At 47.6% G+C, this 43,682-nt stretch carries 40 protein-coding genes and 1 pseudogene; 31 read left to right on the top strand and 10 right to left on the bottom strand.

Annotated features, from left to right (window positions below):
- The 6 genes from AXFE_RS21545 to AXFE_RS12395 all read left to right on the top strand — a co-directional run.
- On the top strand, positions 1 to 322 hold a 322-nt coding region (locus AXFE_RS21545; RefSeq protein ID WP_407071687.1), incomplete at its 5' end, for an IS1595 family transposase.
- Between the two features lie 39 nt (positions 323 to 361).
- On the top strand, positions 362 to 640 hold the full coding sequence (locus AXFE_RS21540) for a hypothetical protein (RefSeq protein WP_407071679.1): 279 nt from the start codon (positions 362 to 364) through the stop codon (positions 638 to 640).
- Positions 537 to 803 (top strand): transposase, encoded by a 267-nt coding sequence (locus AXFE_RS21535; RefSeq protein WP_249685680.1) that lies wholly within the window; start codon positions 537 to 539, stop codon positions 801 to 803. The genes AXFE_RS21540 and AXFE_RS21535 overlap by 104 nt, the downstream gene beginning before the upstream one ends.
- 623 nt (positions 804 to 1,426) lie before the next feature.
- Complete coding sequence (gene coaBC, locus AXFE_RS12405) at positions 1,427 to 2,680, top strand: bifunctional phosphopantothenoylcysteine decarboxylase/phosphopantothenate--cysteine ligase CoaBC (RefSeq protein ID WP_052606280.1); 1,254 nt, start codon at positions 1,427 to 1,429, stop codon at positions 2,678 to 2,680.
- A 110-nt stretch (positions 2,681 to 2,790) separates the two neighbouring features.
- The gene (gene metK, locus AXFE_RS12400; protein ID WP_052606279.1) at positions 2,791 to 3,984 is read left to right on the top strand and encodes a methionine adenosyltransferase; all 1,194 of its coding nucleotides are present in this window, start codon (positions 2,791 to 2,793) and stop codon (positions 3,982 to 3,984) included.
- The gene (locus AXFE_RS12395; RefSeq protein ID WP_052606278.1) at positions 3,956 to 6,046 is read left to right on the top strand and encodes a primosomal protein N' family DNA-binding protein; all 2,091 of its coding nucleotides are present in this window, start codon (positions 3,956 to 3,958) and stop codon (positions 6,044 to 6,046) included. Before metK ends, AXFE_RS12395 begins: the two co-directional genes overlap by 29 nt.
- A gap of 45 nt (positions 6,047 to 6,091) precedes the next feature.
- On the opposite strand, the gene AXFE_RS12390 is transcribed toward AXFE_RS12395, so the two are convergent.
- Complete coding sequence (locus tag AXFE_RS12390) at positions 6,092 to 6,418, bottom strand: hypothetical protein (RefSeq protein WP_152626073.1); 327 nt, start codon at positions 6,416 to 6,418, stop codon at positions 6,092 to 6,094.
- 408 nt (positions 6,419 to 6,826) lie between these two features.
- Between AXFE_RS12390 and AXFE_RS12385 the strand changes: the two genes are divergently transcribed.
- Positions 6,827 to 7,093, top strand: a complete 267-nt coding sequence (locus tag AXFE_RS12385) for a hypothetical protein (RefSeq protein WP_152626072.1) — start codon at positions 6,827 to 6,829, stop codon at positions 7,091 to 7,093.
- A gap of 440 nt (positions 7,094 to 7,533) precedes the next feature.
- Here AXFE_RS12385 and AXFE_RS12380 read toward each other — a convergent pair whose 3' ends face one another.
- Positions 7,534 to 8,361, bottom strand: a complete 828-nt coding sequence (locus tag AXFE_RS12380) for an SCO6745 family protein (protein WP_052606275.1) — start codon at positions 8,359 to 8,361, stop codon at positions 7,534 to 7,536.
- A 488-nt stretch (positions 8,362 to 8,849) separates the two neighbouring features.
- Here AXFE_RS12380 and def point away from each other — a divergent pair, with 488 nt between their 5' ends.
- The 5 genes from def to ribH all read left to right on the top strand — a co-directional run bounded on the left by def (position 8,850) and on the right by ribH (position 12,860).
- Positions 8,850 to 9,347, top strand: coding sequence for a peptide deformylase (gene def, locus AXFE_RS12375; protein ID WP_052606274.1), 498 nt, complete (start codon positions 8,850 to 8,852; stop codon positions 9,345 to 9,347).
- On the top strand, positions 9,347 to 10,264 hold the full coding sequence (gene fmt, locus AXFE_RS12370; RefSeq protein ID WP_052606273.1) for a methionyl-tRNA formyltransferase: 918 nt from the start codon (positions 9,347 to 9,349) through the stop codon (positions 10,262 to 10,264). Before def ends, fmt begins: the two co-directional genes overlap by 1 nt.
- A gap of 30 nt (positions 10,265 to 10,294) precedes the next feature.
- Positions 10,295 to 10,873: a riboflavin synthase gene (locus tag AXFE_RS12365; protein WP_052606272.1), complete on the top strand. Its 579-nt coding sequence runs from the start codon at positions 10,295 to 10,297 to the stop codon at positions 10,871 to 10,873.
- 58 nt (positions 10,874 to 10,931) lie between these two features.
- Positions 10,932 to 12,146, top strand: a complete 1,215-nt coding sequence (locus tag AXFE_RS12360; RefSeq protein WP_052606271.1) for a bifunctional 3,4-dihydroxy-2-butanone-4-phosphate synthase/GTP cyclohydrolase II — start codon at positions 10,932 to 10,934, stop codon at positions 12,144 to 12,146.
- A gap of 243 nt (positions 12,147 to 12,389) precedes the next feature.
- On the top strand, positions 12,390 to 12,860 hold the full coding sequence (gene ribH / locus AXFE_RS12355) for a 6,7-dimethyl-8-ribityllumazine synthase (protein WP_052606270.1): 471 nt from the start codon (positions 12,390 to 12,392) through the stop codon (positions 12,858 to 12,860).
- A gap of 405 nt (positions 12,861 to 13,265) precedes the next feature.
- On the opposite strand, the gene ribD is transcribed toward ribH, so the two are convergent.
- Positions 13,266 to 14,276: a bifunctional diaminohydroxyphosphoribosylaminopyrimidine deaminase/5-amino-6-(5-phosphoribosylamino)uracil reductase RibD gene (ribD, locus tag AXFE_RS12345; protein ID WP_160291851.1), complete on the bottom strand. Its 1,011-nt coding sequence runs from the start codon at positions 14,274 to 14,276 to the stop codon at positions 13,266 to 13,268.
- Positions 14,277 to 14,317: 41 nt separating this feature from the next.
- Positions 14,318 to 14,797 (bottom strand): MogA/MoaB family molybdenum cofactor biosynthesis protein, encoded by a 480-nt coding sequence (locus tag AXFE_RS12340; protein ID WP_052606267.1) that lies wholly within the window; start codon positions 14,795 to 14,797, stop codon positions 14,318 to 14,320.
- A 630-nt stretch (positions 14,798 to 15,427) separates the two neighbouring features.
- On the opposite strand from AXFE_RS12340, the gene fdhF reads away from it, so the two are divergent.
- From fdhF to hisG, 3 genes are all read left to right on the top strand, one after another.
- A complete protein-coding gene (gene fdhF / locus AXFE_RS12330) occupies positions 15,428 to 18,391 on the top strand; it encodes a formate dehydrogenase subunit alpha (RefSeq protein WP_052606265.1) in 2,964 nt (987 codons plus the stop codon).
- Between the two features lie 4 nt (positions 18,392 to 18,395).
- Positions 18,396 to 18,803, top strand: a complete 408-nt coding sequence (locus tag AXFE_RS12325) for a DUF1641 domain-containing protein (protein WP_052606264.1) — start codon at positions 18,396 to 18,398, stop codon at positions 18,801 to 18,803.
- 198 nt (positions 18,804 to 19,001) lie between these two features.
- Positions 19,002 to 19,877, top strand: a complete 876-nt coding sequence (gene hisG / locus AXFE_RS12320; RefSeq protein WP_052606263.1) for an ATP phosphoribosyltransferase — start codon at positions 19,002 to 19,004, stop codon at positions 19,875 to 19,877.
- Positions 19,878 to 20,490: 613 nt separating this feature from the next.
- On the opposite strand, the gene AXFE_RS12315 is transcribed toward hisG, so the two are convergent.
- A complete protein-coding gene (locus AXFE_RS12315; protein WP_052606262.1) occupies positions 20,491 to 20,862 on the bottom strand; it encodes a hypothetical protein in 372 nt (123 codons plus the stop codon).
- Positions 20,863 to 21,077: 215 nt separating this feature from the next.
- On the opposite strand from AXFE_RS12315, the gene infC reads away from it, so the two are divergent.
- The 4 genes from infC (at position 21,078) to AXFE_RS12295 (ending at position 23,572) form a co-directional block, all read left to right on the top strand.
- On the top strand, positions 21,078 to 21,677 hold the full coding sequence (gene infC / locus AXFE_RS12310; protein WP_082058721.1) for a translation initiation factor IF-3: 600 nt from the start codon (positions 21,078 to 21,080) through the stop codon (positions 21,675 to 21,677).
- A gap of 322 nt (positions 21,678 to 21,999) precedes the next feature.
- Positions 22,000 to 22,194, top strand: a complete 195-nt coding sequence (gene rpmI / locus AXFE_RS12305; protein ID WP_052606260.1) for a 50S ribosomal protein L35 — start codon at positions 22,000 to 22,002, stop codon at positions 22,192 to 22,194.
- Positions 22,195 to 22,330: 136 nt separating this feature from the next.
- Positions 22,331 to 22,699, top strand: a complete 369-nt coding sequence (gene rplT / locus AXFE_RS12300; protein ID WP_052606259.1) for a 50S ribosomal protein L20 — start codon at positions 22,331 to 22,333, stop codon at positions 22,697 to 22,699.
- A gap of 75 nt (positions 22,700 to 22,774) precedes the next feature.
- Entirely contained in the window at positions 22,775 to 23,572 is a 798-nt protein-coding gene (locus tag AXFE_RS12295; protein ID WP_052606258.1) for a TrmH family RNA methyltransferase, read from the top strand.
- Between the two features lie 1,353 nt (positions 23,573 to 24,925).
- Here AXFE_RS12295 and AXFE_RS19420 read toward each other — a convergent pair.
- Both AXFE_RS19420 and AXFE_RS12290 read right to left on the bottom strand, forming a co-directional pair.
- Positions 24,926 to 25,114 (bottom strand): hypothetical protein, encoded by a 189-nt coding sequence (locus AXFE_RS19420; protein ID WP_152626071.1) that lies wholly within the window; start codon positions 25,112 to 25,114, stop codon positions 24,926 to 24,928.
- On the bottom strand, positions 25,111 to 25,995 hold the full coding sequence (locus AXFE_RS12290; RefSeq protein ID WP_152626070.1) for a YihY/virulence factor BrkB family protein: 885 nt from the start codon (positions 25,993 to 25,995) through the stop codon (positions 25,111 to 25,113). The genes AXFE_RS19420 and AXFE_RS12290 overlap by 4 nt, the downstream gene beginning before the upstream one ends.
- Positions 25,996 to 26,723: 728 nt before the next feature.
- Between AXFE_RS12290 and pheS the strand changes: the two genes are divergently transcribed.
- The 11 genes from pheS (at position 26,724) to AXFE_RS12235 (ending at position 41,128) form a co-directional block, all read left to right on the top strand.
- Entirely contained in the window at positions 26,724 to 27,776 is a 1,053-nt protein-coding gene (pheS, locus tag AXFE_RS12285; RefSeq protein ID WP_082058720.1) for a phenylalanine--tRNA ligase subunit alpha, read from the top strand.
- A 188-nt stretch (positions 27,777 to 27,964) separates the two neighbouring features.
- The gene (gene pheT / locus AXFE_RS12280; protein WP_052606256.1) at positions 27,965 to 30,400 is read left to right on the top strand and encodes a phenylalanine--tRNA ligase subunit beta; all 2,436 of its coding nucleotides are present in this window, start codon (positions 27,965 to 27,967) and stop codon (positions 30,398 to 30,400) included.
- A gap of 49 nt (positions 30,401 to 30,449) precedes the next feature.
- Entirely contained in the window at positions 30,450 to 31,538 is a 1,089-nt protein-coding gene (gene argC, locus AXFE_RS12275; RefSeq protein ID WP_052606255.1) for an N-acetyl-gamma-glutamyl-phosphate reductase, read from the top strand.
- Complete coding sequence (gene argJ / locus AXFE_RS12270) at positions 31,535 to 32,707, top strand: bifunctional glutamate N-acetyltransferase/amino-acid acetyltransferase ArgJ (protein ID WP_052606254.1); 1,173 nt, start codon at positions 31,535 to 31,537, stop codon at positions 32,705 to 32,707. The genes argC and argJ overlap by 4 nt, the downstream gene beginning before the upstream one ends.
- A gap of 232 nt (positions 32,708 to 32,939) precedes the next feature.
- Positions 32,940 to 33,809: an acetylglutamate kinase gene (gene argB / locus AXFE_RS12265; protein WP_052606253.1), complete on the top strand. Its 870-nt coding sequence runs from the start codon at positions 32,940 to 32,942 to the stop codon at positions 33,807 to 33,809.
- A gap of 91 nt (positions 33,810 to 33,900) precedes the next feature.
- A complete protein-coding gene (locus AXFE_RS12260; protein WP_052606252.1) occupies positions 33,901 to 35,118 on the top strand; it encodes an aspartate aminotransferase family protein in 1,218 nt (405 codons plus the stop codon).
- A gap of 267 nt (positions 35,119 to 35,385) precedes the next feature.
- Positions 35,386 to 36,291, top strand: a complete 906-nt coding sequence (locus AXFE_RS12255) for an ornithine carbamoyltransferase (protein ID WP_052606251.1) — start codon at positions 35,386 to 35,388, stop codon at positions 36,289 to 36,291.
- A gap of 128 nt (positions 36,292 to 36,419) precedes the next feature.
- Positions 36,420 to 36,878 carry an arginine repressor gene (gene argR, locus AXFE_RS12250; protein ID WP_052606250.1) on the top strand — a complete coding sequence of 153 codons (459 nt, stop codon included), beginning with the start codon at positions 36,420 to 36,422 and terminating at the stop codon, positions 36,876 to 36,878.
- Positions 36,879 to 37,402: 524 nt separating this feature from the next.
- Positions 37,403 to 38,593, top strand: a complete 1,191-nt coding sequence (locus AXFE_RS12245; protein ID WP_052606249.1) for an argininosuccinate synthase — start codon at positions 37,403 to 37,405, stop codon at positions 38,591 to 38,593.
- Between the two features lie 119 nt (positions 38,594 to 38,712).
- Positions 38,713 to 40,119, top strand: coding sequence for an argininosuccinate lyase (gene argH / locus AXFE_RS12240; protein ID WP_052606248.1), 1,407 nt, complete (start codon positions 38,713 to 38,715; stop codon positions 40,117 to 40,119).
- Positions 40,120 to 40,519: 400 nt separating this feature from the next.
- A complete protein-coding gene (locus tag AXFE_RS12235; RefSeq protein ID WP_052606247.1) occupies positions 40,520 to 41,128 on the top strand; it encodes a DNA-3-methyladenine glycosylase in 609 nt (202 codons plus the stop codon).
- Positions 41,129 to 41,197: 69 nt separating this feature from the next.
- Here AXFE_RS12235 and AXFE_RS12230 read toward each other — a convergent pair whose 3' ends face one another.
- The 3 genes from AXFE_RS12230 to AXFE_RS12220 are packed head-to-tail and all read right to left on the bottom strand — an operon-like array spanning position 41,198 to position 42,788.
- A complete protein-coding gene (locus AXFE_RS12230) occupies positions 41,198 to 41,653 on the bottom strand; it encodes a MarR family winged helix-turn-helix transcriptional regulator (protein ID WP_052606246.1) in 456 nt (151 codons plus the stop codon).
- 45 nt (positions 41,654 to 41,698) lie between these two features.
- Positions 41,699 to 42,079, bottom strand: a complete 381-nt coding sequence (locus AXFE_RS12225; protein WP_052606245.1) for a carboxymuconolactone decarboxylase family protein — start codon at positions 42,077 to 42,079, stop codon at positions 41,699 to 41,701.
- A gap of 43 nt (positions 42,080 to 42,122) precedes the next feature.
- On the bottom strand, positions 42,123 to 42,788 hold the full coding sequence (locus tag AXFE_RS12220) for a class II aldolase/adducin family protein (protein ID WP_052606281.1): 666 nt from the start codon (positions 42,786 to 42,788) through the stop codon (positions 42,123 to 42,125).
- 103 nt (positions 42,789 to 42,891) lie between these two features.
- Between AXFE_RS12220 and AXFE_RS19410 the strand changes: the two are divergent.
- Positions 42,892 to 43,682 (top strand): annotated as a pseudogene (locus AXFE_RS19410) (IS1595-like element ISAxf1 family transposase); the annotation flags it as partial.

The raw sequence follows: 43,682 nt of genomic DNA, 5'->3' as shown, positions 1-43,682 counted from the left end.
AAGAAATGCAGCATCTCGAGCTCCACTTTTTCAATGTAAATCTTGTCACCGTCAAACTAGCGTTACCTCCGGAACCATCTTCCATCGAAGCCATATCTCTTTATCCAAGTGGTTCTCCGCTATCTATCTATTGTCCAACGACAAGCGTGGTCTTTCGGCTACTACCATTGCTAAATTCGTTCAAGTATCTTATTCGACTGGCTGGTTGATGCTAAATAAGCTACGAAAAGCAATGGCTGACCGAAATGGTTTATATAAACTTGGAGGAAACGTCCAGGTAGATGAGTTCTTTTTAGGTGGTGAGAGCCATGGCGAAGGCTAAAGAGGAAAGGGAACAAAACAAACCAATGTCCTAATTGGAGTGTCGATTAGCAATGGTGCTCCTACTCATTGCTTCATGGAAGTAATCAAAGATACCACTGCTAAATCATTCAAAGATGTTTTTGTGAGACGTTTAGATTCCGATACCAAGCTGATAAGTGATGGTAACCCAAGTTACGGGGTATGTGCTGAAAGACCTTGGACTAGCGCATTCGATCACTCTATCCAAAGACGAACAAGCACATGTAACATTCAAATGGCTCAACATCCTGATAGGGAACTGCAAGAAATTTATCGACGGAACATACCACGGACGTGAGGAACATAAGCAACTTTACCTCGAGGAATTCGCATACCGATTCAACCGAAGGCACTTTGAAATGTCCTTGGTAGAGCGACTTCTCAATACATGTGTGTTTGCGTCTCCACATCCGCTACTCCGCGAATCTGATTCCAAAATGGCTCTTGCTTACGAAACTTGATAAGTATGTTTGGAATTTATTGACTTCGGCTCTGCAAAAGCCACTTTGAGTTACATGACTTGTTTGGTGTTTTAGCCCAAAAGTTTTAGCCAAATAGCTTTCAGCCCAATAGCTTTCAGCCCAAGAATTCCCAATGCGGTAGCTTTTTCGCTTCATTCGAATGGGCAGAACAGCTGGGATTCTGTATTCTTCCCCAGTACCTATTTGTGCTTTCTCCCTTCTCCCTTCTCCCTCAAGATATTTCTAGGTCTTTTGAGAGGTCAACTTGTTGAGCTCTATTTATCCTTGGGCGCGGCTAAAGATGGGGCTTAAGATATTGATCGGTGTTATCTATTCTTTTCGTAATTAGTTCCCTGATTGCTTTGTTCCCTGATTACTTTGTTGGTTGTTCGCAAGTGACAGCCACCAAGGTAAATGCGAACGAGGTAAATGCGAACAAGGAAAATGCGAAGTCATTGACGGCAACGGCTTTCCATCTTCTTTTTCTCTTCCGGTGACGTTGCCTTTTCTGGCTGTCTGACTCATAATCTGCTTATTGAAGGTTCGGGTTCTCTCGTCAAAGTAGGACCATAACCTACGTCTCATCGAGGTAGTTGGGATCAAGTTGGATAACATCGAAGGTAATGGAAAAGAATTTAATTAAAGGCAGGAATATAGCGCTGGGGGTTTCGGGTGGCATTGCTGCATATAAGGCAGTTGAGCTTTGCAGAGCACTCGTTGATGCCGGCGCCTATGTGACTCCGATATTGACCGAGTCGGCGCTTCAATTTGTCGGCCTTGCAACCTTTCGCGCCTTGGGTACCCACGAGCCGTTGACCGATCTGTGGACTTCAGGAGATCCAATTCCTCACACCAAGGTAGGGCAGAATTCAGATCTAATAGTTGTTGCTCCTGCGACTGCCAATCTCATTGGAAAGTTTGCAGGTGCTATCGCCGATGATGCGCTAACTACTACATTGATTGCGAGCGCTGCGCCGATAGTTCTTTGCGGGGCAATGCACACAGAGATGTGGTTCCACCCAGGGGTCATAGAGAATGTTCAAAAGATCAGGGATCGGGGATTTTGCGTAGTGGATCCTGAGGCGGGTCGACTAGCGGGTGGCGACGTTGGCTTTGGGCGGCTAGCCCCGACGCATAAGATTATGGAAGCGATTCAAACTGAGTTGGAGCGGAGAGATGAGGAAGAGGCAGGAGATTCTCAGCCGCTGAAAGGCCGGCGCCTTTTGATAAGTCTCGGTGGCACCAGAGAGGCGATCGATCCAGTTCGCTTTATTGGCAATCGATCCAGTGGCAAACAGGGAATTGCAATCGTCACAGAAGCCGCTTTACTTGGCGCTGTAGGTGTGGTTGTATCTACCGTGGACTTTGCTCGCGTTGATGGTTTTGAGACGATTCGGGTTGAGAGCGCGCTTGAGATGCACCAAGAGATACTTTCCCATTTGCCAGAGAGCGACGGACTCATCATGTGTGCTGCTGTAGCGGACTATCGGGTGAAAAATCCTGCCTCAATTAAGATTAAAAAGGGTGCTAGTGCGCCTCAAATTGAACTGATCGAGAATCCCGATATCTTGGCTGACTCCTCTAGCTACATAAAATCGAACGACCTTAAATGTGTAACCGTTGGCTTTGCAGCTGAGACCAATGATGCTCTTTTAAATGGGAAGAAGAAGCTATCCAAGAAGGGGATCGATTTGATAGTCGTAAACGACGTCACTGAAGATGGAAGTGGCTTTGGATCGGACTCCAACGCTGTGTGGATTTTAGGCTCGGAGGGCTCGTCTGAGCGTATCGATCTAGCCAAGAAGTCCAAGATAGCAAAGTCTCTTCTTTTATCATTGGTGAAAATACTTGATTTGAAGTTCCCGTTGAAAAACTAAGCTTTGGGGATAGTTCAACACCGTTAGTAATTTGTGTTGGAAGAGTTTTCAGATTCGCCCCACGGATTCCTTAGGGAAGACTATTAATCAAGGACATGGGAGTTTATAAAATGTCAAAGCGGTATACATTTACATCGGAGTCTGTAACCGAAGGTCACCCAGACAAGATGGCCGATCAGATCTCCGATTCGGTTCTGGATGCCATTTTGACCCAGGATCCAAATGGTCGTGTGGCTTGTGAGACCCTCCTGACAACTGGCTTGGTCGTCGTGGCTGGCGAGATCTCGACCTCTAGCTATGTGGATATTCCCCACCTAGTCCGAAATACGATCTGTGACATTGGGTACACCTCTGAGAGCTATGGCTTTGATGGAAATACCTGTGGTGTAATAGTCTCGATTGACGAGCAAAGCGCTGATATCTCCCAGGGTGTTACCACCGCTCTTGAGACTCGCTCTCGTTCAACCTCGGATGAACTGGATCTTTTGGGGGCCGGAGATCAGGGGATGATGTTTGGTTACGCCTGTGATGAGACGCCAGATTTGATGCCGCTTCCGATTTGGCTCGCGCACAGATTGGCCCAAAGGCTCTCTGAGGTACGTCGGGCGGGTGTTTTACCATATCTACGCCCTGACGGTAAGACTCAAGTAACGATCGAATATGAAGGAAATGTTCCTGTTCGCCTCGATACAGTTTTGATCTCTACTCAGCATCAGCCTGGAATCGATTTAGAGACTCTTCTACTACCAGACCTACGAGAGTCGGTTATTAATCCTATGATTCCTGAAGGACTTGACCATAAGGGATTTAGGATTCTAGCAAATCCAACCGGTCGCTTTGAGATCGGCGGACCACATGCCGACACGGGTTTAACGGGGCGCAAGATTATAGTTGACACCTATGGAGGCTCGGCCCGTCACGGTGGCGGTGCGTTTTCAGGCAAGGATCCATCTAAAGTCGATCGATCTGCCGCATATGCAGCTCGTTGGGTTGCAAAGCATGTGGTAGCCAGTGGCGCTGCGAGTCGCTGCGAGGTCCAGGTGGCCTATGCAATTGGTGTAGCAAGACCGGTCTCGTTGATGGTCGAAACTTTCGGTACTGAAGTGGTCTCACCAGATGCGATAACCAAGGCAATTGGCGAGACCTTTGATCTACGTCCGGCCGCGATCATTCGTGATCTCGATCTACGACGTCCTATCTACCGTAAGACTGCAGCCTATGGCCATTTCGGCCGTAACGACAAGGGCTTCACATGGGAGATCCTAAGTAACCTTGATGAATTCAAGCGAGCCCTCGGCAACTGATACCATCTCAGAGTTCCCCAGTGATTCTCATGAACTCGATGAGGGTTTGGACCATGTTGGTCATTTCGTAGGGGTTCGTTTTGACGTTGTCTCTTTGGAGCGAGTATTTTCATATTCGGTTCCCAAAGAGTTGATAGGAAAGATCGGACTGGGAACTCCAGTACGAGCCCCGCTGAACAACAGAAGTGCTAGAGGATGGGTTGTTGAATATCCTCATCGACCCACCGTAGCAATCGATAAGGTTTTAGAGCTCTATTTTCTAGATAATTATGCTCTCTCGACAGAGCTCTATGAGCTCTGTCGATTTGGTGCGTGGCGCTATGGGTCGAATCTAGTACATTTTCTAAAACATGCACGAAGTGCGGCCGCTTCAACTCCGTATTCACTTCAAGGGGATGGCGAAGGTATGGGGCGGGCGAATTTGACTAATCCTACCACCAAGAGATCCTCCAGGCAGGGCCTAGATGCAGGAATTGAGGCGTCAGAAGGTGACGCATTTGAAGCTGGCTCATTAGAAGCTAGACAAGGCTCTGATCTTCAAAAAAAGGCCGCCCCGGGTTCCACCTACATCCGAATTAGCCCATGTGAAAGCGTTGAGGATACCATCTTTGAACTCTGCATTCGGGCTATCTCTATGCAAAAACGAGTACTCGTTCTCTTTGGTAATGAGTTTGAGATGCAAAGAAGTAACTTGCGCCTTGGTCAAATGGGTCTATCTACTTACGTTCTAGAGCGAGGCGATACCAAAAAGGCCAGGTCACAGCGAGTTGACGCTAGCTGTATAATATCGAGTCGTATTGGCGTCTTCGCGCCAATTGGTAATCTCGGAGCAATTGTTGTCGTGGATCCTGCCGATAGCGGCCACAAGAATTCCTCGGAGCCTACCTGGGAGAGTGCCGTCATCGCTCAGCGGCGAGGCGAGTTGGAGCGTTGTGACCTGATTTCAATATCTGGCTATCCAAGTCCGGAATATTCCCATCAAACTCGGATCGTAACCAAGGGAAACGACTCCAAGTGCTGGCCAAAGGTCGCTGAGGTGGATTTGAATGAGAACGGAGGAGTTCTTGTCAATAGCGATCTTGTACATTGGATCAATCGGATTAGGGAGAGCGTTGTAGGAAGAGATAAGGCTCCAGTTCTTTTGATTCATAATAGAAAGGGAAAGATCAATCGATTTAAGTGTACAAAGTGCAAGAAGACCGTTTTGTGTGAGGCGTGTTCCACCCCGTTGATCATGGGAGAACCATACAGCGAAGAGGGAAAGAACACGCCGAATTTTTTACATCACTATGAATTTCGAACCGAGAAGGCAAAGAGCGATTTTGAGAAGCTTTTCCCCAGGGGTCTGATTTGTCCAAAGTGCCGTCTTCCTACCCCAGTAGCCTGTGGCCTTTGTAAATCGACCAGAATTGTAGCGGTCTCATTTGGTACGACCCGAATCGCAGACGAACTTGAATCGATACTTTCTATAAAGGTACCGCTCTTAGATGAGAAGAACTTCTCATCAATCGAAGTTGAATCGGCAGAGGTGGTCGTTGGTACCGTGGGAGCTTTGACGAGGCTCGAGCGAGTGTCGGGAGTTGGCTTCGTGGACTTTGACCAATTCTTTGCTACGCCTAGCTTTCATTCGACTAATCGAATCTTTGGCCACTGGTATAGGGCAGCTCGCCTTCTTTTTCAAAGTGGCTTCGAGCCCAATGGTGAATCTCAAAGTCGGATCTTGATCCAAAGCAGAGATTTGGGCTCAGATCTTCTAAATTCGATAATAACAAGGTCACCAAAGTCTCTTTTGGAGTTAGATCGAAATCAACGCAAGGAGTTAGACTTACCTCCATATTGTGCACTGGCTACCTTTTATGGTGATGGAGCTTCGCTCTTTAGTCTTTCAACCTTTGATTTGATAAATACTGATCCCCGTTTTTCAAATGTCGAGATGATTTCCCTAGGTGAGGATCGCTACGTCATAAAAGCACTAGACCATGACCTCCTTAGTGGCCTGATTGAGACTCTTAGCCCTTACCGCAATGAAGTTCACCTGCACGTGGACCCAAGAGAGATTTAGCCGCTTTGAAGCACGAGAGGCTCTTGCGAGATTTATCTTTACTGACTACTTATTCCGAGGCGTTATTGAATTATTGAGCTTTGTTGCATTGTAGGGCATTGTCGAATTGTCGAATTGTCGAATTGTCGAATTGTCGAGACCGCTATGGCGAGCGGTGTATCTGTATGGGGCAATAGCCCCAAGGCAATAAAGATCTGAAAGATTCCTCTTGGTGAAATTACTTTTTTGATCGTCTTGATAGGTCGTAAAGTTGTGCTCTGTGTCGCTGGTTGATATGGATGGTGAAATTGAATCATTGAGATGAACAGGATTTTTAGAAGCGACGACTTTAAACAGGTGACTACAAAAGCGATCCTCGGCGATTCGTCCCATGTGAGTCGTCCCAGATGAGGCTTTTTAGGCAAGGCGATGCCCATGATTTTTGCTCCAACTCTTTTGCTCCAACTCTCTAGCTGGGTGTTGTTGAGCAATCTCTAAAGGATCCTTTCTTGGTCTCCGTCAAAGGATCTCCGATCTTTTATGTGCTTTTTACCCAGTGGTGCATCCGTGATTCATTGAGATTGTTCATTTAGATGGGCTCGGTTGAATATTTTTGGAATGAGCCATGTAGACGCATTCGAAGCATCGATTACGGATCATTTTTTATGTGATCGTTACTTTTTATAATAGCGTTTGTGGTGGGTTGTTCTTGTTGGAATGGCTTTATTTTGACTGGGTGAGGCCATTGGGAGCGTATTCGTCCCGAGGTAGATTCGATTTCGGATTTTGATAATGGCGACAGTGGCAGTCTGGATAGTTGCTCTCATTGGTATTTTGGCGAACTCGAATTTCAACAGGTCTAAATCCGTGACGTGTCTCGTTATGGCGATCAAAGGAAATTGGGTAGCAGTCGCGAATCTTCGAGAGGTGCGTGAGTTTTTGGAAGGATTTAAAGTTGGCTTGCCTTGCTGCGGGGTCGAATTGACGGTTGCGGCAAATTTGATTTTAGGTGTCGAAAACTTTGAGGTTCAATTAGTGGCCTTTGATTGTAGGAACGACTCCTTGTGACTTTTCATTAATCTTTCGGCGATAGGTCTAGTCTGGTATAACCTTAGACAAATGCCGACTTAGAATTTTTGGGAGATAGGGATGCGAGCGACCCTGACTTAGATAAGGCTGCGTGTCACCTGATTTTTGGTTCTCAAGTCGAAACACGACAGGACCGTAGGTGGCGATGCGCGCTTTGACATATGAGGCATAGACCTATCTCAATAAGACAGAGCTAAATCTCAATAAGACAGAGTTAAATCTCAATAAGACAGAGCTAAATTACGCAGAAATGCATGAACTAGTGCTTTTGAAATGGTGAGATAATGCCATATTGGCTTTCGAATGGTATGTTAGCGCGCTCTTGTTTGTCTGAATTCGAATCTGTTTGGTTTTATGGATGCGGGCGACCTTCCTAAAGCTTTGACACTTGGGAAGGTCGCCTCGGGAAGATGTATCTTCTAAATCGGAAGTGAGTGGGTCTCTTTGACTAACTTCGATAGCTTTTGAAGAGTTTCGATGACCCTTTCGGTATCGTCTGCGAGTTGGGCAGGCCCTTGGTTTGAGAGTGCGTCGGTCTCGTCTTCAATAGATGCCTTCAGAGATTTCCCCTCGGTGGTGAGTGATTGACCGTCTTTAGCGACAAGACCTCTAGTGATTAGCACTTGGAGAGCGTCATCCCACTCTTGATCGCTAAATCCTCGCGATCTGGTGAGAAATTCTCTAGGGATTCTCCCATCTAGGAAGTGGAGATAATTTGCTTCAATTCCACTTATCTGTGCACGCACGAGGCAGTTAATATGGTTGTCGCCTCGGTGTTCACGAAATAGAGTGATCAGCTGCCATAGCCGCGTTGGTCGATCGGAGCTTAATTCTATGGATAGGTGACCGGCAAATAGTGGTCGACCGTAGAGGGGCAACGTCTTGGAAATTGGTTCAAGTTTCTCAATCAAATAATCAACTTCGTCTCCAAGGCTTTGACATGGAACGGCGAGCATCTCGCCTGCTGCTTTGAGTCTCGCCTCGATCATGGCCCCTGGGGTTGTTAGAGACCAAGCTAGGGGTATGAAATTTTCTATCGCTGAAGGCGAAAATGAGTAGAAGCTAGAAGTGACCACAGGGGCTGTTACCGCTCCCATACCTGCCACCCGTGAGGCGAAATAGCCCATAAAGCGGGACGAGACGCCAGCTTGTTTGTAGTATTGGTGGGCCGGGTCATAGAAGTATATGCCAGCATGCGCTAACTCATATGCCTTATAAAAGCGACGTGCATTTGCCAAGTTTTCCAATTCCGTTGGCTCCTTTCATCATTTTTTTCATCCTTTTTGAATAGTTCGCCTCAAATAGAAGATTCCTATCTTTGGTTTGGATGGTCAGTGGATTATCGTTCTTGGGGTTTGTCTTGTTTAGGTTTGTGTTTAGGTGCGTGTCATTAGTTTTCTCGGTTATATACAAAACGAGAACTCAACTTCCTCCATGATCTTACTCTTTGCCGATGGTCTATATTGGCTGAAGTTAAAGTGGCCCTAATTTAGCGAAATGGGGCAGCTGCCTTACTTTGGTTTGACTAGTCGGTAAGTCCAAGAGGCAGTGTTTTATCGAGCGTTTCTCAAACCTCACTTTGTGGGGTGTTTTGTACAATAGCATTGGCCGTGAGCTTCAAAGGAGATGTTTGTAACCTTTTGAAAGCATCAGCTCGGTTATAATCGTTGAACTTTGAAGAACGCGAAGGTCGGTTGGTTTCAATAGCGACACGAAGCGGACTAGGATGTAAGTTGTGTCTAAACTTCCGATTCGTACCTATGGTGATCCAGTTTTACGTCAACGAACTAAGGCGGTCGACACTATCGACGGTTCGATTGCACGCCTTTGCGAAGAGATGATCGAGGTAATGCGCATCGCACCCGGTGTAGGGTTGGCTGCGAACCAAATAGGTATATCCAAAAGCATCTTTGTCTATGACATTGGCGATGGTTCTAGGGTTGTTCTAAATCCCGTAATCACCGAGACCTCCGGCGAATGGACCTACGAGGAAGGGTGCCTTAGTGTGCCCGGGTTGTTCTGGCCGATTACTCGTCCCAAAGTGGTTCATTTGGAAGGGATCGACCTAAACGGAGATCCCGTATCTATAGAAGGGGACAACTTATTAGGTCGCGTATTTCAACACGAACTTGATCACCTAAACGGTGTATTGCTTGTTGAACGGTTAGATCCTGATCAATTAAAGGCTTCGAAGAAGGAACTTCGTAAGCTCGCACTCGAAAGTATGAAATAGTGGCAAATAAAAATGAGTTCAGTAGCCTTTCTAGTAATCCAAAGATTGTCTTTATGGGTTCACCCCAAGAGGCCGCAAGCGTCTTAGAGCACCTTATCGAATCGGATATGACGCCGGTTTGTGTAGTCACTAATCCACCAGCTCGACGCGGCAGAGGAAAGGCGATCTCGCCCACGCTCGTTGAAGAAGTTGCACTTGTCCATGGCATCAAAGTTCTTTATGATCCGGTGGAGTTGGTTGATTTTGACTTCGACCTTGGAGTGGTGGTTGCCTTTGGAAAGATCCTTAGTGATGAGATTCTGGAGCTTGCTCCTTTTGTCAACATACATTTTTCGCTGCTACCAAGGTGGAGAGGTGCCGCTCCGATCGAGCGGGCAATTCTTGCCGGAGATGAAAAGGTAGGGGTGTGCCTAATGGAGATCGGCCCTGGCCTTGATGAAGGTGATATCTTTGCCCAGTCGGAGTTGATTCTATCGGGTGATGAGACCTCTCAAGAGCTAAGAGAGACACTTACCGAGATAGGCGCCGAGCTATTGGTCGATCATCTTTCTAAGGGTAGCGAGGGTTTCTCACAAAGAGTTACGCAGAATGGTGAAGTGACTTACGCTAAGAAGATTACCTCTGACGACCTCCATTGCGACTTCAACTTGGATTCTGAGGCTAATTTCAAGATCGTTAGATTGGGTGAGGCCTGGACGACGCTAAAGGATAAGCGCGTCAAGATCATTTCAGCGCGGCCTATAGAGATCGATGCGCTCGATGATGATGATCCGGGAACGATAGTTGATGATATCGTAATCTGTAATCCAGGTGGCCTACTTTTGTTAGAGGTGCAGCCTGAGGGGCGAAGGGTGATGACTGCGTCTGATTGGTTGCGTGGAGTTAGAGTCGGCTCTAAGAAGTTATCATTTCAGTAGCAGCTATCAATCATTGGAGTTGATGATTTAATGTTTACCGGTTTAGTCCAAAGTATTGGCTCTGTGGTTGGAATAGATTCTTCAAGATATATCTTTCAATGGCTCAACCGAGGCAAAGGCTTTGAAATTGGTGAATCGATTTCGGTGGATGGTTGTTGTTTGACTGTGGTGGATTTCAGTGATGAGACCTTTAGCACCGATGTTGTTTGCGAGACTCAATCTAGGACAAAGGTACTGACCTACACCTTGGAGACAAGGGTAAACCTAGAAGCTGCCATGCTCGCCAGCGATTCAATTGGTGGCCACTTTGTTTTAGGTCACATTGATTCAACCGCCAAGGTGCTAAGCGCTGGCGAGAGATTTCGCATTGAAATCTCACCAAGCGACGCCCTCTACGTCGTCGAAAAGGGGTCTATCGCTATCGACGGGGTATCTTTGACCGTTGCTGGAAATGGCGAGGATTGGGTTGAGGTAGCTTTGATCCCTCACACTCTTTTAGTCACAACTCTTGGAGATCGAGCGCCGGGCGATCTTGTCAACATAGAATTTGATGTTTTGGCTAAGCACGTATCTCGAATTGCCAGCGCGCAGTTTTCGGCAGTTAGATAGCTTTGCCGATTGTATTTGGCTTGTGCCAAGTTTATTTTTTCGTAATTGAGGTTTTGTTGTGCCGTTAGCTGCAATTGAAGAGGCTATTAAAGCCATCGCACGTGGAGAGATGGTGGTGGTGGTCGACGATGAGGATCGTGAGAATGAGGGCGACCTCATTATGGCCTCCCAATTCGTTACCAGCGAAGCGATAAGCTTTTACCTAGAACATACCTCAGGTCTAATCTGTGCCTCGATGATCGGTAAGCGCCTCGACGAGCTAGACCTTCCTCTGATGGTTCATGAGAACACGGAATCTCAAAGAACTGCCTTTACCGTTACCGTGGATGCGGTGCACGGAACCACAACTGGCATATCTTCTTCTGATCGAGCAGCAACTATTCAGGCGTTGGTAAATCCTCTAACAAAGCCGAGGGACCTGGCTCGACCTGGCCATGTGCTGCCGCTACGATATCGCCAAGGTGGGGTTCTCAAGCGTCAAGGTCACACTGAGGCGGCTGTCGATTTGGCGATTTTGGCAGGACTTGCTCCTTCTGGTATTCTCTGTGAAATTGTCACCAGTGATAAATCGGCAATGGCACGTTTTGATGAGCTGGAGTCCTTTTCGACAAAGCACGGCCTTGTAATGATCTCTATTGCAGATCTTGTTCGGTATAGGCGAAAAAACGAAAAATTAGTTCGTCGGGTCGATGGTGCGTCGGCTAAGATCCCGACAAAATACGGTGATTTTGTCGGATATGTCTTTGAATCACTGCTCGATGGCGAAAGCCACTTTGCCCTTACGATGGGTGAGATCGATCCAGATGTAGCAACTCTCGTGCGTGTTCATTCGGAATGTCTCACAGGGGATGTCTTTGGCTCGATGAGATGCGACTGTGGTCCGCAGCTCGATAGTGCTCTTGAGATGGTCGCAAAGGCGGGATCAGGGGTAATTGTTTACTTGAGGGGCCACGAGGGGCGCGGAATTGGAATCGCGCATAAGATTCGTGCTTATTCTCTACAAGATGAGGGCTTCGATACCGTTGATGCCAATCTGGAGCTTGGACTTCCAGTTGATTCGCGAGAATATGGCATTGGAGCTCAGATATTGGTGGATCTTGGCGTCGGAAAGATGCGGCTGCTCACTAATAATCCCGCCAAATACGGAGGTTTGGCCGGTTTTGGCCTTGACATCGTCGATAGAGTTGCACTAACGACCTCTCCTAATCCGTCAAATATTGAATATCTTCGGACTAAGAAGAGTCGCATGGGTCACCTGATCGAAGGTATATGATCGACTCAATTCTGCGAGAGTGGTCGCAGCATTTTTGGGTCGTGACGTTTTAGGCCAAAGCGTTTTGGGTCAAAGCTAGCCTGTGCAAAATGGTTTTTTGAGCGCTTTGACAGTTGACTTTGACCCTTGATGGAGCAAAATTAATCGAGCAAAATTGACAGCACAATGAATTTCGATGACTCCATAACTGCGGTCATCTGTCATAATTTGGATGAATAGTCCACAAGGTGAAAGGAAGCTCGAATGGGAGCTGTTTATTTAGGTACATATGAACCTCCGAAGTGGCGAGTGTTGATTGTGGCGTCTCGCTTCAACGAGCTGGTTGTGGATCCATTGGTTGAGGGCGCCAAGCGTTGCTTGGTTCGTCATGGAATGGATGAAGCCAATATTGACCTGGCCTATGCACCCGGAGCAGCGGAGTTGCCTTTGCTGGCAAAGGTGGGGGCTAAGAGCGGTCGCTACGGAGCAATTATCTGCCTTGGTGCAGTGATTCGTGGAGCTACGAGCCACTACGACGTTGTCGTCTCCTCCATGGCCTCAGGTATATTGAACGCCTCGCTTGAGAGTGAAGTCCCAGTGATTATGGGTGTTCTTACAACGGATAGTATTGAACAAGCTCTTGAGCGGGCGGGAACTAAGGCCGGAAATAAGGGATTTGATGCAGCGATGGCGGCTCTTGAGATGCGCTCGGTGATGGACCAGATCCAAAGCTGACGCTGATGGACTTCTATTTTTTGTAAGAGTCTTTAGCAAGAGATTGAGAACAGCTGCAAGAGATCGAGAACAGCTGCAAGAGATCGAGAAAGGCTGCAAGAGATCGAGAACAGCTGCAAGAGATCGAGAACAGCTGCAAGAGACTAGTTGCCAGGGACTGAGGAAAGCGCTTTTTGGCTCAACGACAAATCAAGGTGTCGTTGCATTCTTTGGCAATAGTCTCACCAAGGCAACTTTAGGAGTCAACCAAGAAATCTAAGGCTTGATTGTTGTGGTGAGAGACTTGGACAGATATAAGTTGCACTGGCTTGGTTATCATTTAGTGGGCTTTAAGACTTTCTGATCGGCGAAATTTAATTTCTGGATTTTCCCATAGTGATTGACGAATCAAAGCGGATTACTGTCTTAGTGGTTCGTTGAAGCTGTTACGACTTCTTGGATGAGCTTCGTGGTCTCTTTTGATTGGACAATTACCTCTATGTCACCCCTATGAGTTCTAGTATCGAGGTGATCAAACTCATAGGCCATGGCCATCGTTAGCGCACCTTGGCCCTCGAAGAGTCGCAGACCTTGCCCACCTCCTAAAACTTTAGGGGCATAGAAGATGTGTAATCTGTCGATCAGGTGCTGATTGAGAAATTGATTTGCTACGTGTGCGCCTCCCTCTATCATTGCCATGAGGTTGCCTTCTTTGCCTAGTTCGCTAAGTAGATCTTTGATATCACCACTAAATGACCTAGCGGGATGGACTTTCGCATTTGGTGGGATCGCTCCGAGTACTACTCGTAGGGGCGAGCGTCGATTTTCTAATCGAACTGTGAGAGATGGGTCGTCGATTTTAAGGGTTCCAGATCCAGCGATTATCACGTCGCTGTCGGCCCGAAGTTCTTGCACTGCCAGACGGGATTCCTCGTTGGTGATCCATTTGGAGGTTCCGTCACTTGCGGCGATGTATCCATCTAAGGTAGATGCCAACTTGACCAATGTCATTGGGCGTCCCAACTTCCTAGAGATTAGATATCCAACTAGATCCATTGCGACCTCTTTAGCGCGGACACCGACGCAAACTTCAATCCCGGCTTCACGAAGGATCTTTATTCCACTTCCAGCAACTCTTGGATCAGGGTCGATTATTCCGACCACGACTCGTTCTATTCCTGATGAGATGATTCGCTCGACGCACGGGGGAGTCTTACCATGGTGTGAGCATGGCTCTAGTGTTACCCAAAGGGTTCCAGATCGGGCTCTATCACCCAGTTTGTCCAGCGCCACAATCTCGCCATGGCGATCGCCAGGTGCTTGAGTCGACCCGCTTACAATTTCATTGTCGTAAGTTTGTATTATCGCTCCCACCCATGGATTTGGTCGGGCAATGATTCGAGAATCGCAAGAGGCTGCGATGGCAAGACGCATCATTTGGTCGTCTTTGTCGCTCCAGCTGTTAGTGTCGTCTTGGCTCATGGTTTAGTTGGGTGAGGATTCGCAGGGTCCTCCAAAAGTGCTAGAGCATGTCCTAGATGATCGATCACGGCTTGAAGGTTTTCGGTCGCACCCTTTGGGGAGCCCGGTGTATTTAAAATGAGGCTCGATCGATAAATCCCTGATTTTCCTCGTGAGAGCATCCCCAAGGGGTTAGCTGCGCGCATATATTCGCTAAAGCCTGGTGCTTCCCGTTCGATTACGAGAGCCGTACCCTCGGGAGTCTGGTCTCGTTTGCTAAATCCAGTGCCACCGGTGGTTACAATGAGGCCATGAAAGTCTTTTGCTAGCTCCAACAGGTTCGAAGCTACAACGTCTCTTCCATCTTCACAGACGCGTCGCTCGATAACTACGAAGTCGTTATTGATTAGGAGTTCTTCAATTGCTAGCCCCGATAGATCTTGTCTGGCTCCGCTCGCTACTCCATCTGATACAGTGAGAATCTTCGCTTCTTGCATTTATTAAAACCTCCTTGGCTACACCCTAGTAAATGGAGGTGTTCGGTGTGGCCAGACGGATGGATCGACGAAATAACCTTCTAACTATAGATACCAAAGACGCCACTGTTTGGTCAGATTTCTTGACTTAGTTGTTAGTTGAATATAGGACGATCGCAGCTCACTTGACTCGACAACTTGTATCAGGTGGGTTTCGGTCCGCCGTTGTTGTCGCTTGTAGGCGCAAAGAGGTGGGTGTCGAAACATCTCGTTGCCCTGCGATTAGATTGCCCAGTTGTATGGCAATTTCTGTCGCACCCCTTGTACAAGATGTGACCAGGGTGTCGTTTACCTGAGATAGATATAGATTTAGTATTGTGGTGCCGAGCAACGCTTCGCAATTAGGTGATACGTCATTTCGGGTCAAAGCTACTTATTTCTAAGCAACCTTCGGTAGCTCTAGACGGTAATTTGGACTCTGTAGAGGTCGTGAGATTTGGCTTTGGCGACCTTTGGGTCACTGGACTGTATGGATTGTCAGATAGCCGGCCAGTTATCGCCATTAGCCGAAATGATTTTTGGTGCCCATCTGGAATTTTGGCTCCCTATTGACTCAGTAATCGTAAATTTATAGATGTAGGCTTGGCTACTATGGAATATGGTCAAGAGATTTCGATTACGATAAATGGTATTGAGGCGACCTGTCGAGTTGGTGAGTTGCTAATTGATGTAGTCAATCGTTACAAGCAGACGTTGCCTCAGATCTGTTACAACGAAGTGTTGGGTCCAATTCGGACATGTGATACATGTTTTGTTGAGGTTGATTCAAAGCTTGTACGAGCATGCGATTCCCGAGTTAGCCACGCCATGGCCGTGTTGAGTGATTCTCCAAGTGCTAAGGCGGCTCAAATAGAAGCAATCTCTCGTGTTTTGCATAATCACGACCTCTACTGCACCTTATGTGAGAACAATAACGGCAATTGCGTAATCCATAACACGATATCGGCTTCTGGGATTAAGCACCCAAAGTATGAATTTGAAGCTAAGCCATATGAGATCGACGCTTCTCATCCCTTTTATCGATATGATCCAAGCCAGTGTATCCTCTGTGGTCGCTGCGTAGAGGCTTGTCAGGATCTCCAGGTCAACGAGACCCTCTCGATCGATTGGAGTTTGGAACGGCCACGTGTCATATGGGACGATGGTGTATTGGCCGGTGAATCTAGCTGCGTAGGATGTGGTCACTGCGTTACGGTTTGTCCATGTAATGCATTGATAGAAAAGTCGATGCTTGGTGAAGCCGGGTTTCTTTCTGGCCTACCTTCTTCGTTGACTACCCCAATGATCGCACTTACAAAAGCAGCCGAACCAGCTACTGGAATTCAGTCGGTTATGGCTATCTCGGAGATGGAATCTCGGCTTCGAGGGTCGCAGATCAAAAAGACCAAGACCGTATGTACCTATTGTGGAGTCGGCTGTAGCTTTGAGGTATGGACCAAAGGTCGCAAGATCCTAAAAGTGGAACCGAGCGATGGTCCGACAAATGCCGTATCTACCTGCGTAAAAGGTAAATTTGGATGGGACTACATAAATTCCAAGGAACGACTTACTACTCCGTTGATTCGAGATGGCGAGGGTTTTCGTGAAACGAGTTGGGATGAGGCTATATCCTATATAGCCCGACGCATGAGAGAGATAAAAGGTGAAGCCGGAGCCGACGCATTGGGCTTCATCTCTTCTTCAAAGTGCACCAACGAAGAGAGTTACCTCATGCAAAAGTTGGCTCGTGCGGTTGTTGGGACCAATAACATTGACAATTGCTCTAGATACTGCCAGAGTCCAGCGACGATGGGACTCTGGAGAACGGTTGGAATCGGAGGCGACTCTGGTTCGGTGACCGATATAGAGGCCGCGGGGCTGGTGATAATCATTGGTTCAAATACAGCAGAGAGCCACCCGGTGATCGCGACGCGAATAAAACGTTCACATAAGCTCAAGGGTCAGCGGTTGATAGTCGCGGATCTTCGTCGTCATGAGATGGCCGAGCGTGCAGATATCTTCCTTCATCCAAAACCAGGAACCGATTTGGTTTGGCTCAGTGGGGTCACTAGGTATATTTATGAAAATAACTTAGCTGATCAGGAGTTCCTTACGTCAAAGGTTGAAAACCTAGAGAACTATATCGCTAGCCTTGAGCCTTTTGATCTAGAGACAACCTCAAATATTACTGGAATCTCAAAAGAGACACTCATAGAAGTGGCTAATGAGATCGTCAGCGCCAAGGGCGTCGTAATCTGTTGGGCAATGGGCGTTACCCAACATAATGGGGGCTCAGATACCTCTACGGCGATCTCTAACTTACTTTTGATCACTGGAAACTATGGAAAACCAGGGTGTGGTTCCTATCCATTGCGTGGACATAACAACGTTCAAGGTGCCTCTGATTTTGGATCGATGCCAGCGATGATGCCAGGCTATGAAAAACTATCTGATCCTGTTGTAGTGGCCAAGTGGGAGCGACAGTGGGGCGTCGATCTACCAAAGACGGCTGGTCTCGATAACCATGAGATGGTGGACGCCATCCATAGCGGTTCCCTAAAGGCCCTATATTTGATCGGCGAAGATATGGGTCTTGTCGATGCTAACATTAACCACGTCCAGAGCGCCTTTGAGAAGTTGGAGCTCTTTGTTGTGCAAGATATCTTCTTTTCCAAGACTGCGCAATTTGCAGATGTAATTCTGCCAGCGAGTCCGAGTCTAGAGAAAGAGGGAACGTTCACAAATACCGAGCGTCGCATTCAGCGACTTTATCAAGCGTTAGAGCCATTGGGTGAGTCACGCCCTGACTGGAAGATTATAACTTCAATTGGGAATGCGCTTGGTGCCAATTGGAGCTATGGCTCGCCCGAGGAGATCATGGACGAGGCATCTAGGTGTGCCGAAATCTTTGTCGGTGTTACCTATGGGGCGCTGGAAGGATTTTCATCGCTTCAGTGGCCGGTAAAACCAGATGGAAGCGATACCCCCGTCTTGTTTTTGGATGGTTTTGCCTTTCCATCTGGAAAAGCTCAACTCTATCCACTCGAGTTCATTGAACCAAGCGAAGTGACTGACGATGAATTCGACTTACACGTCAACAATGGCCGCCTCCTGGAGCATTTTCATGAGGGGAATATGACATATAAGTCTCAGGGAATTTCATCTAGAACTCCAGGTACTTTCTTGGAAGTATCTCCCGAGCTGGCTAAAGAACGAAATCTTAGCGATGGGAGTGTTGTTCGACTTACCTCTCGCCGTGGAGCGGTAAAGGTGTCGGTTTTGATTAGTGACCGGGTTCAGGGGCGTGAAGTTTACCTGCCCATGAATTCTCAAAGTAATGAGAGCGCTATCAATGCACTTACCTCGTCTCATACAGATCGAGCTACTCATACCCCTGCATACAAAGAGCTAGCGGTCAAGATGGAGGTTTTGTCGGCTAAAGGTAAGTCTCCACTTCCTAAAAATAACTTTCGCAATGGTGTGAGGAACCCCCAAATGGGAGTTTTGGTAGAAAGCAAATGGGAGCGAAGCGACTACGTAGAGCCTTCGCAACCCAGAAAAGATGGAGGGTTATAATCCAATGGCCAAGGCGATTGAAAATTACAAACCAGAATTTGATGAAAAGCTATTGATTCAAGATGAGCTGGCACGTCTTGTGGAGAACCTCTCAACCTCAAAGGTCACTGAGTTGTTGAATGCCCTTTTAGAGAATGGACCGCAGTCGACAAGTGTGATTGTGGAGAAGATGAATAATCCATCGACTCGACAAGGAATTGAAAATTTGGCTCGTTTTTTAGGATTGGCAGGACAACTCGATCCGAAGTTGCTCCGGGGCCTCCAAAGTGGTCTTTCGGCTACTTCGGAGATCCTTGGATCTAAGCGTTCTCCAACATTTATGGAATTGTTTAGAACGATGCGAAGTGCTGAGGTGAGAAGAGGAATCGCCATGGGACTTGCTTTTGTGGCTGGCATTGGTTCAAAGTCATAAAGTGAAAGTCATTTGAGGCTTACCTGATGGACCATCACCTTTGTATTTGTTTGCATTCAAAGAGGGTGAATCGTTGGTTTGGTTGAGTTCTTTGGATATTGGCGAAACATCCACAAATCAATTGCTCAAGGTTACTCTTGGTCAGATCCTTGACGGCTAGGGTTATTATCGATGAGTTTGAATAAAGTAGAGGTTTGAATGCTAAAGGTTGTGCTTCCAAAGGGATCGTTGGAGAAGGCGACTCTGGAGCTATTTGGAGATGCTGATCTAGTTGTTGAGCGTTCATCGGAGGTGGACTATCGAGCTAGCGTCGACGACCCAAGGATCGATGAGGTTCGAATCTTGCGACCACAGGAGATTCCAACCTATGTTGCCGATGGCCTCTTTGACATAGGAATTACCGGTCGAGATTGGGTTGAAGAGACCTCGAGCACGTTGGTGAGTATTGGAGAGCTGAGATACTCAAAGGTCACTACTAATCCAATTCGAGTTGTGCTGGCAGTTTCGGAATCTTCAGGAGTCAAGTCGGTCTCAGATCTCAAAGACGGCGTCAGGGTGACTACCGAGTACCCGAATTTGACTCGACGATATTTCGAGGACAAAGGGATTGATGCAGACGTATTTCTTTCTTATGGAGCGACTGAAGCTAAAATTCCAGATATAGCCGATGCTGTGGTAGAAATCACTGAGACCGGAAGGGCTATCCGCGCGGCAGGACTGCGTATTATCGATACAGTTTTGGTCTCGTACACTGAACTTTTGGCTAATCCAATTGCTGCTGCTGATCCGGCTAAAAGGCACGCGATGAATCAGCTCTATACCCTCTTGTCGGGAACGCTTGCTGCAAGGGGTCAAGTCTTACTCAAGCTGAATGTGGGTGGATCGGATCTCGAGAAGGTAATTTCTCTAATTCCATCCATGAAGGCGCCTACGGTGGCAGAACTCTTTGGTCACGCTGGTTTTGCGGTCGAGACGGTCGTGCCGCGCAAGGGGATTAACACCTTGATTCCAATGTTGGTAGACGCAGGTGCTACCGGCATCTTGGAGCTTCCGCTCTCTAAAATTATCCCGTAGTGCTTCTTTTGATTGACGATAAGGTAAGGTTTCGGTCGCCGCCTCATCCCTAGCTCCATTGTTGGGCTGAATTTACCTATATGGGTGCTTTTTGATTTTGGGCGGGGTACAACTCTCGTCTTGTAGCCGTGTGGCGTTAAATTCACGATAAGTTCCCCTGTGGGGATGGGAGATTTGCAACGGCATCCATTGTTCTGTGGCGTGCAATCCTTGGACGTGTAGACATAGTGGCGAAGCCGACTTGATTTAAGCTTCAGCTCGTCTTTTGGCTGTAACTTTGGCTATAACTTAGGCTACGCCATCGATTTCTTGCGGCCATCTCTAGTGGTGGAGTACTTGTGCGAAATCAGGGGTCGGCCATGGTTATCTTGATACCAATTTTGATGTCCATTTATCGAGAGTTTTTAGGCGCGGATTCCGATTGTTTTTTCTCTATATGTTATGTGAATGGATGCAAGTGTGCTATCTATGGTTCGGCCAATGTTTGTAGGGCAGGATTTGTTATGGATCGGCGAATTTGTCATTTTGGCTATGGTCTTGATCTGAGTCTCAGGTGAGCATATTGCTTTGCTGAAACTCAGATCTATTAGGTATTAGCAGCTCCGTGGAATCGCTACTGGAGCGAAGACATCTGGATAAATGCTAGGCGAAGCTGTGCTAGGGCATCAGTTAGTTCTGGCTCGTATTCGCCAAGTCTACCTTCAAGTGAGGTTACAATACCAGCTAGTGCGTCAATGGCAAGAGATGCGCCAATTAGATTTGGTGGCTGATCTGAAAGGTGTATTGCGGCAAGTTCGAAGAGGCCATAGCAGTGATTTGCCACGATTACCGCTGGATCGGCTTTTCTAATTTGATCTGCCAGCTCCTGTGTTTCGTCCTTTTTTTCCTCGGCATTCTTCAAATCTCCCATCTGCTGTGGCGCCGGGGTTTCATTTTGTTCTGTTTTCGGGGTGTATTCACCATCAGGTGTCCAAAGCGTACTCATTACCGATAGACTAATAGCACTATTCTTTGCAAGTGCTAGCTTCGGCTGCCGCCTTGATGAATCTTATTTCATCGGGCTCGACTCAGTTCGGCATAGAGTTCGCTTGATTTATTGAGCCAATTTGTTGTAATTTTTAATTTAGTACCGATCGAGTGTCTCTTTTTTAGTGATGTCGATTTTGGTTTGAATTTTTCATACTTAGGGAGTGATGTTAGATAGCAACTGCAACACCAGGTGAACCTCGTACAAACGAGAGGATTCGCGCGCGAGAAGTTCGACTCGTCGATCAAGAAGGAAATCAGCTAGGCATTAAATCTGTGGCCGAGGCTATAGATCTTGCCAAGACCATGGACCTTGACTTGGTGGAGGTGGCACCTAATGCAATGCCTCCAGTTTGTCGAATAATGGACTATGGCAAATTCAAGTTTGATAGCGCTCAAAAGGCTAGAGATTCAAGGCGCAAGTCGGTAAGCTCGCAGCTAAAAGAGATGAAGTACCGTCCAAAGATTGGCATCGGAGATTTTGACACTAAGACCCGACAGGTTATCAAGTTTCTAGGTGAGGGCCATAAAGTCAAAATTACTGTGATGTTTAGAGGACGAGAAGTATTTCATCCAGAGCTCGGTAAGTCGATTCTCGATAAGATCGAAGTGAAGACCGCCGGAATCGCCAAGGTTGAGGCTGCGGCGAAGCTTGACGGGAAGAACATGATTTTGGTTTTAGCACCCGAGCGTAAGTCACCAGTAAAACCTGTAGCTACTCGTAGCGACAGCGGGGATGATCATCCTAACATTATCGCCGATGGTGATATTTAGTTAGGATTGCCGAGAGGCACTGTCTATTCTGACAGTCCCAAGGTTACTGGTAAGACTATGTTGAAAAGCTGATACTTGCCTGATTCTTTGACTCGGGTCGATGGTTATTTGTGTCCCTAAAGCCCAAAAAAGTTTATTGTTTGGTGCGCTAAAGTTGATGCAGTTACTTTTGGTGTTTTGCTAGAGGTCGTGTTTTCTTTTTGACCGGCCGCTGTTTCGCCTTGGCACCAGTTGGGGTACTTTTAGTTTTGGATACTTGATTGCCGTGGACGAATGCCTAGGGTACGAGAAGTTTTTAGATAAATGAGATGGGAGCATAGTTATGCCAAAGATGAAGACTGATACCGGTGCGAAGAAGCGCTTTAAAGTGACTTCTACCGGAAAGATTACAAGGCGCAAGTCTTATCGAGCGCATTTGCTCGAGAAGAAGTCCTCAACAAGGACAAGGCGCTTGGCACAAGATGCTGAAGTTACTGGCGGCCAGGCTCGACAAATCCGTCGAATGCTAGGTCTCTAACAGAGCCGGTTATCGGTCGCGGATTTATAGATCTTGGTTTTATAGGTCTTACAGGAGAATGCGATAGATCGTATTTTGGTTTGTGCATCTTTCATTGATGGTTAGGTGCGATTAGTTTTGAGGAAAGGTAGGACAAGTGGCTCGAGTAAAACGTGGCGTTCACGCCAAGAAAAACCATAAAGCAGTATTAGAGTCCGCTAAAGGTTACTACGGTAATCGGTCAAAGAGTTTTAGGTCAGCAAACGAAGCAGTCATGCACGCTTTGCAGTACTCATATCGCGACCGTCGCGCGCGAAAGGGTGATTTTCGTCGCTTGTGGATTCAAAGGATCAATGCAGCAGCGCGTTTGAATGGCATCAGCTACTCTCAGTTGATCGCAGGGCTAAAGTTAGCGGAGATTGATTTGGATAGGCGAGTGCTCGCAGAGCTAGCTGTCACCGATGGCGACACCTTTGCCCAGATCGCTAGTGTAGCCAAAGAAGCCTTAGCCGCTAAAGAAGCTTAGAGACAGTTGCTTTACTATTGCCTTTCGTCTTATTTCGTTTTGGTTTCTCTGACGACTAGGTCGTTTGGGTAAGCCATGCGTTTGAGCGGGCGAAGCGAACGTATAAAGAGATTGAGGAAGCTGGTCTCCAAGGCCAGCTTCCGTCTTTCTGAGAGAGCATTTGTCCTTGAGGGCCCTAATTGCCTTGAGGCAGCACTTCGATCGGGAATCGATCTAGAGGGTGTCTATTACTCCTGCGATCTAAATCAGAGCCATTTTCCTTTGATTACCGACTCTTTTGAGCGAGGGATCTCCGTCTTTGAAGTTGAGAGCGGTCTCCTAGAGGCGATATTGGATCTCTCGAATGCCCAACCTGTCGTTGCGGTGGCTCCAATGGAGACCAGGCGAACTCCATCATCTAGTACCACATTGCCAATACTTGTGTTAGATGAGATTCGAGACCCTGGCAACGCAGGTACCATAATTAGATCAGCGCATGCCTCGGGTATCCGTGAGATCGTCTTTCTCCCAGGTTGTGTCGACCCTTATAACCCCAAGGTTGTTCGTTCTTCTGTTGGTTCCATATTTTTTGTGGACGTCACCGTTGCCGTTGATAAAGACGACACTTTGGCGGAGATTTCCAATCGAGGATATGAGATCTACGGGACTAGCCTTGGCTCGCAACTTTCATATGTTGATGCACAACTCTCTGCAAATGTAGCGATTGTAATTGGCAACGAGGCCTTTGGAATTACCAAAGAGGTTGAGGACCGCTGCGATAAGATGGTTCGAATTCCAACCGCCCCTAGTCTCGAGTCTCTGAATGCTTCGATGGCAGCAACACTATTACTCTTTGAGTCAGCCAGACAACGTGGTTTTGTCGGTTTGATATAGCGAACTATATATGATGATTGATCTTTTCTGAATTGACATACCCTGATAGCGGACTTCTGCCTGCTGATTCTAACTACTTTTTATTCCTGGTAATAGTGTGATTAACTCCCTTTTCTGCGATGCGATGGCCGGTCCAAACGACAGCGTCAATTTGTGATAACAAATGAGAATCTGCCGTTTAGCCAGCTAGCAGGTACTGTTCGGCAAGTTTTCTTGAAGTCGTGAGGTTTCTTGTGGGCGATGCTATTACCGCTACCACTACCAGGCGCAGATGGACTTGATCACTTGCAATTTCTTTCGAGGCTTATTTGGATACGCTTGACCACAATGGCCCTAACACGTCTGAGCCAGTGGCTCCACTCAGCTTTTAATTGTAACGAAGTACTAAGGTAGATTTGGTGGAAATTGAGAGATGCCAAATGCAACTCTCAATTTTGGTTAGATTCAGTTGCCTTGGTGCATCGTTGATATAGATCACCTGACCCGGTTTTGAACTCCTGGAATCGCTAATGGACGGCGTCCTCTTATTGTGGCGCGATCCAGCGGATTTACCACGATTGCTCCGGCAATCTTCCATGAAGGATTGCGAAGCTGTGGAAGGAGAGTCGAGGCCAAGGAGAGGATGGACGCGACGGGGTAACGATTCTTGATGGGCTAAACAATCTTTACGATTCTGGATAGCTTACCTATGGCTGACACGCAAAGAAGGATCCATTATTTCGGTTGGTTGGAGCAGTTTGTGGGATTGTACGAGTTTTTTCTGAGTACTTAAGGGCTATTTCGACCGACTCCAATAAGGAGGAGTGGCAGGGAAAGCTATTTACTTTGGCGCGAATTTGATTCAATAAATGCGCGGGTCCCGGCTCCCGTCCTAGACGATACCACTTGGCATCCTCGGGCTGGCCCTCTGGGACTCGCGACTTTCTCTTAGAACAGTACCAAGAAACGTATCCTTAAGTTTATGATTTGAAAGTTGACTTCGCAACCCGCGTGGCGATTCAGGTTGCTAGTAATCCAGAAGAAGCGCAGCGAAAGCCATCTGTAGCGCTCGTATTCCCTCAAGAACCTCCAGTCCTAGTTCGACCATAAGTGTGCTTTTATTGCCGTGTGGGACTAACACGTCGGTCGATGTCATTTGATTTTCGAAAATCTAGGCAGGTACCTCTCTACGTCAGTACCTTATTGGATTCTTTTATAGACCCAAGTGTTGCTTTAGCAGAGGTGTTGCCTGTCTGTGATGGTGTCGTGGCGAGGCCCACGGTACGCTCGTGAGCGCCGTTTCATTCAAGGCGATGCCCTGGGTGACGAAGTGCCAACCGAGGGCACGATTAATTGGATTTTGACTAATTGGGTTTAAACTTTGGTGAGCGGCGAACTGTCGAGGTTGTCGTGGTTATCGAAGTGGTAACCTTCTTTGATCTGGGTGGCAGGAGATAGCTCTGTTGTCGTATGTGGATTTGTAGTAGTTCCGGGTTCGACTCTGAACGGTTGGGTGAATTGAAAGTTTGTAACGGGCGCATGGTAGGGCCGTTGGTTTTTCATCTCCCATTTATAGATTTTGGTGCGGGTGTCGACTCTAAGGTTTGGTTTGTGTAGATGACATTTGCCTTGTTTTGTAGCTTTTGAGCAGCTAGGTCGGCTGTGGTTGGGTTAGATCGATCCAACGATCTTGGCCAAAGTTTGAGCTCAAATACGACGTCGATCTGTGCAGTGATTAACGTGACGTAGCTGATCAGATAAACCCATGTTAAAAGCCCGATTACGATCCCAAAGAAGCCATATAGAGCGCTTGCCTTTGAGAGTTGATGAGAGACGATCGAAGAGCCAAAGAACTGAAGGATCTGCCAGACGATTGCTCCTGCAACAGCACCGCGCCAGATCTTACGAATGCCAATCGACTTAGGTAAGCAGATATTTGTAGCCAAGATGAACATTGCTATGTTGATTAGGGCGGCGATGAGGATTGAAATTATCAAGAATCTTGATGAATAAGCAGCTAGGGTTGTCGATGCTATTGATCCAATTCCAATCACTAAGCTCCATAGGATCTTTCTGCCAAGTTGGGGTGCAAAGCCTCCGCGCTCGGCTGGTACCACGTACCAGATGTCCTGCATTGATCGCATGGCGATGGAGGATAGCCCTTTCGTAGCTGAGGCTAATGTTACGACCGAGACGATCGAGCTGATAGTTCCAATCACCAGTACGTGAATGTTGGATTTAATCTGGGCGCCAATGATTGGGAAGTTCGCTAAAGCTGAATTTAGGACCGTTTCTTTGAGGGAACTGTTGTGGGTCGTAAAGATCCCCAAGAGGCCCACAAGAAGGATTAATAGTGGGATAATCGCAAAGAGGGCATAATAGGCAAAGAGCGCAGCCATCGAAGAGACTCGATCTCTCGAGGATTTTATATACACCGCAACCATAAATGAAGCGACTTTGTTTTTTCGTTGGATGGAATCGATTAGCTTGACAAGCGATGGGATTAAAGAGGAGATTTTCACGAAAGTTTCTTTGCTTGGAGTCAGTTTCAAACCACCCTAGTCGATGTGGATTTTGAAGTAGATGATTGCTGCTATTAGCTGATTATCAAAGGTGCCAAGCAATCCTAGGGATCTCATTTATATGACCCATGAAGCTTTGTGGTTGTACACGAAGGTGAATATCTCGTTTTTAAACAGGTAGGTTCTATAGCGTTGAAGTTTTCATCGATTTAGCGGGGTGATCACGAATTGCGACGCCGTCCTTAATTCAAAATGTGGCCCTTACCATAAGGTTAGCTGATCGAAGGCAAGTCAACTGGACCTGAGTGCTAACTTGTTGCTTGGCTATGTTGTGCCACCTCAAAAGATGCCACCTCAAAAGATGCCACCTCAAAAGATGCCACGTCGAAAAATGATACGACCCAAAAACGCTCTGTTGAAAAAAGAGTATCGATTTGCTTTAGGTGGCTCACTTTTACTTTGGCAATTATCCTGGCGATGATCAACCCGTCAGATGACTAACCCATTAGGCGGTGACTGGATCTCTCGTGGTGGTCAATTTTGGCAATCTTTTAGCAATGTTGTATCTACCGATTTGAATGTCAAATTTTGGATCCGTGCCCGGTTAGGCTATCTTTCTAGAGTTTTAGGCGTCGTGGAATTAGGATTATATGGATATTGATCAACTTCAAGATTTGGTAAAGCAGCTTTCCACAGAATTTGATTCACGTTTTATTAAGGTTGAATCTGTCGGTGACCTAGACCTTCTCGCCTCGGACTTTACCGGTAAAAAGGGTAAGGTTGCGGGCATATACCGACAACTCGGGGGTCTTGAGGCCTCTCTTCGGCCAAAGGCTGGCGAGATAATAAACGAACTTCGAGATCGAATCGACCGTGTCGTGGCAGAGGCGCGACCCGATCTCGTCAATCGAGAGCGCTCAATGGTCTTAGCGTCATCTTTTAGTGACCCAACGGCGCGGCCAGGACGAGACCGTATCTCCTCAGCCCGTAGTCACTTGGTGACTCGTACTCGGATGCAGCTTGAAGATACCTTTATTGGCATGGGCTTTAGCGTTGAAGAAGGACCAGAGGTTGAATCAGAGTGGTATAACTTTGAGGCACTCAATATACCTAAGTTCCATCCAGCTCGTGATGGTCAAGATAGCTTTTACCTAAATTATGGAGCAGATAATTCGGTACTGCTACGAACCCACACTTCGCCAGTTCAGATACGGGTGATGCAGAACCAATCACTTCCGATCTATGCGATTATGCCAGGCAGGGTCTTTCGACGTGACACCGCTGATGCGCGACATACTGTTGGTTTCCACCAGATCGAGGGACTGGTTGTTGACAGGGGTATAAACTTTGGCCATCTCGCTGGGACGATTGAAGCCTTTACACAATCGTATTTTGGACCTGACATAAAATCTCGCCTTCGTCCGGCTTACTTTCCCTTTACAGAACCATCTGCTGAATTTGAGGTTACTTGTACGATCTGTCGCGGAAGTGGCTGTCGCACATGCTCGTCAACTGGCTGGATTGAGCTCGGGGGCTGTGGAATGGTTCATCCGAATGTGTTTTCAGCAGTAGGGATCGATTCGGAGGTCTATTCAGGTTTTGCCTTTGGCTTTGGGATTGATCGCTTAACCCAGATGCGATATGAGATTCCAGATATGAGAATCCTTACTGAGAATGACCTTCGCTACCTCTCGCGTGCTTGATTGGCGTTTGCATGGCCGCCATAAAGGACGCTATCGCGAAATTTTTATAAGCCACTGCCCCTAAAAGGGCGTAAATTTACCCCATTCCATATTTTTCTAGCCCTTTTGATGCCAACTGAGATTTAGAATTTCTCATTCGAATCGACGTTGGCCATATCTCTTCAATAATTAGTGAAAGATCAACTTAGATGCGTGTAGTACTTTCGTGGTTGAATGAATTCGCAGACTTCAACTCGCTTTCGAATTCTAGCGAGCAAGGTGACGTCGTTTCGATCATGGTGGAGGCGATGAACTCCCTTGGCCTGGTGGTAGAGGGCGTAGAGCGTAGCGGATTTAATTTAGATGGCGTTGTCGTTGCCAGAGTTCTTGAGGTTCATTCGATAGAGGGTGCTGATAGGATCCGGCGAATTGTAGTGGACGCCGGTCGAAGCGAAACCGAACAGATCGTCTGTGGAGCTTTTAACTTTGGCGTTGGTGATCAAGTTCCTCTAGCTCGTCCGGGCGTTGTGCTTCCTGGTGACTTTGCAATTTCGCCACGTAAGATGAAGGGCGTAGCCTCTAACGGGATGCTTTGCTCGGCCAAGGAGCTTGGCCTTGGTCTCGATCTAGATGGGTTGATGATCTTAGATCCTTCATTGGCACCTGGATTAGAAGTCACTCAAGCCTTGGGAATCACCCCAGAGGTGGTCTTTGATTTGGCGATCGAAGCCAATAGGCCAGACGCTAATTCTCACATTGGGGTAGCCCGAGAGCTAGCTTGTTATTTTGACCTTGACTTTAGTGGGCCTGAGGTGGCCGACCTTAGCTCGGTTGAGGTCAAACCCCTTGATGATGGGGTACTTGGAGAAGGTGCTACCTCGTTGATTATTGCGAACTTCGAGGGGACTTCACTTTTGGAGGCACCACCATATGTAGCTCGTCGCCTTGAGCTTGCTGGGATGCGTTCGATCTCGCCCGTAGTCGACGTCTCCAACTATGTGATGTTGGAAGTTGGACAACCCACGCACCCATATGATTTGACTCTTTTGCCATCGTCGTCTTTAGTGGTTCGTTCAGCCAAGCCAAAAGAAGAGATTGTGACCCTTGACGGAGTGGTGCGGACTTTAGCTGAACCAAGACGAGGCTCAGAGGAGCCGCTTGACCTAGTGATTGCCGACTCAAATGACAGCGTCGTTGGAATCGCTGGAATCATGGGTGGTCACTCAAGTGAGATTGCCAGCACTACAAATGAGGTGATCTTAGAGATTGCTCACTTTAGGAGCGACTTGATTGCTAAGACATCCAAGCGCCTGGGTCTTAGAAGTGAGGCTTCGGCGCGCTTTGAAAGAGGCGTGGATCCACTGATTGGTCAATTGGCACTTGGGAGATTCTCCTTCCTATTAGGTACTAGTCCTACCTCAATTGCAATTGCTAGGGGCGAGTTTGTGGCTCCTGTTATTGAGGTGCGACCATCGAGGATCGTGGCTCTCCTTGGAAGTGATATTCCGATCTCGGTCGTTGCCAAGAAGCTCGGGATAATGGGCTTTGAGATCGATGAGGCTAACGAGGCGACCCTTATGGTAACCCCGCCGTCGAATCGACCAGATATCCGCATTGAAGCAGATGTGATTGAGGAGTTTGCTCGCCACTTTGGATATTCAAATATTCAACGCCACCAGTTGTTGGTCCCAAATGTTGGGCGACTCAGTCTGGTGCAAAGAAAGAGGCGGGAGCTGGTTGGATTTTGCGTGGCAAAGGGATTTTATGAAGCATGGAGTTCAACCCTTCTTGGCCCGGACGAACAGCGCCGCCTGGGCGACTACGGCCGTGAACTCTCTGTCTCCAACCCGATGGTCGCAGAAGAGTCAATTCTTAGACGCTCTATGCTTGCAGGCTTGCTCCGTGGTCTAATAGCCAATGTTCGACGTCGCGAGGAGACTGTAGCTCTCTTTGAAGTAGGCAAGGTCTTTTCTTACCCCAAATATGACCAAGCTCTGCCCGATGAAAGTGAACATGGAGCGTGGCTCTTTTATCGACAGAGTGGTTTGGGCATTTGGGGATATGATCTATACCTTGATTTGATCAGTCATTTCGGAGTGGAAGAAAATCTGAGCGTTGTTCGTCTCAGCGAGATAGAGGTGGCTCGCCAGTTGGAGGCTGGTTACTTCGGGATGCACCCAAACAATACCCTAGCGATCTTGCGAGATGGTGAGATGGTTGGGGTCTGTGGCGAGATAAACCCCTTTGTGGTTGAAGATATCCTTGGCGAGGCTTTGCCTAGTCCGGTTGTCTACATGGAGATGGACTTAGATAAGACGATCTTTGGTGAGGTTGCAACCCAAGTAGTTCCAGCTCCTTCACAATTTCCTTCGGCCGAGTTTGACCTCTCCTTTGGAGTGGAGCGAGCGGTCTTGGCAGACATGCTGGCTAAAGAGATTCAAAAGGGGCTAAAGAGCTACGCGAGTACCATCGAGCTGATTGACGCTTATGAAGGCCCTGCTCTTCGTGACTATGCGCGATCTCTTACCTATCGCATAAATGTTGCTTCTTTTGACCATACTTTGACCGATGCTGAGATCAGAGCTGTGCGAAATGGCCTTATTGACCAGGTAGAGCGTGCAGGACTTGGTAAATTGCGAGATTAGTTATGATACATCGCAGTGAATAATTCATAGCGATGTATATTTAACTCTTGTGAAAGCAGTTATTTTTGGAGCATCAGGATATGGTGGTGCAGAACTCATTAGATCCTTGGGGGTGCACCCCAGCTTTGAAGTGGTTGGTCTATCGGGTGGCGCAAATGCCGGTGCTACCCTAGGCGAGATCTATCCTCACCTTGAGACCTCAAGCTTTGGTGAGATGGTGCTCTTCGATACCGATGGTTTGTGTGACTTTATCGAACACAACCAAGTCGACCTCGCCTTTTTGGCACTACCAAATAATACTGCAACCAAGATCGTGCCTCGAATTATCGATAAGGTCTCCTGCGTCATCGACCTATCAGCTGACTTTCGCCTCAAAGATCCCTCGCTTTATGAGAGTTACTATGGCTATGTCCACCCGGAGCCTAAGCTACTTGAAGAAGCTGTCTATGGCCTTTGTGAATTAAATAGATCCCAGCTGATAGGGGCTAAGTTGATAGCGGCGCCGGGATGTTATGTAACTGCCTCGACTTTAGCCCTCTTTCCATTTTTGGATCAGTCGATCATCGATTCGAACAACGTCGTGATCTCAGCGGTGAGTGGCGTCTCGGGGGCGGGGCGAGGCTCATCGGTTGCGAATCTATTTAGTGAGATTGACTCAAATGTGATGGCCTATGGTCTTTTTGGCCATCGCCATCGCCCTGAGATTGAGCAAAACTTAGGATCTAGTGTTTTGTTCATACCCCATCTGGTCCCAATGACAAGGGGAATATTGGCGACTTGTTTTGGCGATTTATCGGGCGAAGTTGCGGGCGAGCTTGGCCTTTCCCACGTCAGCGACATTACTGCTAAGTCATCTCTTCTAAGTCGATATCTCAATGGTCTCCTTAGTGACTTCTATAGTGGAGATCAATTTGTCGAGGTATTGGCACCAGGAGTCTCCCCACGAACTAAATCCACATTAGGTACTAACAATGCCTTAGTCTCGGTCAGTTACGACGCTCAGACAAATAAGGTCATAGTTCTAGCTGCGATCGACAATATGGTTAAGGGCGCCGCTGGTCAGGCTATACAGGCGGCAAATATCGCCTTTGGTCTAGCCGAGGATGCCGGTTTATCGAAAGTGAGTTTTTATCCATGAGTGTTACATTTCCAGGTGGCTTTAGGGCATCAGGGGTCTCTGCTGGCATAAAAGAGTCCAATAAGGCTGACATGGCTCTTGTCGTAAGCGAAGACTGCCGTCCATATGTTTCCGCTGGCACCTTCACGACAAACTTATCTGCTGCGGCACCGGTCAAATTGTCGAAGGCAAATTTAGCTCTGAGCAAAGGCGAGATGGTTGGCGTCTTGCTAACCAGCGGAAATGCCAATGCTGCAACCGGCAAGCGGGGAGATGAAGCGGCTAAGCGGTCGCTCGAGCGCCTGGGTGAACTCTTGGGGGTTGATCCGACTTCTTTGATGGTGGCTTCTACCGGATTGATCGGAATTCAAATGCCGGTGGAAAAGCTAATTGGCGGTCTCGAAGGAGCGGTAGACAGCCTTGGTGCTACCCTTCAAGACGGAACCCTAGCGGCTGAGGCAATGATGACCACAGACACCTTCGCTAAGACCTCGACTTATGAGATAAATGGAGTTAAATTCGGAGGGATCGCTAAAGGTGCGGCGATGATCGCCCCTAATATGGCGACGATGCTTGCCATGGTTACGACTGATGCGCAAGTAAATCGCGATGACCTTGCCGAAGGTCTCTTTCGGGCTGTTGATGCTACTTTCAACCGAATCACCATAGATGGTTGTACCTCTACGAATGATTCCGTCTTTGTAATGGCCTCAGGAAAAAGCGGAAGATCACTAAGCGCAGGAGAGCTTTACCAAGGGTTATATTCGATCTGCTATGACCTAGCTCGCCAAATCGTCTTTGATGCCGAAGGTGCAACCAAACTTATTGAGGTGGCTGTAACTAAGGCAGCTAGCGTCGACGATGCCTTAGCTGTTGCTCGCAAGATAGCGGAATCGTCTTTGGTCAAGTGTTCGTTTTTTGGCGAGGATCCTTATTGGGGACGTATTATTAGCGAGGTTGGCACTGCTGGCGTGGACCTTGATATCGATCGAGTCACAATAAGATACGGCGGGATAATGCTCTATAGCGACGGTGAAGAGATTCTGGTTGATCCTTCTACTACGGCAGCGGTGATGGCCTTGCGCGAGATTCATCTTGAAGTGGACCTCTCATGTGGCATCGAGTCAGCTTCAATCATCACAGCTGACCTATCGCCAGCATACATAGCTGAAAACATGAGGACCTCCTAACGCCCACCGGTGGACGTGAACGCCTAACTTCAATTTTGACTGGCTTGACTAGATGCAATTTGGCCAGTGCTCTTTTATTTAGTTAGTTGCGATGCTTGGTACATAAAACAAGGCGGATGGCCAGGTCGACTTTGGTTCAAAGATGATTATTTGAGGTAGTTGGTCTCGGTGGTGAAGGAAGCGTCTTTCCTACTAGTTCTTTTATTGTTGGGTGGTTTTGAAATGAGTTCTCTTGGTTGAATTTAATGATGCACTTTTAAAATCTGGTGTTTTGATTGAGGCTCTGACCTATATAAGAAGGTTTCATGGTGCTACTTTTGTAATCAAATACGGCGGAAATGCGATCTCAGACTCAGATGAAAAGGATGCCCTGGTCTCCTTCGCCAAGGACGTCGTCACCCTATCGTCAGTTGGCATCAGAGTTGTTGTCGTCCATGGCGGAGGACCACAGATCGGTGAGATGTTAGGTCGATTGGGAATTGCGAGCCAATTCGTAGGGGGACTTCGGGTTACAGATTCAGCGACCCTCGAAGTTGCCAGAATGGTGCTTTTGGGAAAGATCAATCCAGAGATCGTGGGTGCAATCAATCAACTGGCCCCGGTTGCGGTGGGCCTAAGCGGTGGAGATGCCGGTCTGATCAATGTGAGCGCGGCTGGAGGTGACTTGGGTTTTGTGGGACAAGTTGAAAGTGTCGATCCACAGCTCCTATTGAAGCTCCTGAATGAGGGGCTGATACCGGTGGTAGCAACAGTTGCGCTAGATGACAGTGGCCAAGCCTACAACATCAATGCAGATACTGTAGCTGGTGCCATTGCTGGAGCTCTTAGAGCAGAAAAGCTGATCTATCTGACCAACGTTGAGGGGATATATTCCAACTACCCCGATCTATCTTCGCTGATCAGGCGTACCGACTCAGTTGAGTTGGCCAAGCTTCTGGGAAGTCCATCGATTGCCGATGGAATGATCCCAAAGCTAAAGAGCTGTTTAGGGGCGCTTGAGGTAGGAGTTGGATCAGCCCATATCTTAGATGGTCGCCTTGAACATTCACTGCTGCTTGAGATCTTCACCGACTATGGAATTGGAACAATGGTGGTGAAATAATCCTGCGGGAAAGTCGCAGGTGAAGCCGTCATTTAGAGATTGTCGAGACCAAATTAGCGATTGGTTAGACATGGACAGAAAAGAGATTTAATTGAGTGATTATGAAGAGCTTTTGGCCTTTTCTCAGACCATCGATGCGATGGAGGGGACTAAGAGCTATTTGATGGCAAACTACGGCGAACCGCGCGATGCCTTTGTTCGAGGTGAGGGTTCTTGGCTCTATCGTAGTGACGAGAGCGCAGTTCTGGACTTTCTAGGTGGAATTGCAGTCTGTTCGCTAGGTCACTGTCCTAGGAGCGTTAGCGATGCAATTGCAACGCAAGCACACAAGTTGATTCACACCTCGAACTTCTTCGCAAATGAAAACGGTCCTAAGGTTGCCTATCTTATCGATCGTCTAATTACCGGAGATGACGCCCAAGGTGGTCGTGTAATCTTTTCTAATTCAGGGGCTGAGGCCAACGAGGCAGCACTAAAGTTGGCTCGGCGATATGGTGGCCCACAAAGAACTGATATTGTGGCCCTAAATGGTAGCTTTCATGGTCGGACATATGGGGCACTTAGCGCAACGGGTCAAGTCTCCAAACAGATTCCCTTTATGCCCCTAGTCCCTGGTTTTTCCCATATCGAACCCGGTGACGTCGAACAACTCAGGGAGGCTCTTTCCAGGCCTACCGTGGCGGCGCTGATTATCGAGACGATTCAAGGCGAAGCAGGGGTGATCCCACTCCATCGTGACTATTTGGCGCTCTGTCGTGAACTTACTATTCAATATGGAGTTCTATTGATTATCGATGAGGTTCAAAGCGGCTTTGGGCGTTGCGGAAACTGGTTTGATCACCATCGAGGCGGAATTTCCCCTGACATGGTAACTATGGCAAAGGCGATGGCCTCGGGCGTTGCAGTAGGTGCCCTTTGGGCGAGGAACGGTATTTGGGAGTCTTTCGCCCCTGGAGATCATGGGACAACATTTGGTGGGTCGCCATTAGCAATGGCTGGCGCCCTAGCGACTATTACCACCATGATCGAAGAAGATGTTGTGAGGCGTGCAATTGAGATGGGAAGCTACCTAAAGAAGGGTTTGAGTCGTATCGAAGGAATCTCTTTAGTACGAGGTGAAGGTCTTTTGATTGGGTTTGGCCTTAGAGATCAAAACGCCTCCAAGATGGCCAAGAGGTGCTTGGAACTTGGGTTGATTGTGAATCCAATTGGAGATAGCATCATTCGACTTGCTCCTTCTCTTTTGGTCACAGCTCAAGAGATAGATATTGCACTAGGGATAATTGCTAGCGCGATCGACTTTCTCTAAGGTATCAAAGGGCCCTCATCGCTCTTAATGGCTGCTGTGAATTACTGGCGCTAAGACGCTTATCTTTCAAGGCTCCAGATGGCGTGGTTGGAGACTTTGATGCTTTGGGTTTTAGTGCTCTGGGTTTTAGTGCTTAGGGCTTTAGCTGTGGCGTTAGTGAGTCTGTGGATGATTTGGTTGTATTTGGGCCGTCTTTGAAGCTTTTGCATTGGGTCGGCGTAGTGGATTTAGATGAGTTTTGTGGATTTTTTATAAAGGCGATGAAAAGTGAATTTTTTAGACTTTGACTCTTTTGATGGAGACCAAATAAAAGAGATCTTAGAGATGGCGAAGAAGGAAGATGCAAATCTCCTGCGAGGCAAAGGAGTAGCTTTGATCTTTGAAAAGCCATCTCTACGTACTCGAAACTCCGCCGAGATGGCCACCGTTGCCCTAGGGGGCCATCCGGTCTACATCCAAGCCGCCGAGGTAGGGATAGATGTTCGTGAGTCGGCCGAAGATATCGCTAGGACATTGATTGGATATCATAGTGTTATAGCGGCACGCGTCTTTGATCATCGGGTGCTCCAACGGATGGCTCGATCGATCTCTGATCTGGGTTCTTCGGTTCCCGTAATAAATCTTCTATCTGATAAGGCTCATCCATGCCAAGCAGTAGCAGATCTATTGACCATCACTGATTTATTTGATTCCAAGTTCAGCCGTGAGCTACTTCGCATCGCTTATGTGGGTGATTCAAATAATGTTGCACTTTCTTTGGCCCAGGCTGCCCTCAAAATCGGCGCCTCGATCTCAATCGCATCTCCAGATGGGTACGACTTTGACGGGCAAACCAAGCGTTCCCTAATCGAACTGGGTCCGATAACCTTTTACGACGACCCAATTGATGCGGTGACTGGTTCCCATGTGGTCTATGGTGACACCTGGGTTTCGATGGGAGATGAAGCAAGGGCCCAAGAGATCAGGGCAGCCTTTGAGCCGCGTTTTAAGGTTGATGGTGCAATGATGGCCAAAGCGGATTCCGATGCGGTTTATATGCACTGTCTGCCTGCACATAGAGGTGAAGAGGTCACCAACGAAGTAATGGAGCGCTACGCGAAGGTAATCTTTAAACAAGCAGCCAATCGGATGGCTGCCTTCAAAGGGGTCCTTAGCATGACCCTGAGTAGGTAGTCGTGAAATTGAACGACCACGGTAATGGTAACTGGGTTTTTGTCGTCGATGGCTTTTTTGCAGCGACTTACCATTTCGAAGAGACCTATCGCGATCGCAGTGAGTGCTTTTTTGAGATGGAGTTTTAGGTGACTAAGAATAGACGACAATATCAGATTGCAAAGATCCTAGAGAATGAGTACGTCTCATCGCAAGCGCAATTGGTTGCAATCTTGGCTCGCTCTGGTTTAGATGCCACTCAAGCGACGGTCTCGCGAGATCTGGAAGAGCTCGGGGCGATCAAAGTGAAGGTTCCTGGCGGAGAACTTGTCTATGCGATTCCGTCGGGGTTGCGTGACAATGGCTTAGACACTGACCATCTTCGCAGGGTCCTTTCAGAGTGGGTTGTGGATATGATTGTCTCGGGTAACTTGGTCCTCATCAAGACGCCCCCGGGTTCTGCGCACGTTGTCGCATCTGCATTGGATCGAACGACAGTGGAGGGGCTACTGGGAACGGTTGCTGGTGATGATACTATTTTGCTGGTTACTGCCGAGGGTGGCGCCAGTGAGCTTCATCGACGCCTTAGCGGACTGGCTGGCCTCTGAGAGAGATGATTTGACCAGATATTTGCTCGTAGATTTTGCGAGTGCGATCACGCTATATGGTCCGATCGCACTAAACGGTCCGATCATGCTACATATAGATGGGTTGACCGTGACTCGAATAGGAGCACACAAAGATGAAAATCGGCGATAAAAGCTCTTACCGGTTGTACTTGCTTGTTTATTTCAGCTCCTTGATTTCAGCTCCTTGATTTCAGCTAGGAAGGTTGCAGCTAGGAAGGTTGCAGCTAGGAAGGGCTATCAAAAAGGTGGCTTTTCTAGGCCTTTGGTTAGTGGTCTTTTTTATGGGGTTGGCATGAGCTAGGTAGGCTTTAGCTAGGAGATGTCAGATTTGTCAATTGGGCCAGCCCCAAATAAGTTGTATGATCGCCTGAGGCAACGGAGTGACCTCGAGAACCAAAAGGTGATCTCTCTAGCTTTCATTTGTTCAATTGTTTTTTAGTCAGTAATCTAACTTTCACATCGGTGATAGTTGATAAGTAAATATAAGGAGATGGTAACTAGATATGAAAAAGCGTATTGTTCTTGCCTATTCTGGAGGTCTCGATACCTCTGTCGCAGTTAAATGGTTAGCCAAGGAACACGACTATGAAGTAGTAGCTATGGCGGTGGACGTCGGCCAAGGCGGTGACTTTGAAGTTATCCGCCATCGAGCAATTGCTGCTGGTGCAATCGCCGTCGAGGTTATAGATGCTCGAAGCCAATTTGCAAATGATTTTGTTCTGCCTACTCTATTTGCAAATGGAATGTATGAGAATAAATACCCACTCGTCTCTTCGTTGTCGCGACCTGTGATTGCGCACCATCTCGTGGAAACAGCAAAGAAGTACGATGCGGTAGCGGTAGCCCATGGTTGTACTGGCAAAGGAAACGATCAGGTCAGATTCGAAGTTGGAATACGCGCGCTAAATCCAAAGCTAGAGATCGTGGCTCCCGTTCGAGTCTGGGGATTTTCACGTGCTGATTCGATCGATTATGCAGAGGCGAATTCGATACCCATCGTTGCTACGAAGGATAAGCCCTATTCGATCGATCAAAACCTTTGGGGGCGAGCGATCGAATGTGGAGAGATGGAGGACCCATGGGCCCCACCTCCAAGTGATGTCTATGAGATGACCGTTCGTACAAAGAGTGAGCCAAGCGAAGTTGTCATCACCTTTGACAAGGGAAAGCCGACTGCGATCGATCATAAGCCAATGGATTTGGTGGATATCATCGATGAGTTGAATGTCACCTTTGGCTCCTATGGCTTTGGCCGGATCGATATGGTCGAAAACCGTCGCGTGGGCATTAAAAGTCGAGAGGTCTATGAGGCCCCAGCGGCCCTTGGGTTGATAATGGCACATGATGCTCTAGAGGACATAACTCTTGAGAGAGACCTAGCCCATGAAAAGGCTAAATTGTCACATCGCTTTTCTGAGCTTCTCTACGACGGACTCTGGTACTCCCCATTGCGCGAAGGTCTAAGCAACTTCATGGAATATACACAGCAATATGTAAGCGGTGAGGTAAGACTAGGACTCGAACCGAATCGAGTCTTTGTCAGTGGACGTCGCTCGGAGTATTCGCTTTACGACTACGAATTAGCTACTTATGAAAAAGAAGATGCATTTAGACATAGTGATGCGGAAGGATTTGTAAGGATTTGGGGCTTAGGTGTCGAAACTTGGTCTAGAAAGCAAGTAAATCACGATTAGGTTTGAGTCCGCAATCGTTTGTTGGATTGTGCCCCCGATGGTGCGCCATTGGGGAGCAAAGGTTTTAGTCATGGAATATCTCAAATGAGCTGTGACATGCAAGGAGAAGTGGAAGACGTATGACCTTATGGCACGGGAGATTTAGCTCCGAACCGTCGGCGCTGCTTTGGGATTATACCGAATCGTTGTCGTTTGATCGCACCCTTGCGCTAGATGACATAGTGGGTTCAAAGGCGCATCTAGCAGGACTAGAGAAGGTTGGAATTCTAACTGCCACAGAGGCCGCAACTCTATATGATGCATTGATCGTAATAGAGTCTGAGTTCGTCGGCGGTTCATTTTCATTTTCAGACCGAGATGAAGATATCCATACCGCAATCGAGAGGCGAATTACAGAGATTGCCGGTGACGTTGGTGCCAAGTTGCACACTGGGCGTTCTCGCAATGATCAAGTGGCTACCGATCTTCGCCTTTTTACTCGTCGAGAGTTGACGATAGTTGCCGAGCGCATCTTAGATCTCCAAATCGTCTTGGCGGAACTAGCTGATGACGCAAAGGATGCCTATCTTCCGGGTTATACCCATCTACAAAAGGCGCAACCAGTTCTCTTTGGGCACCACCTTTTGGCCCATGGGTGGGCACTATCGAGAGACTTCGATCGCATTATTGCCACACTGGGACGAATGGATGTGAGCCCGTTGGGTGCCGGAGCCCTTGGTGGCTCTACTTTGCCAATCGACCCCTCCTACACCGCGGCGGTCTTGAACTTCGCAGGACCGTTTGAAAACTCCCTAGATGCAGTATCAGATAGAGATTTCGTCGCCGAAGCACTGTTCGACCTCTCTCTGATTGGCGTACACCTTTCCAGGATTGGTGAAGAGATAGTACTTTGGTCAACTGAAGAGTTTGGATTTGTGCGACTAGATGACTCTTATTCGACAGGCTCCTCCATGTTGCCCCAGAAGAAGAACCCAGACATTGCTGAGTTGGCACGAGGTAAAGCTGGCCGACTGATTGGTCATCTAAGTGGTTTTCTCGCAACTCTCAAGGGGCTGCCACTCTCGTATAATCGTGATCTTCAAGAAGATAAAGAGCCTCTCTTTGACTCTTTGATCCAAGTTGGGCGAGCTCTGTTGGCGGTAAATGGGATGCTATCGACCGCTTTGTTTGACTTTGCTCGGATGAAAAAGGCTGCCGATTCACCTTATCTATGTGCTATTGATTTAGCAGAGTTTCTGGTAAAAAAGGGTATTCCATTTCGCAAGGCTCACTCAATAGTTGGCGGATTGGTGCGGGATTCCCTTGAGCGCCACGTCCCTTTGGAGGAGTTGGTTTCGGCGCATCCTTCTCTTGGTGATGAAGCTGCGGTACTGCTTCTGCCAGGTGAAAGCGTTAAGCGAAGGATCACTCGAGGAGGATCTGGTACCGAGGCTGTTGCACTTCAGCGGTCCATCTTTTCCGAGCGTTTGACTATCGATGCGAAGCGCTTGGATGAATTGTCGCATCTAAACATGCGCGAGTTATAGCGTCAGGGACCAGATGTGATTTGCCCAATGATGGGATCGTCTGTGTGACGGCAAATAATGGTGAATGCTAACAAATGAGGGCCTCGATTTTTTTAGGCCTTGACATTGGTAGTCTTTATTTTAATTCTTGTCACATCAGCAAACTCAGATGATTGATCTAAATGGTTTGTAATTTGCTTTGTCGAGGCGCCCTTGTGCCTTTCTTTGCTAGATATCTTGGATAAGGATCTCGATGATTTTTGTCGCAGGGGCTGGCCTTTGCGGTGAGATCAGATCCAGCGATTTGATTGGGTTGTAGATCGTTCAAATCAAGTATCTCTGATTGACTATAAAATCGAGATTGATGTGCCTTTATTGGCTTTCTTTGTTTCTAGCTGGCAGATGGAGACCCACGATAGTCATGAATGAGATCTATTCGTTGAGGCAAATTTGCGACGAAGAGTTTTTTCAAAGAGACACATTGGAAGTCGCTAAAAGCCTGATTGGGATGGTGATACTCTATCGAGGTCGGGCTATTCGCGTGAGCGAGGTTGAGGCATATCGCGGTAAAGATGACCCTGCTTCGCATGGCTTTGGCGGTATTTCACCTCGCAATAAAACTATGTTTGGACCGCCAGGTCACATCTACGTCTATCTCAGTTACGGCATTCATCATTGTCTAAATATCGTCGCTGAGATGGCTGGGTCGCCCTCTGGAATCTTGGTCCGTGCTGGTGAGCCCTTGGAATATCACAAGGCAGGATCTAAAGTTCGCGTCATTGGCCCCTCCAAAGAGCGCGAGCCTTTGTCTAGCGTTGGACCTGGGCGACTCGGACGCTACCTGAACGTCAAACTCAGTGATGACGGAATCGATATTTGCCGAAATGACCAAGGAATATCGTTATTTGCGGTCTTAGAAGCTGCGTCGAAAGTTATTAAAGCCACACCCCGAATTGGCATCACTAAAGGGACAGAATTAGAGTGGCGTTTTGTGGATAGTGATTCGTCCTACCTCTCTAAGGGGCGCTAACCAAAAGGTGTTCGATCCCGCGCTGATTTCTAAGGTGGGATCGAACACTGAGTTTGTAATTGGATACTTCTATTCGTTGCTTATTCCGAAGTGTTCTTCCAGTGCGATTATTGAATCGATCAGAATTTTCCTTTGCTCTAGAGTCAGGACTCTTCTGAACTCCTCCTCTTGAGCTTGCACCTTTTCTTCAACTTGACGTGCTAGTGCAATTCCCGATTGTGTGAGCAAGATCCGCTTTCTCTGGCCCTTTGAAGCAGTGGCGGCTGATATTAGCCCGCGATCCTCAAGGGTGTCGGTCGTGCGTTTCACATTCATTGGATCTGCGCCAAGACGTCTTGCAATTTCCCTGATTCCGATCCCGACTTCATCTTCCTCGACAACGGTTCGTAGAATCGCTGCTTGGGGAGGTGAAATATCGAGTTCGGATAAGTTTTGAGCCCATTGCGAGCGCATATTGCGAGCTAGTCGACTAATACGAAAGCCGATGCCAGATTCAATTTTAGTTTTCGGCTCTGCCTCTACCAATGTATTTAACCTCCGAGAGGTCGTATCCCTCTTTTGTAGGATATTCTATTGCCTTGGTTGGGTTTCCTCCGAGATGATCTCTACGCCTAGGCTATAGGCGGGCATGCCGGAGGTTATTAAAGCTAATTCAACCACTCCAAGAAGTTCTGTCGTCGAGGCTCCGGCTTTGATTGCGGCACGCGCGTGAATTTTGGCGGAATCTCGCTCTCCTAGCGCGACGAGCTGACCAAATTGAACCAATTGGCTAATTTTGTGGCCGAGTGGATTTTCGTTGATAACCACTTGACGAAGGTCTTCGATCGCTAGGACGGTATTGATTCGGTTGGTTGCTTTACAAAGTGCGATTCGAAGTTCGATTGAACTTGGGAGTGCTCCCGTAAGATCGATATAGCGATCTTGAATCTCTTTTAGTTTTTCTTCTTCCATTGTTTTTCTTCTTGTTAGTCTCCAGGAGTGATTTTGGATGGAGTTAGTGGACGCGGGCTATCGATTCAAGTACTTTTTTGAGTGCACCTTGAGGAAACGGTATTGCTCCACCTAATGCAATCGCGGCTAGTTCGCCTTGAGCTGCCTCTTCAAGGGCGACCAGCAAAGCTGCCGTTGCCCATGGCGTGGTTGAAAACACTAAAACTCCATGGTTAGCCAAAAGTACCGCATTGGTTTGTTCGTTTTCGATGACACAATTTATAATTGATGTGATTGACTCATCTGAACCACGAGGAGCCCATGGCGCAACTGGTACGTTCGATGCTTGGCCAAATCGCAAAAGGGCTTCGTATCTGATTGGTAATTCCTTCGCCGCAAGTGCGAATGCAAGTAGGGATGGGGAGTGGGTATGAATGATCGCACCAACCTTGGGTCGGAGCTTATAGATTTCAGAGTGCATCCTTACGATCTCGGTATTTGTTGGGTCCAATAGATGGTCGACATCCACTCCCTCTAAGGTTACGCGAGCGATTCCGCTAGCGGTGAGATTGCGGACCTGTCCCTCGATGCTTAGAAGCATTTCGTTATCTTCGCTTCTCGCAGAGATATTTGCGTGACCGCTGTGAGACATCACTCCACTTCTAAATAGGTGCTCTGTAGCTTTTACAATCTCATCTTTGATCTGTGTATTTGATAGTGTGTTAGACATTGGCATTCCGTTTCATACTTATCAAGTTTCGTAAGTTTCGCCTCCACCGAGACCAGATTGGAGCTAATCTTTAGTAGAACAGATGTTCGATAAAGGAGGCATGGTGGATATCTCAGGCTTTATGGTACGCTTCGCTTCAGAGGAAGCATGTGAAGATCATTTGATCAAATTGCGGTGGAAAGAGGGATTTAGATGCCCAAAGTGTGACTCTGACCANTTTACCTTAATCAGGCCAAACCATCGAAGAAATGCAGCATCTCGAGCTCCACTTTTTCAATGTAAATCTTGTCACCGTCAAACTAGCGTTACCTCCGGAACCATCTTCCATCGAAGCCATATCTCTTTATCCAAGTGGTTCTCCGCTATCTATCTATTGTCCAACGACAAGCGTGGTCTTTCGGCTACTACCATTGCTAAATTCGTTCAAGTATCTTATTCGACTGGCTGGTTGATGCTAAATAAGCTACGAAAAGCAATGGCTGACCGAAATGGTTTATATAAACTTGGAGGAAACGTCCAGGTAGATGAGTTCTTTTTAGGTGGTGAGAGCCATGGCGAAGGCTAACGAGGAAAGGGAACAAAACAAACCAATGTCCTAATTGGAGTGTCGATTAGCAATGGTGCTCCTACTCATTGCTTCATGGAAGTAATCAAAGATACCACTGCTAAATCATTCAAAGATGCTTTTTGTGAGACGTTTAGATTCCGATACCAAGCTGATAAGTGATGGTAACCCAAGTTACGGGGTATGTGCTGAAAGACCTTGGACTAGCGCATTTCGATCACTCTATCCCAAAGACGAACAAGCACATGTAACATTCAAATGGCTCAACATCCTGATAGGGAACTGCAAGAAATTTATCGACGGAACATACCACGGACGTGAGGAACATA

This window comes from Acidithrix ferrooxidans (assembly GCF_000949295.1).
Taxonomy (GTDB): Bacteria; Actinomycetota; Acidimicrobiia; order Acidimicrobiales; family Acidimicrobiaceae; genus Acidithrix; species Acidithrix ferrooxidans.
Note: the sequence above shows the minus strand (reverse complement) of the source record. Positions and strands in the feature narration are given on the sequence as shown.

Excerpts from the sequence above, each read along its gene's own strand:
- argH (WP_052606248.1), top strand. The coding sequence starts at position 38,713 with ATGACCTTATGGCACGGGAGATTTAGCTCCGAACCGTCGGCGCTGCTT.
- ribH (WP_052606270.1), top strand. The coding sequence starts at position 12,390 with ATGGGAGCTGTTTATTTAGGTACATATGAACCTCCGAAGTGGCGAGTG.
- AXFE_RS12295 (WP_052606258.1), top strand. The coding sequence starts at position 22,775 with ATGCGTTTGAGCGGGCGAAGCGAACGTATAAAGAGATTGAGGAAGCTG.
- metK (WP_052606279.1), top strand. The coding sequence starts at position 2,791 with ATGTCAAAGCGGTATACATTTACATCGGAGTCTGTAACCGAAGGTCAC.
- AXFE_RS19420 (WP_152626071.1), bottom strand. The coding sequence starts at position 25,114 with ATGAAAAACCAACGGCCCTACCATGCGCCCGTTACAAACTTTCAATTC.
- rpmI (WP_052606260.1), top strand. The coding sequence starts at position 22,000 with ATGCCAAAGATGAAGACTGATACCGGTGCGAAGAAGCGCTTTAAAGTG.
- AXFE_RS12325 (WP_052606264.1), top strand. The coding sequence starts at position 18,396 with ATGGCCAAGGCGATTGAAAATTACAAACCAGAATTTGATGAAAAGCTA.
- fdhF (WP_052606265.1), top strand. The coding sequence starts at position 15,428 with ATGGAATATGGTCAAGAGATTTCGATTACGATAAATGGTATTGAGGCG.
- AXFE_RS12365 (WP_052606272.1), top strand. The coding sequence starts at position 10,295 with ATGTTTACCGGTTTAGTCCAAAGTATTGGCTCTGTGGTTGGAATAGAT.
- pheT (WP_052606256.1), top strand. The coding sequence starts at position 27,965 with ATGCGTGTAGTACTTTCGTGGTTGAATGAATTCGCAGACTTCAACTCG.
- AXFE_RS12225 (WP_052606245.1), bottom strand. The coding sequence starts at position 42,079 with ATGGAAGAAGAAAAACTAAAAGAGATTCAAGATCGCTATATCGATCTT.
- hisG (WP_052606263.1), top strand. The coding sequence starts at position 19,002 with ATGCTAAAGGTTGTGCTTCCAAAGGGATCGTTGGAGAAGGCGACTCTG.
- AXFE_RS12235 (WP_052606247.1), top strand. The coding sequence starts at position 40,520 with ATGAATGAGATCTATTCGTTGAGGCAAATTTGCGACGAAGAGTTTTTT.
- AXFE_RS12290 (WP_152626070.1), bottom strand. The coding sequence starts at position 25,995 with ATGGTTGCGGTGTATATAAAATCCTCGAGAGATCGAGTCTCTTCGATG.
- AXFE_RS12395 (WP_052606278.1), top strand. The coding sequence starts at position 3,956 with ATGAATTCAAGCGAGCCCTCGGCAACTGATACCATCTCAGAGTTCCCC.
- AXFE_RS12390 (WP_152626073.1), bottom strand. The coding sequence starts at position 6,418 with ATGGGACGAATCGCCGAGGATCGCTTTTGTAGTCACCTGTTTAAAGTC.
- argJ (WP_052606254.1), top strand. The coding sequence starts at position 31,535 with ATGAGTGTTACATTTCCAGGTGGCTTTAGGGCATCAGGGGTCTCTGCT.
- AXFE_RS12315 (WP_052606262.1), bottom strand. The coding sequence starts at position 20,862 with ATGAGTACGCTTTGGACACCTGATGGTGAATACACCCCGAAAACAGAA.
- AXFE_RS12245 (WP_052606249.1), top strand. The coding sequence starts at position 37,403 with ATGAAAAAGCGTATTGTTCTTGCCTATTCTGGAGGTCTCGATACCTCT.
- AXFE_RS12340 (WP_052606267.1), bottom strand. The coding sequence starts at position 14,797 with ATGCAAGAAGCGAAGATTCTCACTGTATCAGATGGAGTAGCGAGCGGA.
- coaBC (WP_052606280.1), top strand. The coding sequence starts at position 1,427 with ATGGAAAAGAATTTAATTAAAGGCAGGAATATAGCGCTGGGGGTTTCG.
- pheS (WP_082058720.1), top strand. The coding sequence starts at position 26,724 with ATGGATATTGATCAACTTCAAGATTTGGTAAAGCAGCTTTCCACAGAA.
- ribD (WP_160291851.1), bottom strand. The coding sequence starts at position 14,276 with ATGATGCGTCTTGCCATCGCAGCCTCTTGCGATTCTCGAATCATTGCC.
- AXFE_RS12220 (WP_052606281.1), bottom strand. The coding sequence starts at position 42,788 with ATGTCTAACACACTATCAAATACACAGATCAAAGATGAGATTGTAAAA.